Source organism: Celerinatantimonas diazotrophica (assembly GCF_004339545.1).
In the GTDB taxonomy this organism is placed as follows: domain Bacteria; phylum Pseudomonadota; class Gammaproteobacteria; order Enterobacterales; family Celerinatantimonadaceae; genus Celerinatantimonas; species Celerinatantimonas diazotrophica.
Map to the genome: position 1 here is coordinate 1 of NZ_SMGD01000019.1, position 57671 is coordinate 57671.

The 57671-nt window shown below is 46.5% G+C and carries 51 protein-coding genes (1 of these 51 running past the window's edge); 26 read left to right on the plus strand and 25 right to left on the minus strand.

What is annotated here, in order from left to right; genetic code table 11:
• Positions 1-789 precede the first annotated feature (789 nt).
• Positions 790-1332, plus strand: a complete 543-nt coding sequence (locus EV690_RS17440) for a gamma carbonic anhydrase family protein (protein WP_131914312.1) — start codon at positions 790-792, stop codon at positions 1330-1332.
• 32 nt (positions 1333-1364) lie between these two features.
• Here EV690_RS17440 and mdoH read toward each other — a convergent pair whose 3' ends face one another.
• The 6 genes from mdoH to EV690_RS17470 form a co-directional block, all read right to left on the minus strand.
• Entirely contained in the window at positions 1365-3578 is a 2214-nt protein-coding gene (mdoH, locus tag EV690_RS17445; RefSeq protein WP_224054969.1) for a glucans biosynthesis glucosyltransferase MdoH, read from the minus strand.
• An 8-nt stretch (positions 3579-3586) separates the two neighbouring features.
• The gene (locus EV690_RS17450) at positions 3587-5194 is read right to left on the minus strand and encodes an OpgD/OpgG family glucan biosynthesis protein (RefSeq protein WP_224054968.1); all 1608 of its coding nucleotides are present in this window, start codon (positions 5192-5194) and stop codon (positions 3587-3589) included.
• 282 nt (positions 5195-5476) lie between these two features.
• Entirely contained in the window at positions 5477-6295 is an 819-nt protein-coding gene (gene aroE / locus EV690_RS17455) for a shikimate dehydrogenase (RefSeq protein ID WP_131914313.1), read from the minus strand.
• Positions 6296-6406: 111 nt separating this feature from the next.
• A complete protein-coding gene (locus EV690_RS17460; protein ID WP_131914314.1) occupies positions 6407-6763 on the minus strand; it encodes a MaoP family protein in 357 nt (118 codons plus the stop codon).
• Positions 6764-6890: 127 nt separating this feature from the next.
• A complete protein-coding gene (gene hemF / locus EV690_RS17465; RefSeq protein ID WP_131914315.1) occupies positions 6891-7811 on the minus strand; it encodes an oxygen-dependent coproporphyrinogen oxidase in 921 nt (306 codons plus the stop codon).
• Between the two features lie 15 nt (positions 7812-7826).
• Entirely contained in the window at positions 7827-8381 is a 555-nt protein-coding gene (locus EV690_RS17470; RefSeq protein ID WP_131914316.1) for an L-threonylcarbamoyladenylate synthase, read from the minus strand.
• Between the two features lie 277 nt (positions 8382-8658).
• On the opposite strand from EV690_RS17470, the gene purE reads away from it, so the two are divergent.
• Together purE and EV690_RS17480 are read left to right on the plus strand one after the other, a co-directional pair.
• A complete protein-coding gene (gene purE / locus EV690_RS17475; protein WP_131914317.1) occupies positions 8659-9144 on the plus strand; it encodes a 5-(carboxyamino)imidazole ribonucleotide mutase in 486 nt (161 codons plus the stop codon).
• Between the two features lie 2 nt (positions 9145-9146).
• Positions 9147-10280, plus strand: a complete 1134-nt coding sequence (locus EV690_RS17480; RefSeq protein ID WP_131914318.1) for a 5-(carboxyamino)imidazole ribonucleotide synthase — start codon at positions 9147-9149, stop codon at positions 10278-10280.
• On the opposite strand, the gene EV690_RS17485 is transcribed toward EV690_RS17480, so the two are convergent.
• The 3 genes from EV690_RS17485 to dprA are packed head-to-tail and all read right to left on the minus strand — an operon-like array spanning position 10277 to position 12501.
• Positions 10277-10867, minus strand: coding sequence for a DNA topoisomerase family protein (locus EV690_RS17485; RefSeq protein ID WP_131914319.1), 591 nt, complete (start codon positions 10865-10867; stop codon positions 10277-10279). The two genes, EV690_RS17480 and EV690_RS17485, sit on opposite strands and share 4 nt — an antisense overlap.
• 60 nt (positions 10868-10927) lie before the next feature.
• Entirely contained in the window at positions 10928-11401 is a 474-nt protein-coding gene (locus EV690_RS17490) for a DUF494 family protein (protein WP_131914320.1), read from the minus strand.
• Positions 11401-12501, minus strand: coding sequence for a DNA-processing protein DprA (dprA, locus tag EV690_RS17495; RefSeq protein ID WP_131914321.1), 1101 nt, complete (start codon positions 12499-12501; stop codon positions 11401-11403). The genes EV690_RS17490 and dprA overlap by 1 nt, the downstream gene beginning before the upstream one ends.
• Positions 12502-12702: 201 nt before the next feature.
• On the opposite strand from dprA, the gene def reads away from it, so the two are divergent.
• The 5 genes from def (at position 12703) to EV690_RS17520 (ending at position 18389) form a co-directional block, all read left to right on the plus strand.
• Positions 12703-13221 (plus strand): peptide deformylase, encoded by a 519-nt coding sequence (gene def / locus EV690_RS17500; protein ID WP_131914322.1) that lies wholly within the window; start codon positions 12703-12705, stop codon positions 13219-13221.
• A 22-nt stretch (positions 13222-13243) separates the two neighbouring features.
• Positions 13244-14197, plus strand: a complete 954-nt coding sequence (gene fmt / locus EV690_RS17505) for a methionyl-tRNA formyltransferase (RefSeq protein ID WP_131914323.1) — start codon at positions 13244-13246, stop codon at positions 14195-14197.
• Positions 14194-15492, plus strand: a complete 1299-nt coding sequence (gene rsmB / locus EV690_RS17510; RefSeq protein ID WP_131914324.1) for a 16S rRNA (cytosine(967)-C(5))-methyltransferase RsmB — start codon at positions 14194-14196, stop codon at positions 15490-15492. The genes fmt and rsmB overlap by 4 nt, the downstream gene beginning before the upstream one ends.
• A gap of 66 nt (positions 15493-15558) precedes the next feature.
• Positions 15559-16935 (plus strand): Trk system potassium transporter TrkA, encoded by a 1377-nt coding sequence (gene trkA, locus EV690_RS17515; protein ID WP_131914325.1) that lies wholly within the window; start codon positions 15559-15561, stop codon positions 16933-16935.
• Complete coding sequence (locus EV690_RS17520) at positions 16935-18389, plus strand: TrkH family potassium uptake protein (protein WP_224055035.1); 1455 nt, start codon at positions 16935-16937, stop codon at positions 18387-18389. The genes trkA and EV690_RS17520 overlap by 1 nt, the downstream gene beginning before the upstream one ends.
• A 391-nt stretch (positions 18390-18780) precedes the next feature.
• Here EV690_RS17520 and EV690_RS17525 read toward each other — a convergent pair whose 3' ends face one another.
• Positions 18781-19152 (minus strand): SirB2 family protein, encoded by a 372-nt coding sequence (locus EV690_RS17525; protein ID WP_224054967.1) that lies wholly within the window; start codon positions 19150-19152, stop codon positions 18781-18783.
• On the minus strand, positions 19133-19576 hold the full coding sequence (locus tag EV690_RS17530; protein ID WP_165872807.1) for an Rrf2 family transcriptional regulator: 444 nt from the start codon (positions 19574-19576) through the stop codon (positions 19133-19135). The genes EV690_RS17525 and EV690_RS17530 overlap by 20 nt, the downstream gene beginning before the upstream one ends.
• A gap of 423 nt (positions 19577-19999) precedes the next feature.
• Here EV690_RS17530 and EV690_RS17535 point away from each other — a divergent pair, with 423 nt between their 5' ends.
• Both EV690_RS17535 and EV690_RS17540 read left to right on the plus strand, forming a co-directional pair.
• Complete coding sequence (locus EV690_RS17535; RefSeq protein WP_207907536.1) at positions 20000-20326, plus strand: DUF1820 family protein; 327 nt, start codon at positions 20000-20002, stop codon at positions 20324-20326.
• Positions 20327-20335: 9 nt separating this feature from the next.
• On the plus strand, positions 20336-20653 hold the full coding sequence (locus tag EV690_RS17540; RefSeq protein ID WP_131914329.1) for a hypothetical protein: 318 nt from the start codon (positions 20336-20338) through the stop codon (positions 20651-20653).
• 173 nt (positions 20654-20826) lie between these two features.
• On the opposite strand, the gene EV690_RS17545 is transcribed toward EV690_RS17540, so the two are convergent.
• From EV690_RS17545 to EV690_RS17565, 5 genes are all read right to left on the minus strand, one after another.
• Positions 20827-22947, minus strand: a complete 2121-nt coding sequence (locus EV690_RS17545; protein WP_131914330.1) for an alpha-galactosidase — start codon at positions 22945-22947, stop codon at positions 20827-20829.
• Between the two features lie 16 nt (positions 22948-22963).
• A complete protein-coding gene (locus EV690_RS17550; RefSeq protein ID WP_131914331.1) occupies positions 22964-26062 on the minus strand; it encodes a beta-galactosidase in 3099 nt (1032 codons plus the stop codon).
• Between the two features lie 91 nt (positions 26063-26153).
• Positions 26154-27383, minus strand: a complete 1230-nt coding sequence (locus tag EV690_RS17555; RefSeq protein ID WP_131914332.1) for an ABC transporter substrate-binding protein — start codon at positions 27381-27383, stop codon at positions 26154-26156.
• 127 nt (positions 27384-27510) lie between these two features.
• Entirely contained in the window at positions 27511-28362 is an 852-nt protein-coding gene (locus tag EV690_RS17560; RefSeq protein WP_131914333.1) for a carbohydrate ABC transporter permease, read from the minus strand.
• Positions 28362-29279, minus strand: a complete 918-nt coding sequence (locus EV690_RS17565; protein WP_131914334.1) for a carbohydrate ABC transporter permease — start codon at positions 29277-29279, stop codon at positions 28362-28364. Before EV690_RS17565 ends, EV690_RS17560 begins: the two co-directional genes overlap by 1 nt.
• Before the next feature lie 329 nt (positions 29280-29608).
• Here EV690_RS17565 and EV690_RS17570 point away from each other — a divergent pair, with 329 nt between their 5' ends.
• Entirely contained in the window at positions 29609-30691 is a 1083-nt protein-coding gene (locus EV690_RS17570; protein ID WP_131914335.1) for an ABC transporter ATP-binding protein, read from the plus strand.
• Between the two features lie 38 nt (positions 30692-30729).
• Here EV690_RS17570 and EV690_RS18290 read toward each other — a convergent pair whose 3' ends face one another.
• On the minus strand, positions 30730-30867 hold the full coding sequence (locus EV690_RS18290; protein ID WP_165872808.1) for a hypothetical protein: 138 nt from the start codon (positions 30865-30867) through the stop codon (positions 30730-30732).
• A 300-nt stretch (positions 30868-31167) separates the two neighbouring features.
• On the opposite strand from EV690_RS18290, the gene EV690_RS17575 reads away from it, so the two are divergent.
• The 3 genes from EV690_RS17575 to thiM all read left to right on the plus strand — a co-directional run bounded on the left by EV690_RS17575 (position 31168) and on the right by thiM (position 33810).
• Positions 31168-32106, plus strand: a complete 939-nt coding sequence (locus EV690_RS17575; protein ID WP_165872809.1) for an alpha/beta fold hydrolase — start codon at positions 31168-31170, stop codon at positions 32104-32106.
• 64 nt (positions 32107-32170) lie between these two features.
• The gene (locus EV690_RS17580; protein WP_131914337.1) at positions 32171-32974 is read left to right on the plus strand and encodes a Cof-type HAD-IIB family hydrolase; all 804 of its coding nucleotides are present in this window, start codon (positions 32171-32173) and stop codon (positions 32972-32974) included.
• A gap of 17 nt (positions 32975-32991) precedes the next feature.
• Positions 32992-33810: a hydroxyethylthiazole kinase gene (gene thiM, locus EV690_RS17585; RefSeq protein ID WP_396022819.1), complete on the plus strand. Its 819-nt coding sequence runs from the start codon at positions 32992-32994 to the stop codon at positions 33808-33810.
• Positions 33811-33837: 27 nt separating this feature from the next.
• On the opposite strand, the gene ugpC is transcribed toward thiM, so the two are convergent.
• Genes ugpC through ugpB form a run of 4 tightly spaced genes read right to left on the minus strand, consistent with a single transcriptional unit; the run spans position 33838 to position 37991 of the window.
• A complete protein-coding gene (gene ugpC / locus EV690_RS17590) occupies positions 33838-34899 on the minus strand; it encodes a sn-glycerol-3-phosphate ABC transporter ATP-binding protein UgpC (protein WP_131914339.1) in 1062 nt (353 codons plus the stop codon).
• 4 nt (positions 34900-34903) lie between these two features.
• Positions 34904-35749: a sn-glycerol-3-phosphate ABC transporter permease UgpE gene (gene ugpE, locus EV690_RS17595; protein WP_131914340.1), complete on the minus strand. Its 846-nt coding sequence runs from the start codon at positions 35747-35749 to the stop codon at positions 34904-34906.
• Positions 35749-36630, minus strand: coding sequence for a sn-glycerol-3-phosphate ABC transporter permease UgpA (gene ugpA / locus EV690_RS17600; RefSeq protein ID WP_131914451.1), 882 nt, complete (start codon positions 36628-36630; stop codon positions 35749-35751). Before ugpA ends, ugpE begins: the two co-directional genes overlap by 1 nt.
• 56 nt (positions 36631-36686) lie before the next feature.
• Complete coding sequence (ugpB, locus tag EV690_RS17605; protein ID WP_131914341.1) at positions 36687-37991, minus strand: sn-glycerol-3-phosphate ABC transporter substrate-binding protein UgpB; 1305 nt, start codon at positions 37989-37991, stop codon at positions 36687-36689.
• A gap of 207 nt (positions 37992-38198) precedes the next feature.
• Between ugpB and EV690_RS17610 the strand changes: the two genes are divergently transcribed.
• The gene (locus EV690_RS17610; protein ID WP_131914342.1) at positions 38199-38921 is read left to right on the plus strand and encodes a glycerophosphoryl diester phosphodiesterase; all 723 of its coding nucleotides are present in this window, start codon (positions 38199-38201) and stop codon (positions 38919-38921) included.
• A gap of 2 nt (positions 38922-38923) precedes the next feature.
• On the opposite strand, the gene EV690_RS17615 is transcribed toward EV690_RS17610, so the two are convergent.
• The 3 genes from EV690_RS17615 to EV690_RS17625 form a co-directional block, all read right to left on the minus strand.
• Positions 38924-40066: an esterase-like activity of phytase family protein gene (locus EV690_RS17615; RefSeq protein ID WP_131914343.1), complete on the minus strand. Its 1143-nt coding sequence runs from the start codon at positions 40064-40066 to the stop codon at positions 38924-38926.
• 123 nt (positions 40067-40189) lie between these two features.
• Positions 40190-41230: an NADP-dependent oxidoreductase gene (locus EV690_RS17620; protein ID WP_131914344.1), complete on the minus strand. Its 1041-nt coding sequence runs from the start codon at positions 41228-41230 to the stop codon at positions 40190-40192.
• Between the two features lie 114 nt (positions 41231-41344).
• Positions 41345-42991: a methyl-accepting chemotaxis protein gene (locus EV690_RS17625; protein WP_131914345.1), complete on the minus strand. Its 1647-nt coding sequence runs from the start codon at positions 42989-42991 to the stop codon at positions 41345-41347.
• Between the two features lie 231 nt (positions 42992-43222).
• Here EV690_RS17625 and pepT point away from each other — a divergent pair, with 231 nt between their 5' ends.
• The 4 genes from pepT (at position 43223) to EV690_RS17645 (ending at position 46876) form a co-directional block, all read left to right on the plus strand.
• Positions 43223-44467, plus strand: a complete 1245-nt coding sequence (gene pepT, locus EV690_RS17630; RefSeq protein ID WP_131914346.1) for a peptidase T — start codon at positions 43223-43225, stop codon at positions 44465-44467.
• 80 nt (positions 44468-44547) lie between these two features.
• Positions 44548-44766 carry a (Na+)-NQR maturation NqrM gene (gene nqrM, locus EV690_RS17635; protein WP_131914347.1) on the plus strand — a complete coding sequence of 73 codons (219 nt, stop codon included), beginning with the start codon at positions 44548-44550 and terminating at the stop codon, positions 44764-44766.
• Between the two features lie 254 nt (positions 44767-45020).
• Positions 45021-45134, plus strand: coding sequence for a (Na+)-NQR maturation NqrM (nqrM, locus tag EV690_RS18775; RefSeq protein ID WP_131914348.1), 114 nt, complete (start codon positions 45021-45023; stop codon positions 45132-45134).
• 386 nt (positions 45135-45520) lie between these two features.
• Positions 45521-46876, plus strand: a complete 1356-nt coding sequence (locus tag EV690_RS17645; RefSeq protein WP_131914349.1) for an MATE family efflux transporter — start codon at positions 45521-45523, stop codon at positions 46874-46876.
• 30 nt (positions 46877-46906) lie between these two features.
• Here the strand turns inward: EV690_RS17645 and EV690_RS17650 are convergent, their stop codons facing one another.
• Complete coding sequence (locus EV690_RS17650; protein ID WP_131914350.1) at positions 46907-49072, minus strand: methyl-accepting chemotaxis protein; 2166 nt, start codon at positions 49070-49072, stop codon at positions 46907-46909.
• Positions 49073-49722: 650 nt separating this feature from the next.
• Between EV690_RS17650 and rbsD the strand changes: the two genes are divergently transcribed.
• From rbsD to katG, 7 genes are all read left to right on the plus strand, one after another.
• Entirely contained in the window at positions 49723-50142 is a 420-nt protein-coding gene (gene rbsD / locus EV690_RS17655; RefSeq protein WP_131914351.1) for a D-ribose pyranase, read from the plus strand.
• A gap of 55 nt (positions 50143-50197) precedes the next feature.
• Entirely contained in the window at positions 50198-51736 is a 1539-nt protein-coding gene (rbsA, locus tag EV690_RS17660; protein WP_131914352.1) for a ribose ABC transporter ATP-binding protein RbsA, read from the plus strand.
• Complete coding sequence (gene rbsC, locus EV690_RS17665; RefSeq protein ID WP_131914452.1) at positions 51733-52710, plus strand: ribose ABC transporter permease; 978 nt, start codon at positions 51733-51735, stop codon at positions 52708-52710. The genes rbsA and rbsC overlap by 4 nt, the downstream gene beginning before the upstream one ends.
• A gap of 49 nt (positions 52711-52759) precedes the next feature.
• On the plus strand, positions 52760-53635 hold the full coding sequence (gene rbsB, locus EV690_RS17670) for a ribose ABC transporter substrate-binding protein RbsB (protein WP_131914353.1): 876 nt from the start codon (positions 52760-52762) through the stop codon (positions 53633-53635).
• Positions 53636-53729: 94 nt separating this feature from the next.
• Positions 53730-54644, plus strand: a complete 915-nt coding sequence (rbsK, locus tag EV690_RS17675) for a ribokinase (RefSeq protein WP_131914354.1) — start codon at positions 53730-53732, stop codon at positions 54642-54644.
• A 23-nt stretch (positions 54645-54667) separates the two neighbouring features.
• Positions 54668-55675 carry a substrate-binding domain-containing protein gene (locus tag EV690_RS17680; protein WP_131914355.1) on the plus strand — a complete coding sequence of 336 codons (1008 nt, stop codon included), beginning with the start codon at positions 54668-54670 and terminating at the stop codon, positions 55673-55675.
• A gap of 418 nt (positions 55676-56093) precedes the next feature.
• Positions 56094-57671, plus strand: partial view of a catalase/peroxidase HPI gene (katG, locus tag EV690_RS17685; protein WP_131914356.1) — the 5' portion only. Its footprint extends 591 nt past the window's final position; the window shows 1578 of its 2169 coding nt (coding positions 1-1578); its start codon is at positions 56094-56096; its stop codon lies off the right edge, out of view.

The window sequence follows — 57671 nt, forward strand, 5'->3', positions numbered from 1 at the left end:
AGTCACTAACAGTCGATGATTAAATCATTTTGCAAATCATCTTCTGTGAGTGCCCACACAGATTGCTTGATAGATTGTTAAAGAACGTTGCTTCATCAGCACTTTGCCGTTGAAGCGGATGCGCATCTTACGCATCAGCGGAAAGTCTGTCAACGATTATTTTCGTTTTTTGCTTTCCGTTTCAACCGCGATAAACCCGGCTGAAACCCTGAAAGAGCAACCGTTGAAGCGGTGTGCCGTGTCAGTGGTGGTGCATTATAGGGATACGGCAGTTTTACGCAAGCGGTTTTTGTGATTTTTCTCTACTTTTTGATTACTTGTAGAGATTTCATCCAATTTTGGACATGGAATGACGAAAACGATGGTATTTTATACAACTTCAGCCCATTTTTGGGTACGGCACACCTAGGGACTGTTGACCTTTTGTAATTAGTTTTGCAGAAATCTGAGAGGGATTTAGGCAAGGCAAACGTTGTGCCGTGTAGTTATTGGCCACAAAGAACGTTTAACGCTGGATAAATTCCTCTCAGATACTGCCCTTGGGGTTCATTTAAACGCATCCTGAACTTTGTTGCACCCTGCTTGCTTAACTCATTAAGCGACGCAGGGGGCGCCGCGTTCAAAATGCGTTTAATTTGAACAAAATTCAACCACCAAAGATCAACAGTCCCTAGTGAATCGGTAATTTTTTAAGATATGACATTCATCAAGAGATAATTAGGATTCCCTCAGGCATACCTCACCATTATGGTAAAGTATAGCCACTCTCAGTAAAGAACGAGGATAGCTATGGTTTTAAAGATATATCAGAACAAATCACCGACGTTAGCAAAGCGAGTTTATGTCGACGAAACCGCCGTGCTCGTTGGGGATATCCAACTTGAAGATGACAGTAGTATCTGGCCACAGGTCGCAGCCCGTGGTGATGTCAATCAGATTCAAATTGGTCAACGCACTAACATTCAAGATGGCAGTGTCCTGCATGTCACGCGGCATAGTGAGAAAAACCCAGCCGGCTATCCACTGTATATCGGGGATGATGTCACAGTTGGCCATCATGCCACTTTACATGGCTGTTGCATTGGGAATTGCGTATTAGTTGGAATGGGCGCTATCGTGTTAGATGGTGCGATCATTGAAGACAATGTCATGGTCGGTGCTGGTAGTTTGGTACCACCGGGCAAGCGTTTACAATCAGGCTATTTATATATGGGCAGTCCCGTCACAAGAGCCCGGGCACTCACAGACGATGAAATTAAATTTTTAAAACAATCAGCTGAAAACTATCGCATCCTAAAAGATGAATACCTCAGCGAGGCATCGGCCAAATAACACATTCACTATCTGGCCGTTGCCGTGTAAATCTACAAATTATGTAGCAATGTTAGCAAGCGTTGCCCTTCTTGTGACGTTTGCTCGTGTTGCGGGGCATTCAATCTCGGCGAATCCACTCTTGGTAAGCCCGCTAAAGCTTGCATCAGAGCCGGAGTGTTTTGCACCCGGGCCTGTTCTTTTGCATTCAAAAAGCTGACGGCTTGTTCGATACTGTGCGCATCCGCAATTTTAATTGCCGCGGTTGCATCGATAGCTTCGACATCCCCCGCCTCTCTTGACTCATAACGATCCATCAATTGCATATGGATGTTAAACCAGCTTTTATCACTGGCGATATCAATTAATGATGGCGTTTGGATAAGCTGTTGTTCGTACGTTGCCAATGCTTGCTCCATCTCTTGCCAGATAGGTGGCAACTGAGCTTCCTCGGGAATCTTTAAAATACCCCAACGTTTAATCACCTGACCTATTTTATTTGAGCCTGTCCATGATGACAGCGGCACCGCTAACACCATACCGATAATTGCTGGCGACAACCAAGCTAGAACATCGAGTGAAATTACATATGATGATATCGCCAGGATCATTCCGCCAATCACATGCCAACGATGACGATGCCACAGCTCTATCCAAGGGATACGCCCATCATCACGACGCTGCGGATTCCAACCACTATCTTGACCTAACACGATAGAGGTCACCGCCCCCGAATGGATTAGCATCATAATGGGGGCTATCAGAGCTGAAACAATCATCTCAACGATGAAGCTTATCAATACTTTTAAGAAGCCTCCTGCTTCGCTGCGACTTTTTTTATCCCAGAGAAACGAAATGAGCCCCAGTACTTTCGGACCAAATAAGATCCCCATCGTCACGACAAATAACCGTAAGGCTCGTTCAGGATCCATCAGCGGCCAAGTGGGAAACAACGAATATCCTTGCGGAAAGTATTCAGGGCGCACAAACTGATATTGCAGTGCTAACAAAAGGCCTGAAATAATTAGCATTAGCCATAGTGGAGAAGACAGATAGGACATAATTCCAGTCATGATGTGCATACGACTGACCCAATGCAGACGTTTGCCACCGATCACCCGAGAATGCTGCAGATTCCCCTGACACCAACGTCGGTCACGTACGGCTAGATCAATAATCGACGGCGGTGATTCTTCATATGATTCATTCAGATCATCTGCAATCTCAACACTCCAGCCGCTACGACGTAACAACGCCGCTTCGACAAAGTCATGGCTTAAAATATGGCCACCAAATGGTGGCTTACCTGGCAATTTAGGTAACCCCGCAGATTGCATAAATGCCTTGGTCCGAATAATTGCGTTATGCCCCCAGAAGTTGCCCTCTTTTTGCGTCCACCAAGACAATCCAGACCCGACAATCGGCCCATACACGCGTCCAGCAAACTGCTGCAAGCGAGCCACAAGCGTCGTCCCATTAATTAAACGAGGAATCGTCTGTAGCAGACCCAAGTCAGGATTTTGCTGCATCCGCCGCGCCATTTCGACCATCACGCGGCCACTCATTAGACTATCTGCATCGAGCACTAAAAGATGATCATATAAACTTCCCCAGCGCACGCAGAAATCCTCAACATTCCCCGACTTACGGGCAATATTTTGGCGGCGGCGACGATAATAAATATTGACTTTATCGCCGATATTCTCTCGCATCAGCATCACGGCCTGTTCTTCTTTACGAGCCATATCCGCATCTGTCGTGTCACTGATAATGCACCAGTCAAAATGCCCTTGCCCACCGGCTTCAACAACTTGTCTGGCCATTGCCTCAAGACCGGCAAATAGTCGAGCCGGATCTTCATTATAGGTTGGCATTAGTACTGCTGTACGAGTCGTTATAGGCTCATCAGACCACTGCACTTCTTTATTGGAGCGGGCCAGCACCGAAAAAAATCCAGCAATGGCACCAGTAAACGCCACCGTAATCCAACAGAAGGTCAGTGCGAATAAAATCAGAACCATATATTCCAGCGGAGTTAAACCGCCAATTCCTAATACAGCCCGCATTTCATTAATGGCTAAAGCAGAGATTACTAATGCCCCACCCAGTACCAATATGCGCCGCCAAGACAATGAACGCACCGCACTGCGATTGATCGGTTGGCGAACTTGAGCAGCACTAAAATGATGGAGATCCTGTGCTGGCATTTCGGCTCGATGCTCATTCGGCATTCCCGGCTCACATGAGTTAGGAGTTTCTTGCATCATGACCTCGATTAATTAGCAGTCCAACGATCAAGCCAAGTTTCAGCTTTACGATTATCGGAAAAAGTTAGTTCCGCCCGCAGCTCCGACGATTTTTGCCCATCCGCATCAAGGATAAATCGTACGCGATATCCCGGATTATGTGGGTTTTTCACCAGAGAAACATTTGATACTTTGCCAGCAGAAGCTGTGACATTTACGGTGGGCATCGGAGCATTTACCACAGATTTGCCTTTCGCCCCCGAGTAATCAATCACAAATATCCGTTTGTTTGCATCAGAACTCCCTGGAGCCTGACCACTGTAAGTACCACTAACGATATAGGTTGTATTACTGGGCGGATGTGGTGACTGTCCCCAATGCAAGCGATACGAAAAGTCATATTCACTGCCTGCTTTTAGCGGATCTTTAGGCTGCCAATATGCGACGATATTGTTATGGATTTCACTATCCGATGGGATTTCAATGAGTGTCACGCTACCTTTGCCCCAGTTACCAATAGGCTCAACCCAAAGGCTAGGACGGTCCTGAAAATTGGCTTTTAGATCCTGATAATCAGAAAACTTGCGATCACGTTGCATCAAACCAAAGCCAATCGGAGCTTCGTCAACAAAACTACTCATCTGCAAGGTTTTGGGATTATTCAAAGGACGCCAGAGACGTTCACCTTTACCATTCACCATTAACAGTCCGTCAGAATTGTGCACTTCAGGACGATAATCATCGATATTCTGGCGATCATTGGTTGAGAACATATACATACTGTTCATCGGTGCCAATCCAACTTTTCGAATGTCCTTACGTGGAAACAGCGAAGCCTCGACATCCACTACCGTGTCATCATTGGGTCGAATCGTAAAACGATAGGCACCGGTTACACTCGGACTATCAAGCAATGCATTCACGACGATGCTATTGCTGCTGGCACTAGGTTTTTCTACCCAGAAAGCCCGAAAAACTGGGATCTCTTCACCCTTCGGATCGGCTGTATCAATCGCTAAACCACGAGCAGATGCCCCCCAGCTTTCACCTTTACCAATTGCCTTAAAATAGCTAGCGCCTTGAAACTGCATCACTTTGTTATAAGTTTCAGGCTGATTGAGATGGTAATACAAACTTAAGCCAGAAAAACCAATATCTTGTTCAGGCAATGGCAACGCCTGACCCGCGGTATTGGTAAAATATTTAGGTGAAAAAGCAATATGCTGCGCTTGATCACCATCAACCTTCGCAATCTCAACCGGCATCTTAAAATAAGAGCCGCGCATCAACAGTTGCATTTTAAATGGTAAATTATCTTTGCCCCAGATCGCCTGAGCCGGTTGGAAAAGAATATTTTGATAATCTGCCAATGACATATCGACAAGTTTTTTCGGCAGCGGTTCTCGCGGTGCCTGATAAGGCGAGTGCGACAGTTTTTTTGCTATCTGGATAACTTGATTGCGGTCATATGGACCACTTTTGGTATATTGAACATAAGGCTGAGGAGGTTGGTCCCCATTCATCGTATCATCAGCATATGCATAACTGGCGGTCACTGAAACCAGTGAAAAGGCAACAACAATTTGCTGTGTTTTCTGCCACAAGTTACCCATCTGGTGCTTCTGAGTTTTCTTCATGAAATCTACCTTTACTGGTACGTTATTTAAACGCTAATTAGGGAATCATCTTGTTATTTTGTCGCTCCCCTATGACATCGGGATCTCTCTATTGTTTATTTATTCATCATTTTCATGAAATAGTCGCTAATACTTTTATTAAGAGTCTTTAGCTCAAAATAAACAACAAGATAAAAACATGACGACTAATATAATTGAGCTTATTAAAAAAGAACATCCATAAATATAGATATCGATTTCCCCATAGAGTAGTTATTATCCCATTCAAATCGATTACATTGATTAAGTACGCAGGTTTCGACGTAATTCGTTAATAACAGAACGAGTTCCAGGGCGTAAACCACGCCAGATGGCAAAACTTTCAGCCGCTTGAGAGACTAACATTCCCACACCATCAAGCACTTGCCGGGCCCCCAGATTTTTAGCCCATTGATTAAAAGGCGTCAATCCAGACATATACATCATGTCATAACAACAAATTTTATGATGAATGAGCGCATCTGGCAGCGCCAATGCATGACCACTCAGACTGGCTGAGGTAGCATTAATAATTAAATCAAATGACTCATCCAGCGCTTCAATTAATGAATAATCCACATGACCATAATCGCTAAACTGGTCTGCAAGCGCCTTGGCTTTAGCTGGCGTGCGATTACAAATAACGACTTGGGCGGGATTGGCTTTTAGTAACGGGCCTAATACACCACGGGCAGCGCCGCCTGCGCCCACCAGCAAAATTTTCTGATTTTCAAGTCCGCCAAACTCGAGTTTTAAATCCGCGAGCAACCCTGCTCCATCGGTATTATCACCTAAGATAATACCGTCATCGGTGACCTTCAGGGTATTAACGGCCTGAGCCAACTTGGCCCGCTCAGTCAGTTGCTGCGCATAATGATAAGCTTCTTGCTTAAACGGTACGGTCACATTGCAACCGCGTAATCCATTTGCAAATAACACATTGATCCCTTCTACGAAACGATCTTCAGGAAGGTCAAGTGCTTCGTAAGTCATCTGCTGAAAGGTTTGACGGGCAAAAAGGGTGTGAATAAACGGAGATTTGGAATGACTAACCGGATGACCGATCACTGCATAACGATCCACAATACGCCTCAGGTTGAAAATAAGTAAATAATCATCACACCTTAGCGATTTTTCACGGTAATTTCGAGGAGCAATTACAATACAGTGGCTAATGCCACTGTATTTATCATATTAATCTTCCAGAGCAACATCATCATCATCATTGCTTACATAGTCATCATTGCCGGCTATTACTTTCGGCGATCCAACCAGAGCATGAAAACGACGACGCCCAGTACGTTGTTTAAATTTAAGCCAAGTTTTTTCCTCGAGCGATTCAGCGGTTTGTTCACCACGACAAACAGCGACAAAATGTTGCTCAACCACATCATTCGGCTGACGAATTTGTTCATCAAGCTCTTTAAATGCGTGGCCAAAGCTTTCTAACACCTGCGCTTCTTTAATCGTAAAAACCCCAGAGCGTGAAAACCCTCTTGGAAAATGCTTGTCGTCATAAAAACGACGATTCGTTGCAAAAGATCCACTCATCACTAGCTTCATCTCTTCTAAAACGATGCATAGCATCACAACTAACTTTCACAGTGAGTAAATAATCTAAAGTAAGTAAACATGCAAGCAAAAATGATGAATTTTTTGTTTAAATCAATCTTGGTTCTCATTCATCTAACCAATTGCGAGGCTTGAGATATTCGCCAAGCCTAGACTCATCTGAATTAGCCTGAGGCTGATACCCATATTGCCAGCGAACCAAAGGTGGCATGGACATCAAAATCGATTCCGTTCGTCCCCCACTTTGCAAGCCAAACAAAGTACCGCGATCGTAAACTAAATTAAACTCCACATAACGGCCACGACGATATAATTGGAAGTCTCTTTGTGCCTGCTCGTATGGATGCGCCATACGTCGTTTGACGATCGGTAAATAACCATCTAAAAATCCCTGCCCTACCGCTTTAAGGTAGGCAAAACAACTGGCAAAATCAGGGCTATTTAGATCATCAAAAAATAATCCACCAACACCGCGCGCCTCATGTCGATGAGGCAGATAAAAATACTCATCACACCACTTCTTATGCTCACGATAACGTTCTTCACCAAATGGCACACACAGATCATGGGCGACCTGATGCCAGTGGCGAATATCTTCGTCAAATGGATAAAACGGTGTTAAATCAAATCCCCCACCAAACCACCAGATAGGCTCCTGCCCCGGCTTATCCGCCACAAAAAAGCGAACATTAGCATGGCTGGTTGGCACATATGGATTAAGCGGATGTGCGACCACAGAGACCCCCATCGCCTCAAACTTGCATCCGCTTAGCTCAGGACGATTGGCACTCGCTGAGGGTGGCAGCGTATCACCTTGCACATGCGAGAAATTCACACCCGCCTGCTCGAAAACTTGGTTGTTTAGAATCCGACTCTCACCGCCGCCTTTTAACCCTCGTTCACTCGGATCTTTGCTCCAAGAATCAATGGCGAACGGCTTGTTATCAAATGCAGCAAACGCCTTACAAATCTCATCTTGTAGTGTGTTTAAATACTCAAATACTTGCTCTCGATTAACCGTGACCATCAATGACTCTCTTTTTTATTCACGAAAGATCTGACCACTGCGGCCATCTATAATCTTACTCGGTTTTTTACGTCCACCCGTTTGCCCCTGCAAAATAGTATCAAGTTGGTTCCCTAGCTGGGCAACGACCTCTTCGTAGCAAAGAGCAGCAGGCTGACCCGATAGATTCGCACTGGTTGAAATAAGTGGCTTGCCAAAGGCCTGACACAGATCGATCACTTGAGAATGATCGGTGACACGCACGGCAACGGTATCAAATTGGCCACTGACCCAATCACTTGTTTTTTTCGATGTCGGCAACACCCAGGTCACAGCCCCCGGCCAGCTTGCAAAAATCTGCTGACGACGCGACTCGCTTAATGAGTGTATATCAACGTATGGGGCGAGCTGTTCAAAACTACCGGCAATCAAGATCAGTCCCTTTTCTTTAGCGCGCTGTTTAATCGTCAATAATTGTTGAATCGCCTGAGGATTATCCGGATCGCAACCTAAACCAAAAACACCCTCCGTCGGATAGGCAATCACCTCTCCGCGTTTTAGCGCACTGACCGCTTGATCAAGATTACTCAACGTTATTTCCTCATTGTTACGCATAACTCAAAATTGGCACAGCCAAACCTTTCAGCAAAAAAGATAAAAATCACAAACTGATTAACATCTCTCAACGTCGCGACCATACGCGATTAATTCCCGATGTGACAGTCTTGCTATGGACCGCTCACTTCAGATTAGGCACAGCGCATTATTTTGCACGCGATAGCAAATGTGAACAAGTCTGCACAGGTGGACATTTGTGTATATAATGCCAATCGTTTCGATATAAGCAGCAAACTCATAGGAGTCGGAAATGAAAGTCGGAATTATTATGGGCTCTAAGTCCGACTGGCCAACCATGTTGCATGCCGCCACCATGTTGGACCAGTTTAACATCGCATATGAAACCAAAGTCGTCTCGGCTCATCGCACCCCCCAATTGTTAGCCGACTACGCACAAAGCGCCAACGAGCGTGGCATTAAAGTGATTATTGCCGGGGCCGGCGGAGCCGCACATTTGCCCGGAATGTGTGCCGCCTTTACTTCGCTCCCCGTTTTAGGGGTTCCGGTTAAATCACGAGCACTCAAAGGGATGGATTCGCTGTTATCCATTGTGCAAATGCCTAAAGGTGTGGCCGTTGGAACCTTAGCTATCGGCGATTCAGGCGCTGCCAATGCCGGGCTGTTAGCCGCGCAAATCTTGGCAACAAGCGATCCTGAACTCATGAAAAAGATTGATGCATTCCGCCAAGAGCAGACGGAGCAAGTTCTTTCTCATCCCGACCCAAGCGAGGAGTAACGATGCAGATTTTAGTGTTAGGGGCCGGTCAGCTCGCGCGCATGATGGCACTGGATGGATTACCCCTTAACCTTGAGCTCAGAGCTTTTGATGTGGGCCCAGGCAAAGTTGTTCATCCACTCTCAGGCGATAGCTATGAGCAGTCGCTGAGCCAAGCAATTGACTGGGCGGATGTTATCACTAGCGAGTTTGAACACATCCCCTACGATGTTCTCGAAACCTGTGAGAAAAGCGGCAAAATGTATCCCGACGCCCGAGCCATTAAGGCCGGCGGGGATCGCTGTCAAGAAAAACAGCTGCTCGATGAAGCAAATGTTGCCAATGCTCCCCATGTCATTATCACCGATCGGGCTAGTTTTGAACAAGCATTGAGCAAACTGGCCACACCAATGGTCTTAAAAAGCGCACGCGCGGGTTATGATGGCAAAGGCCAGTGGCGATTAAAATCAATGGAGGATGCTCAAGCACTCTGGCAGGAACTTGCAGCATTTTTAGAAGCGAATCCGCACCAAGCCATTGTCGGCGAAAAAATGATCCCATTTGATCGCGAAGTCTCATTAGTTGGTGCGCGTACCCATGATGGCTCAATCAAAGTCTATCCATTAGCGGTCAACCATCATTATCAAGGGGTGCTCAACTTATCCATTGTAGATGGCAAGCAAAGTGAGGCCCTAGAGGCACAGGCGCAGCAAATATTCGAAGCCATCGCCAACACGCTCAATTACGTGGGTGTATTAGCCATTGAATTATTTGTTGTCGGTGAAAAACTGCTGGTGAATGAAATTGCCCCCCGTGTGCATAATTCTGGGCACTGGAGCCAACAAGGGGCATTCGTCAGCCAGTTTGATAACCATCTTCGTGCGGTAGCGAACCTGCCACTGGGTGACACACAGCTTAGAACGCCCACCGCCATGATCAATATCTTAGGTCAAGATGAAGTCGCACCGGATATCTACTCAATGCCAGGCACTCGGGTACATTGGTATGGTAAATCCAAACGGCCAGGTCGAAAAATGGGCCATATCAACGTTACCGCCCAAGATGCTGCACAGTTGATCGAACAACTTAACGTCACGGCCAAATGGTTACCTCGGGAGCAATACCCCGGATTACATGAGTATCTAGAGAACTCTTAAATATGCTCACCGGAGTCATCTTCAGGCTCCGGTTGCAATTTCCCACATTTTTTACTGGCGCAATACAAACGCTCATGTCCGCCTTTCGAGCGTTTGACTAACAACTCAAACTGACAAAACTGACAGTTCCCTATCACGGGTTGGTAGTTCACTGCAAATTTGCACTTGGGATAACAGTTACAGGCATAAAACGTCTTACCAAAGCGCGATTGACGACGCACGATTTTGCCTTCATGGCAACTGGGACAAAGGATGTCCGCTTCGCTTGGTTGCGCATTGAGCGGCTCAATATGGCTACATTCAGGAAACCCGCTACAGCCAACGAATAACCCATAACGGCCACTACGCAACACCAATTCCCGGCCACACTCAGGGCACTCAGTGCCGGGTAAAGGCTTTTCAATTTTAGTACTTTCATCATGCAAAGCACGGGTATAATCACATTCAGGATAACGGCTACAACCAATAAAAGAGCCGTTTTTGCGATGCTGATACACAAGTGGCGCACCACATTTTGGGCAAGGCTCATCAGGGCCTTCCAGCGCATGTTTGTGCGCAGAAAACAGTTTTGGGTCTATCTTAGCCATAAATCTCTTAACATTAATCTGTCAATGATGACGAGTGAGAGCCATCATAACAGATCTCTGTTAATGCAAAATGCCATCACCCACTTCGAAAATCAGTTCTTCCATTTGCTGATAAGCTGACTCACTGCCAGGAACGTTAAACAGCACCATCAAAATAATCCACTTGAGATCTTCAAGTTCAATTTCAGGGCTATCCAATTCCATTACCCGGTCAATGACCATCTCGCGAGTTTCTGCTGTCAACACTTTAATCTGTTCTAAGAACATTAAAAAACCGCGACATTCTACATCTAACTTCGCCATTTCTGGGGCAGTAAAGATACGAATTGCGGGTGTTGCAGACGGATTCAGATACGGATGAGTATCACTTTCCTGAAGTGCAGCAAGCTGCTCCAGCCAATCTAAAGCTTTATAGATTTCTTCTTTTCGAAAACCTGCACGAGTAAGCTCATCGGTAAGCTCATCATGATCCATTAACAACTCAACATCGCTATGGATGTAGGTTTCGAAAAGATACATGAGGATATCAAACATCACGGGTTCCTCCTCAATCGGACATAACCGCCGGGTACAACAGCAATAAAACCAGACATTTCCAGTTCAATCAGTTCTCCGACGACTTGTTCTACGGGCAGTAAGCTGCGCTCGACAATTTGATCAATTGATGTCGTCTCATAACCTACGTTATCCAACAATCCACCCGTTGGCAATTGTTGTTGGCAACTATTATCTGATGGTAATGCCGTTTTGTCCAAAATATCTGGTGAAATCGGAATCACCTCTTCTAAGATATCGGCTGCTGACGTGATGAGTTTAGCCCCATCTTGAATTAATCGATGAGGCCCCTCAGTTAAAGGGTTGTCTATATTTCCAGGAATAGCAAATAGTTCGCGATTTTGTTCCAGCGCATAATGGGCAGTAATCAGAGAGCCACTTTTAAGTGCCGCTTCAGAGACCACAACGCCGACACTTAAAGCACTAATCACCCGATTACGCCGTGGAAAGTGCTGCGCATTGGCAGCAGTTCCCGGGAAAAACTCACTCACCAGCGCCCCGGCCTCACTAATTTGTTGTGCCAGATGGCGATGCCGGGCCGGATATATACGATCACATCCGGTCCCCATCACAGCAATCGTGCGTCCTTTCTCAAGGGCCCCCTGATGGGCTGCGCCATCAATTCCCAAGGCCAAGCCACTGGTAATCACTATCCCACATTCCGCCAACTGAGCAGCGATGTGGCTCACTTGTTGTTTGGCAACCACGCCGGCCTGTCGACTCCCAACAATGGCAATTTGGAGCTGGCAAAGACAGTCAACTGAACCAACCACAAATAAAACAGGGGGCGGTGCTACTATCTGTTTTAAACGCATCGGATAAGTCGAATCGGCAAGCGTCACAATATGATGGTTGCACGAGGCCTGTTGCCAGCGACGAGCTTTCTCAAGCTCCAAGCAGCCCACTAAATAGGCTTGAATTTGCCGACTGTTAAAACCATATTTGCCAAGTCTCTCGCTATCCAGCTGGTCAAGATCATCCATATCGAGATGACTAAGTAATTTAGATAGTTTCTTCGGACCGATTCCAGGCACCGCACTCAGGCGCAAAATAACATCCGAACTATTTGAATCATTCATACTTATTTTTAATTGATTTATTTGTCAATTATTGTACACAACCCCATGCCAATGGCGAAACATCGCTGTGACCAATGAGACAGATTGATAAAAGCAATGCCCCAATCATTGGGTAAAGCTGTTTTTTACCAGCAGATATGACTAAAATAGCCGGATATATGAGCCCGAACATGAACAAAGTTAAGAAGGTGACCTGTTCCAATGGCAGTTCTGAATGTATTACGTTTTCCCGATGAGCGACTACGCACCATCGCTAAGCCGGTCGTTGAAGTGACCCCGAAAATCCAACAAATCGTTGATGATATGTTTGACACAATGTATGCCGAAGACGGTGTCGGTCTGGCGGCAACCCAAGTTGATATTCACCAACAGATTATTGTGATGGATTGTTCTGAAACCCGGGATCAACGCATTGTCCTGATTAATCCAGAGCTCATTGAACGCTCACCAACCTGCGCAATGAATGAGGAAGGCTGTCTGAGTGTTCCTGAATATCGCGCTGAAGTTGAACGCTCAACCGAAGTCACTGTGAAAGCCTTAGACCGTGATGGGAATTCGTTCCAAATAGATGCAACAGGTTTATTAGCGATCTGTATTCAACATGAAATGGATCACCTTAAAGGAAAGCTATTCGTCGATTATCTTTCACCGCTGAAACGTCAACGCGTGAAACAGAAAATGGAAAAACTAGCTAAACGCGAAGCTCGCTCACGAGACTAAATGGAATTTGCAGGAGTTTAGTTTGAAGCCATTACGCATTGTTTTTGCCGGAACCCCAGATTTCGCGGCACGTCATCTTAGAGCACTGCTAGATAGCCCACACGAGGTTATAGCGGTGTATACGCAACCCGATCGCCCGGCAGGCCGCGGGAAAAAATTAACGGCCAGTGCTGTCAAGCAACTGGCCCAAGAACATCAATTGGACATTTACCAGCCACAATCACTGCGCGATGAACAGGCCCAACAGCAACTGCACCAGTTAAATGCCGATCTCATGGTCGTTGTGGCGTATGGGGTGATTTTACCCAAAGCAGTCTTAGATACGCCCAAATATGGGTGCATTAACGTTCATGGTTCACTCTTGCCGCGTTGGCGAGGAGCAGCGCCTATCCAACGCGCAATCTGGGCGGGAGATCCTCAAACGGGGGTCACGATTATGCAGATGGATGAGGGACTCGATACAGGAGATATGCTCCACCAAGCAAATCTTGAAATTGAAGCCTCAGACACCAGCGCTTCGCTCTATGAAAAATTGGCCCAAATCGGCCCGCAGGCACTGTTGGAAGCTCTGGATAAGTTAACGGCTGCAGAACTCGTTCCGCAGCCTCAGGATGAGTCACAAAGCAGCTATGCCAAGAAGCTATCTAAAGCCGAAGCACAAATTAACTGGCAAGACAGTGCGATTGCTATTGAACGCTGCACCCGGGCATTTAATCCTTGGCCAATGAGTTATTTTCATCACCATGACATCGATATAAAAGTGCACAAAGCCAGCGTCGTGCCACTTGATAAAGACGTCGCCCCGGGCACGATTGTCGCGGCGGATAAAAACGGCATCGTCGTTGCTACCCAAGAGCAAGCTCTCAAATTAGAAGTCTTGCAACTGCCAGGGAAAAAAGCATTGGGAGTCATTGACCTGTTAAATGCTCGCAAAGACTGGTTTACCGTAGGCAGCCAGTTGGAATTATTATCATGAAGCCACTTTGTGCGCGGTCTCTGGCCGCGACGATTAGCTACCAAGTGATCGAAAAAAATCAATCTTTGAGCACCCAACTGGATCAACAGCTGATTCGCTGTCCCGCCAAAGATCGCCCCCTGGTGCAGGAACTTTGTTATGGCGTGATCCGGTTATTGCCGCGGTTAGATTATTGGACTCGACAGCTGATGGACAAGCCACTGAAAGGCAAATATCGCTGTGCCCATTTTCTAATTTTGGTCGGTCTTTACCAGTTATTTTACACACGCATTCCCCCTCATGCAGCGGTCAGTGAAACCGTTCAGGCCAGTCGAGAACTTAAACTCAGTAATTTTAGTAAACTCATCAACGGAGTCTTGCGCTCAGCCGTGCGAAAACGTGATGAGTTAATGGATGCCATTAGCAACATCCCTAGCTTGCAATTCTGCCACCCTAAATGGCTGAGCCAAGCGATTGAAAGTGCCTATCCAGATCATTGGCAAGCGATCTTGTCGGCTAATAATGAACGGGCACCAATGTGGCTGCGGGTGAACCAACGCCACCAAAGTACGACCGACTATCTTGCTCGTTTAAACGACGAGCAACTCAAGGCCTATCCCAGCTCTTTAGCGGTTGATGCTTTACGCCTAGAACAGCCTGTGAACGTGCACAAATTACCCGGTTTTGAGCAAGGTGATGTTTCAGTACAAGATGGTGCTGCGCAAATGGCCGCCCGCTTACTGGACCCTCAACCCGGCGAGAAAATCTTAGATGCGTGTGCCGCCCCTGGGGGGAAAACGGGGCACCTGTTAGAAATCGCGGAACATCTCGATGTCATGGCCATCGATGTGGATCAACAGCGCCTTTCGCGCGTGCAGGAGAACCTCACTCGTCTGCAATTAAAAGCGAATTTAAAAGTTGCGGATGCCACTGAACCGCAGCACTGGAGTAATGGCCCTTATGACCGCATTTTATTAGACGCTCCTTGTTCAGCAACTGGGGTCATCCGTCGACACCCGGATATTAAATGGCTACGTCGCCACGATGATATTGCCACACTGGCAAAATTACAGCGCAGCATTCTTAATGCTCTGTGGCAGGAACTAAAACCTGGTGGAACTTTGTTATATGCAACCTGTTCAATTCTTCCAGATGAAAACCGCTCACAAATTGCTAACTTTTTAGCCCAACAGCAAGATGCAGAACTTATTGCAATCAACGATATGGACACCCAAGAGCAACCCGGTTGGCAAATTTTACCTGGCGAGCAACACATGGATGGATTCTATTATGCGCGGTTATATAAAAGGTGCTGAGCTTGTCAATCGAGCCACAGCAGTCCAAACTATGCCTAGTTACAGGCTAACCACCTTGTTAAATCTATGAAAATTATTATTCTTGGGGCTGGCCAAGTTGGCGGCACCTTAGCTGAAAATTTAGTAGGCGAGAAGTCTGATATTACCGTGGTCGATACCGATAATGAGCGACTACGGGATCTGCAAGACAAATTTGATCTGCGGGTCGTACAAGGCTATGCCTCAAATCCAGACGTATTGCGCGAAGCAGGCGCCCATGATGCAGATATGCTAGTTGCAGTCACCAACAGTGACGAAACAAACATGATCGCCTGTCAGATTGCTTATACGCTATTTAACACCCCAAACAAAGTCGCTCGCATCCGCTCTCAGGCCATTTTAGCCGAACGAGAGAAACTGTTCCGCCCAGAAGCGATCCCGCTGGATCACCTAATAGCCCCAGAAAAATTAGTCACTGATTATATCAGTAGCCTGATTGATTACCCTGGCGCACTGCAAGTGATGAACTTTGCCAATGGCCAAGTTGGATTGGTTGCGGTAAAAGCCTATTACGGCGGGCCACTTGTTGGCAATGCACTATCGGTATTACGTGATCATATACCCAATACTGAAACGCGGGTTGCTGCTATTTTCCGCCGCGACCATGCCATTCGCCCTCAAGGGACAACCGTGATCGAAGCGGACGATGAGGTCTTTTTTGTGGCGCCAAGTCTGCACATTCGCGCTGTAATGAGCGAATTACAACGCCTTGAAGAACCTTACCGGCGAATTATGATTGTCGGCGGAGGAAATATCGGTGCAGCTCTGGCGCAGCAGTTAGAAAGTCAATATAGCGTCAAGTTAATCGAACAAACCCTAGAGCGTGCCGAATACCTCTCTGAAATGCTGAATAACACCATTGTGTTCTGTGGAGATGCCTCCGATCAAGAGTTGCTCAGTGAAGAGCATATTGAACAGGTGGATGTCTTTATCGCCGTCACCAATGATGATGAAGCCAACATTATGTCAGCGATGTTGGCCAAAAAACTCGGTGCGAAAAAAGCAATGGTCTTGATTCAACGCTCCGCTTATGTCGATCTTGTGCAAGGCGGCGTAATTGATGTGGCAATCTCCCCGCAGCAAGCGACCTTATCAGCACTACTGACCCATGTGCGCAAAGGCGACATTGTGAATGTCTATTCGCTTCGTCGCGGTGCTGCGGAAGCGATTGAGGCAATCGCACATGGTGATGAACACACGTCCAAGGTCGTAGGCCGCACCATTGGTGAACTAAGTTTACCAACCGGAACCACAATTGGTGCCGTGGTTCGAGGGGAAGAAGTGATCATCGCCCATGATGACACCCGGATTGAACAAAATGACCACGTGGTTATGTTCTTAGTGGATAAAAAATACATTCCGGATGTTGAAAAGCTCTTCCAACCGAGTCCGTTCTTTCTGTGATTCTCCCGGTCAAGCTTCGCCCCATCATTTTCGTCAATGGATTAGTGCTATCTAAACTGGCACTGTTCATGTACATACCGGCGGCGGTTGCTTTTTTTACCAAAACCCCCGGGGTAGTGAACTTTATCCAAGCGATTGTGATCACCCACTTATTTTCATTTTTGTTATTACGCATAGGCAAGATGACACAATCGCGAATGAAGGCTCGTGAGATGTTCTTGCTGACCAGTTCCGTCTGGGTGATCTGTTGTGCTTTCGGCGCATTGCCCATTATGCTTCTGGGGCATACCAGTTACGTCGATGCCTATTTTGAAACTATGTCCGGGCTGACCACCACTGGCTCTACAGTATTATCTGGATTGGATAAACTACCGCCAGCATTGCTACTCTGGCGTTCATTATTGCAATGGTTAGGGGGGATTGGATTTATTGTACTGGCAGTAGCGATTCTACCTTTTTTGAACGTAGGGGGGATGCGGCTGTTCCAGACCGAATCATCTGATTGGTCAGAAAAAAGTGCCCCACGGACTAAATATGTCGCAGCTAATATTCTCGCAGTTTACAGCACTCTAAGTATTCTATGTGCAATCGGCTACCGACTGTCAGGAATGAGCTGGTTTGACGCCATAAACCACGCCATGACGACCCTATCAACAGGTGGCTATTCAACCTCAGATCAGTCAATGGCCCATTTTAGTAAGATTGCCCACTGGAATGGCATTTTATTTATGTTCTTGGGTGGGTTACCGTTTTTGTTGTTTGTACAGGCGCTCCGGCAAAAGAAACTCAGCCAGTTAACCCATGATGCACAGGTGCGCGGCTTTTTACTGATCATCCTCATCATCGGTGCGATTATGAGTACTTGGCTATGGCAACATTCCGCTTTGCATTTTACCGATGCGCTACGGATTAGCCTGTTTAACATTTTATCGATCATTACCACGACGGGGTACGGCCTGACAGACTTTAGCCAGTGGGGGCATTTCACCACCACGCTATTTATATTTCTGATGCTTATAGGAGCTTGCTCCGGTTCGACCGCTGGAGGCCTTAAGATCTTCCGTCTGCAAATTTCGGGAACACTTTTTCACAAACAAATTCGCCAATTACTCTATCCTCGAGGGATTTTTCCACAGCGCTATAATGATCGCCCCGTTTCCGATGAAATTATCCGCTCCGTAGTAGCATTCACAGTCGCTTATTTTTTAACCATTATTGTGCTATCGGCAGCACTGAGTTTTTTAGGTAGTGGCCCGATTACTGCCATCAGTGGCGCCATTACCGCTGTAGCCAATGTCGGCCCCGGAATTGGCTCGGTGATTGGTCCAAGCAGTAACTTTGCCTCGCTATCGGATATGGCAAAATGGTTCTTAAGCTTAGGGATGTTGATGGGGCGGCTCGAAATTTTAACGGTCGCAGTTCTGTTTTTCCCCGCTTACTGGCGAGACATATAATTTTAGACACCCTCACTAGCTTTCGAATAGACCTAATCTTCACACCTTAAGAACAACAGCACATGCTTACAAGCTTCAGCAACCGTCTTTAACTGACGTTTCAAGAATCGAGGGGCAGTATCTGTAGCCAATGAACGTGAACAGGAACAGATCGGGATGGCAATACGGCGCCATTTTTTCAAACGAAATGCACAAACGAAATGCAATAGGTTAGAAATTTCTTGAAAACAAAGGATTGCTCGACACTCTATAGCTGACTCAAGGCCATGGGTTCAGCCTCGTAAGCACGTGATATTCATCCGCCGGAATCCATATATCTTGCACGCACCTAAAAAATAACTCGATGCCAAAATCGAGTTATTTTCATGAATGAACCAGATAATACATCTGCTTAATGAGAGCTATAAGCAATGACTGCAATTGCAGCAAACACAACAATCGCCAAAATACCACTGATCAATCGTTGTCGATTGTTTTTTGCGCGTTTAATTGCAATAGTTCCCAAGCCAATATAAACGACTAAGAGAATAAGTTTGGCGGTCAGCCAAGATTCGACAAATGGATATTCATCAATCAGAACGCACAACCATATCCCACTGCCCAGCAGAATCGTGTCGATAATATGCGGCAAAATTTTAACGGCTTTATTTTGCAGGACAGATGAAGAGCGCAGCGCCAGCTGCCAGCGCCAAACGAAGCCAACGATACTCACAATCGCACTGGCAATATGAATATTAACTAAACTATGAAAAGTACTCATCATCAATATTTAAGATCTCATAAACTTCTTCAGGTTCTTTGATAATATCGGCCAAGGTATAGAGGTCAAGCTCGTTATAAAACAAATGGATCGCCTTGGCTAAAATAGATTTCATCCGGCACTGATGACTTAAGCAACAATGTGGCGCACTGCAGTTCATCAAAGAGTGGTGTGGTTCCACATCACGAATCAGTGTGCCCATAAGAATTTCGTTGGCTGGACGAGCCAGTTTCACTCCCCCATTTTTTCCGCGCTGGGTATGTAAATAGCCTAGCTGCCCCAAACGATGCACCACTTTCACCACATGGTTGCGAGAGAGTTCATATTTATCAGCAATCTCAGTGATTGTTGTAAGCTGCCCAGGCGATCGCGTCGACACTAAAATTAGCGACCGGATACAGTAATCAGTAAAAAGTGTCAGTTGCATCGAGGCTCCCCCTGTTCGTTTGGCTATCCCAGGCGTGAACATTCACGACCTTGTGCCACACTTTTTAATATCAGGTAAAAATAACAGAACCAATTTGAACAAGTCTGAATCTGCATCAATTTTAAATCGATATTTTCAAGACATCTTTAGCAAACCGTGATCTCAACAACAGCAAAAGTTGCTTTTTTGTTAAAAAATTAGAAGATTTTGCTGGGTTCTAAACCGCCGGGATCAAAAAAGAATTAAGTTTGAACAGAATAAATCGTTTTAACACCTCACAAGGATTGATTTATTAAATCAAATCCCCATTTAAATAGCATTAAACCAACTGAGAGCATCGTTGATTTGGCAGCCTTAACGGAGCCAAGTATACAATGACCAAACTTAGAACTCATTCACGAAAGAAGTAACACTAAGATCTTAATTATGAAAGAACAACCTTTATACCGTATCCAGTTTATTAGTAATGGTAAGCAGTACGAACTGTACGCCAAACAGGTCGGCCAGGGCAATCTGTTCGGATTTGTCGAAGTTCGTGATTTTGTGTTCAATACTAACTCATCTGTAGTAGTCGACCCTAGCGAAGAAAAACTCAAATCGGAGTTTGCCGATGTCGAGTGTTCATTTATTCCAATGCACAACGTATTACGCATCGATCAGGTCAACAAACCGGGAACGGTGAAACTAACGGATACCAGTGACAAAGTTCGGCCATTCCCCGGGCCAATCTATACGCATAAACCTGAGTAGTATCACTTGATGATTGATTGGCAAAAACTCACCATTTTATATGGTCATCCACAAAAATTAGCCTTTTGGCTGGATGAAATTGTTCAGCACAGTGACCAAGAGCTGGCATTACTTCAAAAAGCGCGCAGCCAAGGCGAGCTAAAGACGCAAGTAAGTGCCATTTTTAGCGGCATTGCCAGCTTAGTTAATTTTTCGCCACTGGCAAGCGCCTGTCAGAAATTGGCAGATGCCGAGCAGCTCGATCCCATCATCCTTGATGAACTGACTACTGAATATCAACGACTTTTGATTTTAATTCAGCAATATCAGAGCGATCACCAATCATAGCAACGACCTCGTTGGTGAAACAATGCCACTGCATTTCCAGACAGAATAGCCCAATCAACCACTAGGGACTGTTGACCTTTGGTGGTTGAGTTTTGTTCAAATTAAACGCATTTTGAACGCGGCGCCCCCTGCGTCGCTTAATGAGTTAAGCAAGCAATGGCATCGCTCTTTAATCAGAGAACTTCCACAGATAGCAACAAACCGCTTTCTGGATCGAGTAAAGGTAACGATAGCCCGACCTGGCACAACCATTCGCCTTTGACAACCAGCGAAGATTCATTCCACCAGCCCTGATTCGGTTTCATCAGGCCAGCACTGGCCGCCGGATAATCGAGCATACTGACCCGATACCACTTCTCAATATCCAGGTTAGGTAACAGAATAGGGGCCACCAGCGCATAGTCGGGCATCCTAAGCTGACACACAACCACCAACATGTCACCGTTGTACTCGACCCCATAGACCCAGCGACTCTGATCACTGCTGTCTAAATAAAAACTATTGCCATGATGCAGCAGATAGCGATGGTGCTTATGCAAGGCAATATAACGGGCAAAAGCCTGCTTTTCATCCGCCGCGGCTTTCACCGGATCAAGTTCAACCCCCATGTGCCCGGTTAAGGCAGTTAACCCGCGCAGTTGAATATCATGACTACGCCGGGTGGTGTGGCTATGATACGGCCCGATATGGGCTCCCATCACCTCTGGTGGGAAAAAAATACCCATATGTTTTTGGATACTCTGGCGCTCCAGTGCATCATTACAATCCGATGTCCAGAACCGGCAAGTTCGCTTGAGTATTTCATAATCGATCCGGCCGCCACCGGAGGCACACGACTCAATTTCAACGTCTGGATGCCGGGCAATCAATTGATCGATTAAGCGATACAAGGCCATTGTCTGACCATGAACGGCAGCCCGTCCGTTGTGAGTGGGCTGGACCAATTCCCGGTTCATATCCCATTTAAGATAACCAATCGGGTAGTCACTGAGCAGAGCATCCAGTGTTGAAAACAGATAGTTAAAACACTCAGGGATCTGCAAGTCGAGCAGATACTGATTACGCCCCGTTGGCGCCTCATAGCCTGCTGCGGCCAGTAGCCATTCAGGATGACGACGAAATAGCTCAGAATCAGGATTCACCATTTCCGGCTCCACCCACAAACCAAAAGTCATCCCCAGGCGTTGCACATGCTCGATGACCGGCATGAGCCCTTGCGGATACTTCGTTTTGTCCAGTACCCAGTCGCCCAGTGAGCTGGTATCGTCGTTACGCCCGATAAACCAGCCATCATCAATAATAAACCGCTCTACCCCAAGCGCCGCAGCCTCACTAGCCATCTGGCAGATATAATCCGGATCATGATCAAAGTAGATCCCCTCCCAAGTATTCAGATGAACTGGCCTTGGCTCGTTACGATCAAAGGGCACGATCTGCTCACGAACAAAACGATGCTGGTGAGTCCGGATGCCATTAACCCCCTGAGCGCTATAACTGGCAAACCATTCTGGAGTACTATAACTTTGCGCTGGTGCCAGCGTGATCTCCCCCGGCAGCAGTAACTCGCCAGCCTGAACAAAACGACGGCCATCACTTTTAGCCTCACAGCGCCATTGATGATTACCACTCCAGCCCAGATGAAAACTCCATACTTCACCCTGCTGCTCACTGAAATGGGCCGTTCCCACCAGACAACCGGGAAAATACTCATGTGATGTCCGGCCCCGACGGTTTTCCACGCTCCATGCGCCATGTTCAATCGTCTGCCGATGCGCTTGAAACTCGCGGCTCCAGCGGCCGTAATAGCTTTCCAAACAATTAGCCCGGGCAGGAACAGGCAAGGTCAGCGCCAGCTTTTGTAATTGGTAAGGTGTTTCTCCCAAGTTAGTCAAAGTCATCTTCTGACGTAACACATTAGAGGACGCATCTAACTGAAATTGCACCACTAACCGCAGTGCCGCAAGCGCATCTTCACAGACAATCGAGACCTGATGGGCATCGTCTTGATGCACCAAAACCGGTTCAAAACGAGGCATACTATGCTCACCATCTCGATGACCTTCAATCCCCGGAGAACCAAAGCTCCCCCGCCCTAACTCAGGGCAAAGGGTCAAGGGAACATCCTGATCCAAACGCGCATTGGCAATGGCTCGCCGTTGGCTCCCGACAAACGCAGACCACTGAGTTTCTGTGAGAGGGGCTAACCGTTTGCCCCAATGAACAATTTCAGCAACCGGCGTCAACGCGATGACTAAAGAAGCTGATGAACTATTCAGTTGTACGAACTCTTGCATGTGATCTCCTTGACGGTTAAAACTGCAGACAAACCTGATAATGGTAGTGTGAACGGTCCAGCAAGTATTCAGAATGGACACTTGGGGTCCAGGAGTCATCACCGCCAACCCCCATATGAAAACCATCCACGCGGACATAAATCGTCCCTTCTTGAGGGGTCAGCTCGATATTATGTTTCGCACTCGCTAACTGCGCTTGGCTGAAGCGACTGACCGCGAAATGGAACTCGCCCGTGATCTTCAACTCACCAATTTGTGCGTCCGTTACATCACAGCGCAAACCATTCTCGGTGGGGAAAATATATGGCGTATGCATGGCATCAATCGTGGACTGATACCGTCCAATATGGGCCGCGCACAACCGATCCGGATAGTTTTCGTGCGGTCCACGGCCAAACCAACAAACCTGCGCCGAGCGATCGATGAGCGCCAACTCCAGACCGATTCGCGGTAAAGGCACCAATCCTGGAGCACGCCGGACATCCACGTCCAATGTCACTTGGCCACTTTCCTCTACCTGATAACGCCATGTCGAATGCAGTAACACGCGAGCATCGTGCCGGTAAACGCTATCAACGACAACGTCAACGCCGCTGCGAGTCAACTGCCAATCGACATTGACACATTCGCGTTGCAGGTGGGCTAAATTGATCGCCTGCCAGCGGGCAAACCAAGAGCGGGGATCGGGCCGGTCAACCTCACTGACGCCGATATCATTATCTAATGGTGCCCGGTAAAAGTTATCTCGCAGTGGCGCTTGTAATTTTTCCTGACCATTGACTTGCCAACTGGATAATTCCCCCTGAGCTAATGAAAACAGCAATCTAAAATGATCACCTGACACCTGCAGTTCTTGTTCTGACTGGGTGATATGGGCGTGCCAGTCTGCTTTCACCGGAGCCACCGGTAGCTGTGGTAACTCGCTCGTCAGAACAAACTGCTCGCAGGCGGTCTCATGTCCAGCTTTGGCCCAAGGGGTATCCTCTGCGAGCACGACCGAAAGATTCAGATAATAAACGCTGCCGGCTTTTGCTTGAGCTAATACGCTATTTAAGCGCAGATGTTGCTTCGTTTGTGGTGCGATGGTCAGCGGTAACGAACCAGAGTCAATCAGCGAGTCTGAGTCACAAATCTGCCAGTTCAAAATCTCCTGATCATTGGCCCTAAATAGATGTTCGTTTTCCACCTCAATCGTCAAAGGTGACTCATTCAGTAGTCGGAATTGGTAGTATTGCTGAACTTTCTTGAGCTCAATAATGCTCGGATGTCCCGTTCGATCAGGAAAATTGAGCCCATTAATACAAAACTGACGGTCATTAATGGTATCACCAAAATCCCCACCATAAGCCCAGTAAGGTTGTCCCTGTTCGCTTAATTTGGTCAACCCCTGATCAACCCAATCCCAGATAAACCCACCCTGTAAACGGGGATGGTCGCGAAATGCTTGCCAGTACTTCGCCACACTTCCCAGGCTGTTGCCCATCGCATGAGCATATTCACACAAAATCAATGGACGCTGCTCATTCGGCAATCCAATCGATTTTTTAATGCCAATGCGCGGATGTACATCCGGCTGATCTAAACGTACCGCCAAATCCCAATCCACCCGGGCATACATTGGGCAGATAATATCCGTTGCAGCGGTCATTGAGCCGCCGCCTTCATATTGAACCGGACGGCTCGGGTCTCGTTGTTTCACCCATTGATACATTGCATGGTGATTACTCCCGATCCCTGATTCATTGCCCAGAGACCAGATAATCACCGAGGGGTGATTTTTATCTCGCTCAACTAAACGAGTGATCCGGCGCATATAAGCAGGTAACCACTCGCTATCATCGGATAACCGGCACATCGGAAACTGACCATGAGTTTCCAGATTCGCTTCATCAACCAAATAGATGCCATATTGATCGCACAGTTCATACCACAGCGGATGATTAGGATAATGAGCGGTGCGCACCGCATTAAAATTATGTTGTTTGAGTAGGCAGATATCCTTGAGCATAGTTTCCCGACTCATGACATGGCCCGACTCAGGATGATGCTCATGGCGATTGACGCCGCGTAGTAACACCGCTTTGCCATTCACTTTTAATAAACCGGATTCAATACAGACCGTTCGAAAACCAACCGAATAAGCTTCGCAGTCAACCAGTTGTTGCTGCGGGTCGAGCAAAGAAACAACACAACGATACAGCGTCGGCGATTCAGCGCTCCATAAATCAGGCGCCTCAACCGCAAGCACATGACTGACCCGATCTTCCCAGCCCCCTTTCTCATCAACGGCTCGGCCACCGGGGGCAGCCAACTGCTCGGCAACCAATGTCCCGCTAGCATCAAATAGCCGAACTCGCACCTGACAGGGTAAAGACTGAGCCGACAATTTGGTTTCGACTCGCAGCAGAGCATCCCGATAACAGACATCCAGCTCGGTTTTAATCGACACATCGGCAATATGATGTTGCGGCTTGCGGGTCAGAGTGACATCACGAAAAATACCACTGAGCCACCACATATCCTGATCTTCCAGATAAGAACCATCGCTCCAGCGCAACACGATTGCAGTCAGTTGATTGGTGCCATCCACCAGATAGGGCGACAAATCAAACTCAGCGGGAAGACGTGAATCCTGCGAATAACCAACCCAATGGCCGTTACACCACAGATGAAAGGCACTGTTTACACCATCAAAAGTAATAACGGTGCGGATCCCGGGTTGCTGCTTAGGTTCAACCCACTGGGTACGATATACCCCGGTTGGGTTATCTTCTGGCACATAGGGGGGATTATCAGCAAACGGATATTTCACATTAGTGTAAATCGGTCGGTCAAATCCCTGCAATTGCCAGTTCCCCGGCACCGAAATTTGTGCCCAATCCTGATCGTCAAATTCAGCTAACGTGCAATCGCTTGGGACCAATTCAGGCTTTGATGCAAAGTAAAAACGCCAGCGTCCGTTTAGTGATTGCTGGTTCGATGACAGACCACCAGCCAGCGCCTGAGTTTCATCAGGATAACCATGCACAGGTGCATGAGCGGCCAGCACATTATGATGAATGACATGCTGATTCTCCCATTCCCGCCGCGCTATCATCTGGGCTAAAGTATTCATCGCAAGGCCCCTTTTTTATCAAAAAAATATAAAAACATGACAAGCTGAGAATCAGATTGTCATGTTTTTCTTTATCAAAGATGTTAAATGATCATTTCCGGAAGACGCGTTGGCGAACACGTTCCAGATGTTGCAGGATCTGGTTAATTCGGTCAGGATGCACCATAAATTCTTGGAATCCTTTCATTCCTTCTTTGGCCATCGCCGGTGGCGTATCCCGATCATAGAACTGGGATGTAGCCGTTGCATTATTTAGCATTTTCACCCCTTCTTTGAGGAAAGGATCATTTTTAACGGCCGCTTTATTATTGGTCGGAATTTGTTCAAGTAATTTATTGATATATTGCTGGCTACTCGCCTTCGCCACAAACTTCAGGAACTTACGTGCATCCGCTTTATTCTTCGCCTTCGCCGGGATCACAAGGGCCTCAATCGGCGCCTCTTCGGCATCGGGGATTTTAGGGTTAATTTGCGGGAATGGGAAAAAGCCCATCTCACTTTTAATTTTTCCGGTAAAGTTCGGCGTAATAAAGTTACCAATCAAATACATCGCAGCTTTGCCGTTATACAAAAATGGCTGAGCTTCCTGCCAAGAATAGGATGGATGATTGGCCAAGAAATAGCCTGGTTTGACGAGCTGTTTCCAATAACTGAATACTTTTTTGACTCGCGGATCGGTATAAGGAATTTTCCCATGCATCAATTTCATGTGAAAAGCATAACCATTGACTCGCAGATCGATATAATCGAACCAACCGGCTGCCGGCCAGAGATATTTGGTACCAATCGCGAATGGGGTAATGCCATGCGACTTCAATGCTGCACAGTCTTTTAACAGTTCCTTCCAGGTTTTAGGAACCTGGAGATTATATTTTTTGAAAATATCTTTGCGATAATAGATGCCCCATTGATAGTAGGAGTATGGCATCCCATATTGTTTACCATTCATGGTGATCGCATGCATGGCCGTTTTAAAGTCCGCGCGCATCTGCGGCGACTTCCAGAGATCACTGATATTATCAATCAAACCACGTTTAACAAAGGTATCCATCCGGTTGCCTGAATACCAAAACAAGACATCTGGCGGCGCGGTCACCAGCCAGTTACGCACGGCTGTCTTGTATGCTTCATGATCGTATAAATTGTATTTGATCTTGATATCTGGATTTGCTTTTTCAAAACGCGCGATCAAATCGTTCCAGGCCTTTTTGGGTGCCGGATCGGATTGGTCAGAGTTAATCACCAGCGTGCTCGCGAACACAGAACTGGCTAAAGCCGCACTAATTAAAGCACCAGCAGCAAGTTGTTTTAGATATTTCATAATCGGTCCTCATTGACGAGCATCGTTGCTCTGGGTCCTGCGTATTCTTATAGTGTTTTCTAAGAGTACTTAAGCGGTTCATCACAAACCGCCGAGTGTTGCAACAGTCTCATCTGTTGCAGCAAGACTAACCTTTGGTTGCGCCTAAAGTTAATCCTGCAATAAAGTGGCGCTGCATGGTAAAAAATAGAATGACCGGGGGAATCGCCGCAATAATGGCGCCGGCAGACATCAGCTGCCAGGAGGCCAGCCACTGTCCCTGCAACGAGCTCAATCCAGCCGTTACCGGGCGAACATCATCACTTTGCACTAATACCAGTGCCCAGAAGTAATCATTCCAGATAAAAGTGAAGACTAAGACCGACAGAGCCGCTAGTGCGGGGCGCACTAGCGGCACCACGACATGACGGAAAATATTCCATTCACTGACGCCTTCAACGCGGGCGGCTTCAATCAGAGCATCCGGGATGCCGACCATGAAATTGCGCATAAACAAAGTACAAAATCCGCTTTGAAAAGCGATGTGGAAAATAATCAGTGCCCAGTAGGTATCATATAATCCCAGAGCAATCGTTATATTGCGTACCGGAATCATCAGGATCTGAAACGGCACAAAATTCCCCGCAATAAACACTGCAAAGATCAAGGTTTTACCACGAAAACGGTATTTGGATAGCGCAAAACCAGCCAGTGTCGACAGGACCACCGCACCAATCACCGCAGGAATGGTGATAATTAAGCTGTTGAGCAGGTATTGCCCCATTCGAGTTGATGTAAAAACCTGACTGTAGTTTTGCCAGAGCTGGATATGTGTTGGCCATCCCCAATAGTTCCCGGCATTGATATCCTGAATAGAACGAATGGATGTCATCAGCACCGCAATCAGAGGCAGCAGCCACAATACAATCGAGATAGGAAGAGCCACACGATAGCTGATGTTGGCGAAACGGCCGGCTTTTTGAATCGGTTGTGGATACATTATTTTTCACTCCTCAACATCCGCCACAAAAAGTATGCAATGTACACGTCCATGATCAAAAAGAGCATCACAGCAATTGCTGCGCCGTAACCCATTCGGTAATTAAAGATAGATTCTTCATACACTTTATACGCTAATACGGTGGAGCTGCCCCAAGGGCCCCCAGCCGTCATCGTGGCAATCAAATCAAATGAGCGCAGCGCACCAATTACCGTCACGACAATCGCGATAAAGGTTGCCGGCCGCAGTTGTGGCAATATCACATACCACAGCATTCGCCACCGCTTCGCGCCATCCAGACGGGCAGCTTCAATTTGTTCCGGATCTAGGTTGTTCAATCCCGTCAGATACAAAATCATGCAATAGGAGATCTGTGGCCATAGCCCGGCAACAATGATGCCAAATGTCACATATTTTTCATTAGACAGAACAGCTACCGGCCCCATGCCGAACCATCCTAAAAAGGTATTGAACAAACCAAAACTGGGATCATAAAACCATGAAAACACCATTCCGACGACGACTTGTGAAATCACAAAAGGAAAAAAGAAAAGAGATTTTACAACTCGGATACCACGGACTTGTTGGTTTAAAAATAGTGCAATGGCCAATCCACATGGCGGCGCCAACATAAAAAATATCAGCCACAGAAAATTATTTTTCAACGCAGTATAAAATTCACTGGAATGAAACAGCTCACGGTAATTGGCCAATCCCACCCATATCTTGGGTCCCAGACCATCCCATTGATAAAAGCTGATAGAGATACTGTCAAAAATGGGATAAATCACATAGACCGCAAAAAGAATCATTGCAGGCGCGAGGAATAACCAAGGTGACAGTTTTGAACTCACCCGCTTGCGCCGAGCCGATGGCCGACGATTTTCCGGATAAGTTGTCTTTACAGCATGATCCATTGAGTGACTCCTTGCCACAGATTGTTATGGTTCGTATCAATCGTCACAGAATCCCCCAACCCATGGGCTCACTATGGACACCTTCGGTTAGGTTGAGCCTTAATATTATTCGGCTCGATCACAATTAACACCGTGAGAAATAAATTTTGTAAACGTTTCCACAAAATTGATGCAAATTCGTTAAAAATACATGATCGCGATCAACAAATTCTTGGTACTCAGTAACAAAACCGCTGTTAAAGACGTATTTTTGGAGACCTAGATGGCGCCAATCCACTCGAATGATGTGGTGGAAGTCGAATGTAACCCAATCAGAGCAAGGGGTCCGTATGGCTGAGATCAGCTTAAAACAAATCATCAAACGTTTTGCAGATGTGGAGACTATTCATGGCGTTGACTTGAACATCAACGATGGTGAATTCGTTGTATTTGTTGGACCATCCGGTTGCGGGAAGTCCACCCTGCTGCGGTTGATTGCCGGTTTAGAAGAGATAACGGAAGGGGAGCTTTATATTGACGGTGTTCGTGTCAACGATATTGACCCTGCCGAACGAGGCGTGGCAATGGTCTTTCAATCCTATGCGCTTTACCCACATATGACGGTTGAGGAGAACATGGGATTTGGTCTGAAGATGACCGGGCATGACAAAGATGAGATAAAAAAACAGGTACTACGGGCAGCCAAAACCTTGCACTTAGAACCATTGCTCAAACGCAAACCCAAAGAGCTCTCCGGGGGACAGCGTCAGCGGGTCGCCATTGGTCGGGCAATAGTACGTAATCCTCAAGTCTTTTTATTTGATGAGCCGTTGTCGAACCTGGATGCAGAATTGCGGGTTGATATGCGTCTGCAAATAGCCAAGCTTCACCAGGAGCTACAAAACACCATGGTGTATGTCACCCATGATCAAGTCGAAGCCATGACGCTGGCCGATAAAATCGTCGTCCTGCGTGATGGCCGGGTCGAACAGATCGGTTCACCCCTTGAGCTATACAGCAGTCCTCAAAATGAATTTGTTGCCGGATTTATCGGTTCACCTAAAATGAATTTTATTCCGACTCAGATTGAGCAACATAATGAGCAGCAATTGGTTCTGCGCACCCAAGATCAACAACGCATTACTTTAGCGCCTCTCAAACAATCGGTCGATGTGGGGGCAAACCTGACGTTAGGGATTCGCCCTGAACATCTATATATCGATCAAAACAAACCCATTCAATTTGCCTTTACCAGTGAAGTGATCGAGCGACTTGGCAACAGTACGTATCTGTTTGGTCAAACCTGTGGGATCGATGGTTTCCGCGTTTACCTCAATGGGAATCGAGCCGTTGACAAGTTCCAGCAGATGACGCTGAACTGTTCACCGGAAGATTGCCATCTGTTTAACGAGCAAGGACTACGCGTCGAATAAATGCTCTCTAAGCTGCTGAGCAGCATACGCTTACTCATCTATTTAGACGGGTGAATCCCCAACTCCTCAGCCACACGAGTCAGCCATTCCGGTTGGTTCTCTTGGCTTGATGAATCGAATCGCTCAGCACAATAATAAGGCGCTGGTAGGAGCTGAGCCAGTCGTTCACCCATCATAACAGCGTCTTAGCGAGGCGACCTGCTGATTAGCTGTAGCATTTTTCTACATCATTGAAATAGTGATAACGATTAGACTTTTATCCATAACCGCTTTTTTATTGCTAAAATCATTTTATTTGTCGTGATTTAGCTGAGTTTTTATCACACAGTGTAAAGTTTTCACTGCGAATATCGGTTATTTCAGAACCACTATTACTGATTCGCACCATCGTTGGATAACCGATTGGATTGACTTAAAATGAACAGTCGGGTTTTCATTTTTCTATGACAGGTATTAGCATCAACGGAGAGCATCGGATGAAAGCCATCGAGTTACCAGCCCCATTTGCCCATTATGACTGGATTGATGGTGTAAAACAGCGCAAAGTTTTCTACTGCTATAGCCCTTTAGAAGATACCCAAAATGTTCTGGTCATTTGTGTTGGTCGGCGGGAAACAGGCTTAAAATATGCTCAGCTCGCTCAATTGTTTGTTAACAATGGTTGGTCGGTCGTGGCGATAGACCATCGTGGGCAAGGGTTTTCGGAACGCTTATGTAACGACCCGGAATTAGGTCACGTCGAAGATTTTTCGTTTTATATTGAAGACCTTAAACTGTTATTTAATCGATTACATCTCGAGCAGTTCGGGTATCGCGCATTATTGGGCCACTCCCTAGGAGGAGCCATCGGCACACTTTATCTGGACCAATACCCTCAAGACTTTCACCGAGCACTGTTGCTCAGCCCGATGTTTGGCATTATCACCGATCCGGTGCCCCGCTGGCAGGCAAAGGTTTGGATTAAGCGATTATGCCGCAAAGATAAACGCCTGGCCTCGCCATCATTTGCCCCTGGCCAACATCGCTACGAAGTCACGCCTTTTGCTGAAAATCTATTAACGCAAGATCAAGACAACTATCAGCAGCAACTGGCTCAGTTTGAGTATTATCCAGCCCTTAAACTCGGTGGCCCAAGTAACTGTTGGATAGCGGAATGCTTTCACGCAATGGCAGAGATTGCCCGTCTTAAAGCGCTGCCAATACCAGTCAAAGTCATCGCGGCAGAATTCGATCAAATCGTCGATCATCAGGCCCAGCTGAGATTTGTTCGACGCCAGAAACGACTCGGAGCACAAATCAGTTATAGCTGGCAAACTGGCGCATTCCATGAGCTTCTCCAAGAGAAAAAGCCCATTTGCTGCGAAGTCATCGGACAAATAAAGCAGTTTTTTAACCTCTCCCCTATCGACGGATAAAAAACAGGCGATAGCTCACAATTTTTAGTACCATAATAAAAAGCTTAATCAAGGACAGTGACAGATGTACCGACTCATAGCCTCTGATCTAGATGGCACGTTACTCAATCGTAATCACCAGATCTCTCCCTACACAGCCGATGTACTCACTCGCATTCAACAAAACCACGTACACATTCTCATCGCAACCGGTCGCCACTATCGCGATGTTCGTCAAATCGTCAAGAATTTCACCTTTCCAATGTACTTAATTACTTCCAACGGGGCTCGAGTACATGATGCTGAAGGTGAGAAGATCCTACAGCAGGATGTATCCCCAACTGCAGTGGACGATATCTTGCGCCTAACGCAAGGGTGCAACTTCTATCGCAACCTCTATCACGACGATAACTGGTTTGTCGAAGCTGATAACCAGCACGTCTTACGTTATACCAAAGTTTCCGGGTTTAGTTATACACGCGCTGATTTTGCCAAGGTGACTCGTTCAGGCATCAGCAAAATGCTGTTTATTGGTAACCCAGATGAACTGAATGTCCTTGAGCGAGTATTGGTCGAGCGTTATGGTAATCACCTGAATATCACATTTTCACTGCCAAGTTGCCTGGAAATCATGGGGCAAAATGTCAACAAAAGTACCGCCTTACAAAATGTATTAGAACGGCTCAGCTTAACTGCTGCTGATGCCATTGCTTTTGGTGATGGTTTAAATGATAAGGAGATGCTTGAGTTCGTTAATACGGGGGTCATTATGGCCAATGCGGATGGTCGTCTGAAGCGACTATTACCGAACAACCCAGAAACGATTGATAACGACCATGATGGTGTCGCCGATTACCTTAGCCAAGTATTTACTGAGCAGTTAGCATGATATTAGATTCTAACCATTTGATGATTAATGAAATTGCCGACAACCTGCGCTACGTTCGAGAACAGTCTCCGCTGGTCATTAATTTAACCAATGACGTAGTCATGAATATCAGCGCTAATATGTTGCTGGCCTGCGGCGCTTCACCGATTATGGCACACAGCCGCCGTGAGCTGGTTGAACTTATCAAAGTTGCGCAAGCGGTTGTCATTAACATCGGAACCCTTGATGAAGTGCGCGTCAAACGGATGTGCGTTGCAATCGAAGCGGCAAATCAGTTTGATAAACTCATTGTACTCGACCCGGTCGGTTGCGGAGCAACTCGTTATCGGACCGAAACTGCCCAACAGTTCGCCCAATTAGCCAACCATCTGGTCATTCGTGCCAATGCCTCAGAAATCTTAGCCCTGGCCGGATTGCCCCAGCATGGCCAAGGTGTCGACAGTCGTGATGATAGCCGTGAAGCACTCCAAGCCTGTGCCAAATTACGCCAGCAGCTCCGCAATAAAGCCCTGTTAGAAATTTCAATATCAGGGGCGATTGACTGGATTGATCGCGGTGTTGATTGCTATCAGCTCAGCAATGGCGTGCCATTAATGACTCAGATTACCGGCACGGGCTGCAGCTTAAGTGCATTAACAGCAGCTTATCGTGCGGTACATCCAGCCGGTTGTTTAACCGCAGCTGCCGTGATGAGTATCGCCGGAGAACTCGCCGCGAAATACTCGCGAGGACCGGCCTCACTCCAGCAAAATTTAATTGATGAGATTTATCAGCTCGATGCGGCTACCTTAAGGGCACATCTAAACATCGAGCAAGGTGACGTAACTACATTGTAGTGACATGAAAACCATCCAAGTAAGCCACTAAATCCGCTGATTCTCTCGGTTAAACAGATGCCGAGCGGATGGCGTAAAATCAACAAATAGGGATTGCTCTGAGTTAAATTGCTGATAACCGCTTAAACGCACGACTACCTCATGGTCACTATTGGCCAATGTTGCATATACAAGTGTATCAGCACCGAGTGGCTCAATTAATTTTACCACCAGCTCAAGACCTGAGTATGGCTTTGCCATTTCAATATCTTCGGGACGGATCCCTAATTGCAATGTCCCATACTGATTCCAATAACGTTCATCCAACTCTACTTGTTGTCCCCCTGGCAATGTCATAATGCCCTTTTCAACCGTTCCGGGAATAATGTTCATTGCCGGAGAACCAATAAATGTTGCGACAAACACACTTTTGGGCTGCTGATAGACTTCAACCGGGGTCCCAACCTGCTCAACGTGACCGGCATTAAGCACCACTAATCGATCCGCTAACGTCATTGCCTCAACTTGATCATGGGTCACATAAACCGAGGTTGTATTAAAGCGCCGTTGCAATCGGCGGATTTCCAAACGCATGTGCACACGCAACTTCGCATCTAAGTTCGATAATGGCTCATCGAATAAAAATACTTTGGGTTGGCGAACAATCGCTCGCCCCATTGCGACCCGCTGGCGTTGCCCACCAGAAAGCTCTCGAGGGGTACGCTCAAGTAATGGTTCTAGCTCCAAGAGTTTCGCGGCTTCCACCACTTTTTGTTTAATCTGCTCCTTGGGGACTTTACGGTTTTTAAGCCCATAGGCCATGTTGTTAAACACACTCATATGTGGATAGAGGGCATAGTTTTGAAAAACCATCGCAATATCGCGCTCGCCAGGCTCGACCTCATTAACTCGAGTGGTATCAATACTCAGATCGCCAGTACTAATAGTTTCCAGTCCGGCTAACATTCTTAGCAAGGTTGATTTACCGCAGCCACTGGGGCCAACGAGTACGATCATCTCACCATCTGCAATCTCTAGATTAATGCCTTTAATGGCCTGATAGCCGTTCAGATAGGTTTTGGTTAAATGCTTTAAACTAACGGTAGCCATGAACTTATTTCTCCGACTCGACTAGGCCTTTCACAAAAAATCGCTGCATGACAATAATCACAATCACTGGCGGCAGCATCGCCAAGATGGTCGTGGCCATCACCTGATTCCACATCACTTCGCCTTCAGGAACCGCAAGCAAATGCTTAATGGCAACCACAATCGTGGTGTATTTTGCGTCGGTAGTGATCATCAATGGCCACAAATACTGGTTCCAGCCATAGATAAAAGTGATCACAAACAGCGCCGCAATATTGGTCCGTGATAACGGCAATAAGATATCCCAAAAGAATTTCAGCGGCCCAGCGCCATCAATGCGAGCGGCTTCAATCAATTCGTTCGGAATGGTTAAGAAAAACTGCCGAAATAAGAAGGTAGCAGTGGCACTGGCAATCATCGGGATAATCAGCCCCTGATAAGTGTTCAGCATATGCAGATCGGCGATCACTTGGAATGTTGGCATAATCCGCACTTCAACCGGCAGCATCAAGGTCATGAAGATCACCCAAAAGGCGATCATTCGTCCAGGGAAGCGAAAAAACACCACCGCATAAGCCGACAAGATAGATATCGAGATTTTGCCAACGGTAATCCCGAGAGCCATGAGAGCTGAGTTATACAACATGTGCGCGACACTGACACCTCCCGTTGAGGCACTGCCATTAAACAACGTAACAAAGACTTTCAGCCCCTCTTTGCCAAACCACAATGGGGTCACCCCTGACATAAAACTGTGGTTATCATGGGTTGCAATCACCAGCGCAATCCAGACCGGAAACGCGACGATCACCACTCCTACAATCAAGCTCAGGTGGCCCAGAAAACTGGCCATAGGTTTATGTTCAACCATTAGTACGCCACCTTTTTCTCAACATATTTAAATTGCAAAACCGTCAGCCCCGCGACCACCAGCATTAACACCACTGATTGAGCAGCAGAAGAGCCCAAATTAAGCCCCACATAACCGTCAGAGAATACTTTATAAACTAACGTATTCGTGGCACTTCCAGGTCCGCCTTGAGTCATCGCATCAATCACCCCAAACGTGTCAAAAAAGGCATAGACTAGATTCATGACTAATAAGAAAAAACTGGTTGGTGATAACAGTGGGAAGATAATATTCCAGAATCGACGCATCGGGCCGGCACCATCGATAGCGGCCGCTTCAATAAGTGAACGCGGAATGGATTGCAAACCAGCTAAAAAGAATAAAAAGTTATAACTGACTTGCTTCCAGGTTGCCGCAATGACCACCATCCACATCGCATCGCCCTCATGGATATGCGGGTTCCAATCCACACCAAGTGCATTGAGCATGTGGCCAATAATCCCCACATGCGGCTTGAGTAAAAACAGCCACATGACCCCAGCAACAACGGGCGCAATCGCATATGGCCAAATTAATAGCGTCTGATACCAGTATTTTCCCTTAATAATTTTATCGGCCTGAGAGGCCAGATAAAGTGCGATGGCCAATGCCAAAAAAGCCACTAAAAAGCTAAATTCAAGGGTGGTCAAAAATGACTGATAATAGAGTGGATCGTGAAATAAATTGCTGAAATTTTCCCAGCCCACAAAAACGGTTGAAACGCCAAAAGCATCCTGCATCTGGGTTGACTGGTACAATGCTTGCGCCGCCGGCCAGATAAAAAAGATAAAGGTCACCAACAACTGTGGTGTCAGTAACAAAGCCGGTAAAATCCAGCCCTTAAAATAAACTTTATTATTCACCATAATTAAACCACTAAGCCCGTCATAAAGACGGGCTTATCTTAGAATTAATGTCTTTAGCCATTCATCTGGTGAAATTGAGCGAGCAGTTTATCGCCTCGTTTCACTGCATTATCTAAGGCCTGTTTAGCAGTTTCCTTACCTGACCAGACATTTTCCAATTCACTGTTAATTACATCGCGAATCTGCGGAAAGTTCCCCAACCGCAACCCCTTCGAGTTAACCGTTGGTTTGACCGAGATCATCTGTTTGATCGCCACATCGGTGCCAGGATTACGCTTATAAAAGCCCTCTTCTCGGGTTAACTTATAAGCCGCTTTGGTAATTGGCAGATAACCAGTGAACTGGTGCCAATCAGCTTGCACCTTGGCGCTAGAAAGATAATGGAAAAACTCCGCAACCCCTTTATAAGTGGCTGCCGATTTGCCCCGCAACACCCATAAAGAAGCACCACCGATAATGGTATTTTGTGGCCGATGAATCAGCGATTTCCAATACGGAAGTTGCGATACACCAAACTTTCCGCCTTTGATATTAGCTTTCACCCCAGCATAGCTAGCTGATGAACCGGTATACATGGCACATCGCCCGCTATAGAACAGCTGTGCCGCATCGGAACGTCGACCACCATAGGTAAATGTGCCGTTTTTAGTCCATTTTGCCAGAGTCGAAATGTGTTTAATAAATGGCTTGGTATTAAATAATAATTTGACATTGGTTCCGGCAAAACCGTCGTCTTCGCTGGCAAATGGGAGGTTATGACGCGCAGCGAAGTTTTCCAGCTGTACCCATGACTGCCAACCCGTGGTAAAACCACATTTAACCCCTGCTTCACGCAATTTTTTGGCCACCGCAGGCATCTGTTCCCAGGTCTTAGGCGGGTTCTTAATACCTGCTTTTTTAAACAACGTTTTGTTGTAATAAAGCACCGGGGTTGAGCTATTAAATGGCAGAGATAGCATATGATTATGGCTGTCGGTGTAATAACTAGTAACCGCAGCTAAGTAGGCATTAGGATTAAACGGTTCATGGGTGTTACGCATCAGTTTATAAACGGGATAAATGGCTTTTTTGGCCGCCATCATTGTGGCCGTCCCGACTTCATAGACCTGCACAATCGCAGGTTGTTTGTGGGCTCGGAATGCCGCGATAGCAGCGGTCATGGTGTCTGAATAATTCCCTTTATAAACGGGTTTAATCACGTATTTGTTTTGACTTTTATTAAAATCAGCCGCGATTTGATCAACTTTTTTGCCGAGACTGCCTCCCATTGCATGCCACCACTGAATCTCAGTTGCAGCTTGAGCTTGCATTGTAAGCATAGCTCCAGCGAGGCACAGTCCCCATTTAGTCAGTTTCATAACCCATTCACCCCAATCCAATTATTATTTGCCAAACCAAAATGTGTCCGTTTTGTGTAGGCTAGAAGAATGAAATGACAGAGATATGATATTACTGTTACAAAAATATGGCATCGGACCGCATTACTCTATTCGTCACCGAATTGACATATTTATTGCCTAATCTTGAGCAGTTAAGTTACAAGTTACCGGATCGGAGAATTCACCATGCGATTAGCAGGACACCGGGGACTGGCGGCTCTAGCGCCAGAAAACACGCTCGCAGGGGCTCGTTTAGCAGCATTAAACCATATTGGCTGGGTAGAGTTTGACGTGCAATTGAGCGCAGATCACGTGCCAGTCATCATTCATGATGAAACGGTACAACGTTGCAGTAATGGAACGCAACAGGTACGCCAGCTTAGTTGGCAACAGTTGCAAGAGCTGGATTTTGGGAGTTGGTTTAGTCCTAAATTTGAGGCGGAAAAAATCCCTTCGTTGACCCAATTACTCACGGTCTGCCGACAGTATAATTTAAGTCTGAATCTCGAGCTCAAACTCTATCCCCAAGATGATATTCAAAAGCTCTGTGAAGTTGTGGCACAAACGATTATTACCCAGCACTTTGCGCCCGATCGGTTGATCATTTCAAGCTTTGAGCATGAGGCACTCCGCCAGATCAAACGTCTGTTGCCAAATATTCGGCGCGGCCATCTTTGGGATGAGATCCCAGACGATTGGGCAGAGCAGCTGTCACAAATCGATGCTTTCAGCGTGCACTGCAACTATCAGAAGTTAGATAAAGTCACCGCCCAAGCGATTAAACGCCTTGGTTATGAGCTTTACACCTATACCCCTAATGACCCAACGCAAGTGCGTCAGCAGTGGGATTGGGGGGTTGATATGGTCATTAGTGATCAAGCGCATCTCTATCGCATATCGCACTTTTAAAGTCAGCGGCGCACTTTAAACGCTAAGACTTGCGTGACTTCAGCAGCATTGAAATTATTGTCGGAAATCACCACCAAGGACTGCGAACCGTCCTTAAGTGTGGGACCAAAGCTTATTCCTTCAATATTATCAAGTCGCACAGGTAACGAATTAAGGTCTAACAGTAGCTGTTTGTGAACAACTTGATCATCTTTTGACAGTGCCATTTTGGTCACCGGGACCGTGGGTGCATGGGTTAAATCAACCTGATAGATACGAATGTAATCATGATAAACACCTTTATCATCTTCGATACCAGCACGCTCTAACACTAATAAGTGCTGGTTATCAATGGCCAGTATCTCCGAAACACCATTATCAGCACTTTTGCCCTTACCTGGTGCTGCAGGCCAAGGATCCAGCTGATAAATAAAACTTTTTTCTAGCTCATTAGCATGATTGTATTCAAAGATACGAATACGCGCACCGTGATCGGTATTGGGGAGCGGGCCATCTTGCACAAGTGGCGCTTCCATTGAAACAAAATAGTGCTGGCCATCTGGCGTAAAACTGCTCCCTTCTAAGGCTAAATTATCGCGAAAACCACGGTTTCTCGATAACTTAATCACATTGGGAATAGGAATATCGGCAACATAATCGCCATCGAGGCGAGCTTGGCGAATAAAGGGGTTTAATCCAAGCTTACGATCCCCTTCACTGGTATAACGAAACCCCTTATGCGAAGGAATGAGCCGAATAGATTCCAGATCAGGCACACTCCCTTGTCCTTGGAGTATAAACTTCGCAACATTGGGATATAACGAGCCATCTGGCTGTTTAAGGTTGATTTGCTGGATGATTCGTATCGGCCCGACCTTTGTATCGCTAAGACTCATCGATGCCCAATAAGCACGTGCTGGACCTTTCAGCGCGCGGTCATCACTGACCATCAACCAGCGATGATTTTGACTATCATAATCAATGCCCGACAATCCTCCCACGGGCACATGGTGGAACGAAGTGGCATTGGGCAAAATACTCTGCCCAATATAGATGAGTTGCTTAATTGGATAAGTTGCAGGCTCAGAGCGAGCGGCCATCGCCCATTGACTCAAAACCAGCAAACACCCCAAAAACGACGCTCTCCATACTCTTTTTTGCATCATTTCCCTTAGCTCCCCACCTGCAGGTAAGATAATTCCCGCAGATGGCAACTTAATGACAACTCGCTAATCTTTAGCATGCATTAAATGATGCAGCAATAAAAATGGTGCCATAAACTCGCTTATTTATAGCTCATTCGGGCCGACCTGAATTACCACCTTGCCGAAATTTTGCCCTTGTAACAGCGCCGCTAGCATTTTAGGAGCATTTTCAAGGCCATCAACCAATTGCTCTTTATAATGAATTTTGCCCTCAGCAAGCCACTGCTTCATTTGTTGGCTAAAGGTACCAAAATGAGAACCATAGTCATCAAAAATGATGAATCCTTGCATTCTGGCGCGTTTTTTCAACAGCGTGCCAGCTAATAACGATAAGCGATCAGGCCCTTCTGGCAATTGAGTCGCATTATATTGCGAAACTAATCCACAGACCGGAATACGTGCCGAAGTATTCAATAACGGTAAAACCGCATCAAACACTTTGCCCCCAACATTCTCAAAATAGATATCAATGCCATTAGGACAAGCTTTAGCAAGCTGCTCGGCAAAATCATCCTGATGGTGGTCAAGGCAGACATCAAAGCCTAGCTGTTCTGTCACATAGCGACATTTTTCCTCACTACCGGCCACGCCCACCACTCGACAGCCTTTTAATTTACCAATCTGTCCCACAGTGCTACCAACAGGGCCACTCGCAGCGGCAACCACCAGTGTCTCACCCGCTTTAGGCTGGCCAATATCCGTCAACCCCATGTAAGCGGTAAAACCAGGCATCCCGGCCACACCTAACGCATACGAAGGTTGTTTAGGATCATGGCCCAAGGCCACCAGTCCAGTGCCATCACTGACCGCATAATCCTGCCAACCGCCATAGCTCAACACCCAATCACCGGCTGTAAAATCAGGATGCAACGACTCTACAACCCGGCTGACTGTACCGCCGACCATGACTTGGCCTAGCGCAACGGGTTGAGCGTAAGACTCTGCGTCACTCATCCGCCCGCGCATGTATGGATCGAGCGACAAATAAACCGTACGCAACAACACCTGTCCTTGCGTAATCGAGGGAACCGATTGTTCAACCCAGTTAAAATTATCCTGACTTGGTTCACCATGTGGCCGAGATGCAAGCTGCCACTGGCGATTGATATCACTACGCTGACTCATGGGAGACTCCCGTTTCCAATAAAATTTTAGACCAATCGTCTACTGTTTTTACATTGTAACGATCTCTCCCGGTTAAGTTCAATCTCAGTTTCGTGAGGTTTAAGCAATAAACAGTTAAACCCGAAAGACACCAATCTGTTTTTCGAGCGCTTCAGCATCACTTTCAAGTTGCCGAGTAATACTGGTAATCTCTTGGTTTTTCTTGAAGTTTTCTTCAGAAATCTCATTAATCTGAGTTACATTGTGATTAAGCTCGGTCGTCACAGCATTCTGCTCATCTGTCGCTGTCGCGATCTGTTCATTCATCCCAGAGATCTGGGCAATAATCTCTTTAATGGTATCGATAGCCTGAATGACGTCGCTGGTTTGGGTCGATGTTTGAATAGATTTATCCCGAGCTTGTCCAATTTGACTGCTCACCTGAGAAACCGACTGATGAATGGCTTTGGTAATATCGGCAATCTCCTGCGTGGACTGCTGAGTTTTGCTCGCAAGAGAGCGCACCTCATCGGCGACCACAGCAAATCCGCGCCCAGCCTCACCGGCCCGCGCCGCTTCAATCGCTGCATTCAAAGCGAGTAAATTAGTCTGGTCGGCAATGGTGGTGATAACGTCTAAAATTTGCGAGATTTTCGCTGAATTACTTTGTAAAACCTCAGCTTCTTGACTGGCTCCTTCAAGCTCTTCACTGAGCTGTCGAACGTTATCAATCGATTTGCGAATCACCGTATTCATCTCATCCGCATGGTCGTTGGCATGGGCAGCACTTTGCGCCGCTTGATGTGCATTTTCAGCAACCTGCGCGGAACTCATCGACATCTCATTGATCGCCGCCGCAACACTTTGGGTCTGCGTTTGCATGTTTTGGGTCACTTGCGACGTTTGGTCAGTGATCCTTGCCAGCATTTCAGAGCGCTGCTGATTTTGTTCCACCGAGTGGTGTACCGATCGGATCACACCTTGGATTTTGGCCACAAATTCATTGAAATAATCGGTTAATTTGGTCACCTCATCATGACCAGAATGTTCAAGACGGACACTTAAGTCCCCCTCACCCGAGGCGATATTTCTGAGAGCCTGGTTGGTCTGCTTCAGGGGCAAGGAGATACTCTGGCTAATGATATACAAAATGATTAACACCGGGATCCAAATCCCACCAAGAATCATCAGGTTGTGTTGTACAAACTGTGATTCTTCTACAGCTATGTCATCCACATAGATCCCGGTTCCAATCACCCAGCCCCAAGGATCAAACCGTTTGACTACGCTCATTTTGGGAGAGGGTTCCGTGGCATTTGGCTTATCCCACATATAAAAAACCTTCGCACTTGGGGAGTCCTTAGTACGCTCCAACATCACCTGAAACAGAGCAACGCCATTGGGGTCCTTTTTACCTAAGACATTGGTTCCCACCAATTGTTTGGCAAAAGGATGCTGAACCATTACGCCAGAGCGATTAAATGAGAAAAAATATTCTTTGCCGGAATAGCGCAACCGATTAAGGGCCGCAATCGCTTGCTCTTTCGCTTGCGTGTCACTGACCAACCCCAACTTAGCCTGCTGATAGTGCTGCTCAACAATACTTAAGGCAACATCACTAAGCGCGTCTAACTTCGCCTCTTTTTCTTTCCATAGAACATTATCTAAATGATTCAACGAAAAGAAAAATATCATGATCGTTGCCAATAGGCTTAGCAAAATCATCCCAAACATGCGTGCAGTGATACTGACGTGACGAAGTTTTGCCATTATATAGCCCATAATAGGCGCTCCCTTAAATGGATCCATCTTGATTTAATTTGATGATTATTAAGAAAGTAGCACAGCTCTGATGAGCCTGCCTGAAAGTCAAAACCATCCATACCAAGCAATACAGGCTGATCAATGTGACAGTAAGATAGGTTCTGCTTAGAAAATCATGGATAATAGCCCCACAGGCCGCTGATGTTTTACCTTCCACAGCTCAGCGCACGAATACACTCAAGGAAAGCTATGAATAAGCTAGTTGAACGCTTTTTAAGTTATATTGCCATTGATACTCAATCTGATGATGAATCCTCACAATGCCCCAGTACGCCCGGACAGATCATTTTAGGTCAAAAATTAAAAGACGAGCTTCTCACCATGGGCCTCTGTGATGTTTCACTCGATGAAAATGGCTACCTGATGGCCCGTCTGCCTGCAAATATCGAGGGAGCTCCGGCCATTGGTTTTATCTCACATATGGATACCGCGCTTGATGAAACGGCCACCAATGTGAAAGCCCAAATCATCGAAAACTATTCTGGTGGCGAGATTCAGCTCGGACAAAGTGGTGAGAAATTAAGCCCAGCACAATACCCATTTTTAACCGATTTAATCGGCCATGATCTGATTACCACCGATGGCACAACCTTATTAGGAGCCGATGATAAAGCAGGTATCGCGGAAATTTTTACCGCACTTTCGTACCTGATTGAACACCCGCAAATTCCACATGGAGATATCTGTGTTGGGATTACGCCAGATGAAGAGATTGGCCGTGGTGCAAATCGATTCGATGTCAAAAAATTTGGAGCCCAATGGGCTTATACCATCGACGGAGGCAAAGTCGGCGAACTGGAATATGAAAACTTTAATGCAGCCAGCGCCACGATTATCTGTCATGGTGTCAGTGTTCATCCTGGGACGGCTAAGGACACATTGGTCAATGCCATGAATATTGCCGCTCAGTTTCAACTGATGATGCCGCAGGATGAAACGCCAGAAACCACTGAAGGTCGTGAAGGATTTTATCATCTCACTACGATAAAGCCCGGAATCGCTCGCAGCGAATTACACTACATTTTGCGCGATTTTGAAAAAGACGGCATGGCTCGGCGCAAAGCATTTATGAAAAAGCAAGTTGAAGCATTAAACAAACGTCTCAGTAAAGGCCATGTGGAAGTGGTGATAACCGATAGTTACGCTAATATGGCCGAGCAAATCACCCCACATCCCCATATAGTCGAGATTGCCAAACAAGCAATGCACGAAGTCGGCATTGAGCCACTTATCACCCCAATTCGTGGGGGAACAGATGGAGCCCGCTTATCCTATATGGGCTTGCCGTGCCCGAATATCTTTACTGGGGGCTATAATTTTCATGGGATCCATGAATGCATCAGCATTAACTCGATGCGCCAAGCTGTTGATGTGATTGTAAAAATAGCCCAACTAACAGCACAAAGCACTCATAAACAGAGAACAATAGGCTAATTTTTGCCCGTTTTACTGGGCAAGACCATACAATCAGCATATTCTAATAGAAAGACCTATTGATTGGGTGAGGAGGAAAAATGGCTGTTTTTTTATTAGCCTTTGTACTGTTTTTAATCATCTCATTATTGTTATCCCTTGGCGTATTAGCCCATCGCAAGCCCATTCAAGGGAGCTGTGGAGGATTATCAAGTATTGGAGTTGATCGAGTTTGCGACTGTGAAACACCGTGTGAAGAACACGCCAAGTTGTATCAAATTAGTGAACCTGAACAGTGCCAGAACACACCAGAAAAATAATACCATCAGCAATGAGCTACTCAGGGCCATTGAGGAATGGGGCAAAGCATTTCTAACGCCCAGACAACCAAGACGGGGCAGGTGTTATCTCACCCCCCGCCTCAATCTCCACGCCATTAACTGAAACAGCCCATGTATACTTAGCGCTATCTTATGGCCGTATTATCAGTGGCTCAGTCAACCGTGTGTGGTTGTGGCTTTAATGGACCTGCCTATTCCACCACGTTTAGAGTGTTTATCCCGATGAATAATCCATGTATGATACCGCTCATGATCGAGTTTGCGACTGTGAAACACCGTGTGAAGAACACGCCAAGTTGTATCAAATTAGTGAACCTGAACAGTGCCAGAACACACCAGAAAAATAATACCATCAGCAATGAGCTACTCAGGGCCATTGAGGAATGGGGCAAAGCATTTCTAACGCCCAGACAACCAAGACGGGGCAGGTGTTATCTCACCCCCCGCCTCAATCTCCACGCCATTAACTGAAACAGCCCATGTATACTTAGCGCTATCTTATGGCCGTATTATCAGCGGCTCAGTCAACCGTGTGTGGTTCAGTGGCTTTAATGGACCTGCCTATTCCACCACGTTTAGAGTGTTTATCCCGATGAATAATCCATGTATGATACCGCTCATTTGGCAATAACAGGTCAATAAGTTGGTTACCAATCTGATTCTTTATTAGATCGATCAAGAACAATCCCACACCCAAAAACATGCATTTCCAAGCCGCAAATTTTACAAATAAATGAATTTAAATGTAGAGACACAATCTAGCATGAAGCATTTAGCGAAACAGCTTTACCGTATGACTTGGCCGATGATCTTCGGGGTACTGGCACTGATGAGTTTTCAATTGATTGACAGTGCTTTTATCGGTCAACTCGGCGTGGTACCACTGGCGGTTCAAGGCTTTACCCTACCCGTTCAAATGGTGATGATTGGTTTACAGGTTGGTCTAGGCATTGCCACGACGGCCGTGATTGCTAAAGCATTAGGCGCACACCGACAGCAGTATGCCAAGCAACTAGGGGGACTGATTGTAGCAATGGGAAGCGCCGGAATGGCGTTCGTTTGCGTGGTCATTTATCTACTCCGAGACAGCATATTACAACTTCTGGGAGCAGGGAGTTCTGTAGCACTTATCGTAGATAGCTACTGGCGCTGGTGGCTCGCCAGTGTCTGGCTCAGCGCCTTCATCTATTTTCTCTACAGCGTCAGTCGGGCCAATGGCAATACCAAGCTCCCCGGAATGGTGATGGTATTAACCAGCCTACTCAATCTGGCCCTCGATCCACTGTTTATATTTGTATTTAAATTGGGCATTAACGGTGCAGCAATCGCCACGGTTATCGCTTTTACGATAGGTATTTTCATCGTTGCGCCCAAATTACTGGCTCAACATTGGATCTTTTTTGATTGGCATGATCTCAATATCAAACGCAGCTTACTTGATATTTTGCACATTATGGGGCCAGCGATGCTTAGCCAACTGATGCCGTCTTTATCATCCATGTTAGCGACCAAATTACTTGCCTCTTATGGCACAGCAGCCGTCGGGGCATGGGCACTAGGCGCTCGCTATGAACTATTCTCAATTGTGGCGATCCTAGCTCTGACCATGTCATTACCACCCTTTGTCTCACGTCTGCTTGGACAGCGCAAAATGGCCGATATCCGTACCCTCGTTCATTGTGCCTTGATCTTTGTTCTAGGGTTTCAACTGGTGATTGCTCTGATCACCTTTGCCATTGCCCCGCAACTCACCCATCTGATGACTAGTGCCGAAACCGTCGCTCGCATTTTACATCACTATCTGTTGATCGTGCCATTTAGCTTTGGCTTACTTGGTACCTGCATGATCATGGTGTCCGTTGCCAATGCACTGGGTAAATCCTATGTAGCACTCATGATCTCTATATTCCGACTATTCGTGTTCTATCTACCATGTCTGTGGCTGGGTGCCTATCTGGGAGAACTCCATGGGGCCTTTTTTGGGGCTTTAGTGGGCAATTTACTCGCGGGAACAGCGTCTTATCTCATCTACTTAAAAATGCTCAACAAGCTAACGGCTACCCTCCCGGCAAATGCGGCAACTCAATAAAAAAGGGCCGAAGTAAACGGCCCTTGCACACTATTTTTTCAGTTTAAACTGTTGAATCATTGCGGTTAACTGCTCTGAAGCCTGCGATAAGCGATTCGACGACTCAGCGCAGCGCTCTGAGTTATTGCTATTTTGTTGGGTCACCTCATCGATCTGCTGGATCCCCTGGCTAACTTGAGCGGTCCCTTGCGCTTGTTCATTCGCCGCAATCGCAATTTCATTCACCAAAGAAGCGGATTCACTGACTTTATCCACAATCGAGTGCAGCGCTTGAGCAGTCTGCAATGATAGTTCAATCCCGCGTTGAGTACGCTGCGCAGAAGTGTCAATTAACGATGAGGTCTGCTGAACCGCTGAGGCACTACGCGCGGCCAACTGGCGAACTTCATCAGCAACCACAGCAAAGCCACGCCCTTGCTCACCCGCTCTTGCCGCTTCGATAGCCGCATTAAGCGCCAACAAGTTTGTCTGTTCAGCAATACTCTCAATCGTACGAATAATATCGTTGATATCGTTACCTGAACTTTCGATCTCCTGCATCGCTTGTTGCAACTCATTCATTAACTCATTGCCCTGAGTTGCCGAGTCCATCGACTGCTGAGAAAGCTCACTGGCTTTGTCAGCATTCACCGAACTTTGGCTAACTTGCTGTGCTATCTGAGTAATGGTCGCACTAATTTGTGTCACTGCCGCCGCAGATTCTGTCGCGCCACTGGCTAAATCATGGCTCAAATCGGCAACTTCCAGCGCATTCGAGCCGATAAATTCAGAGCGCTGTTTAATGTCACCGACTAGGCGGTTCAAATCGATCACCATCTCAGAGAGCGCTTTGCCAAGCTGGTCATGCTCTGATGCCAACTCGACCGACTGATTTAAATCCCCTTGCGAGATCTGCTCTGCCACAATGACATGTTTTTGCAGGCTATCAGCCATATTATCGAGTGCTTCTGCAAGCTGACCGACTTCATCGTGGCTGTGATAGTTAAGCCGTTGACTGAACTCCCCTCGAGAGATGGCTTTCGCCATCGTCACTGCCCGTAAAATCGGTCGAGAAAGACTACGAGCCATCCAAACTAAAACGCCTAAGGCTAATATGGAAATAACCAAGCCAATAATAATCTGCCAAATCATGTCATGATCTGCAGTTTTATCCATGTGCTGGGTTAAAGCAGTTACATTGGACAAAACGACACTGCGATCCACTCGAATAATAATGGCCCAAAGGCTATCAGATGTCCCTAAAGTGATCGGTGAAAAGACTTCAATCTGCTTTTCATCTGGCACACTAAAAATTGACTCTTTCCCCGATTTGACAGTATCCAAAAACCGCTGATACTGCGTGCCAAACAGTGCCTGCATCGAACCGCCAAGAGTATCGGGTTTTTTACTATCAGCAATGACCAATCCTTGACTGGTTACAATACTCACCTCAACCCGACCATTATAAAGTTTTGCCGCGACCTGTTTACTTAATGACTGAATAAATTGCAGGTTGTAATTGGCTCCGACCACCCCTAAAAATTTACCATTAACCAGCACCGGAGCTGATAAAGTAGCTAACCAGACATTTTTACCCTGATCCACATAAGGCAGCGGAGCAGTGACAGCAGATTTATGGGTGCGTTTTGGATTTAGGTACCAAGCCCCTTTGGCCACACCATTGGGGAGTTTTGCATCGGAATCATATTCAACCAGAGCCTGAACATTAATATTGCCTTGATCGTCTCGTGTCCAATAGGGGGTAAATCGCCCAGTTTGAGGGTTGTTGCCCATCGAGTGGTTACGGTTTTCGCTATCTTTACCATCGAAAGCATTCGGTTCCCAGGCACTATAGATACCATTGAGATCCGGGTGTGATTCGAGAAAACTGCGCAAAACATAATTAAATTTCTGACGCGAGAACTCTTGAGAACTCGATTTATCAAAACCTCTATCCGCTGATATCTCTTTAGCCAATGTCTGAGCAATTAAAAGACCTGGCTCTAGTCGGCGGCTGATTGCATGCCCATACGCGGTTGCGGTACTTTTGAGCTCATCGAGCGTACTTTGCTCAACTAACGAACTGACTCGTTTCGATACGATATCTTGCGTTTTTGCCGCTGAATAAACGGCATAACCGACCAACAAGCTGGACGTCACTAAAAGGCACAATCCCGCAACGACAGCTATCTTTGCTTGAATAGACTTTAATTTCATGAATATATCCCTTATTCAGATAACTAATACATTCCAGTATCAATGACAGATCTTAGAAAAATATAGAACAAAATCCTGACAGCACGAGCTCTACAAACTTTTTTATGTTGTTTTAATCGTAAATCTTGAAAATATGGACAGCTTAATGATAAATACAATAATTAAATGACAGATATCAGGTTATTTTGCGTTAAATATCATTAATTTTATTGCGAAAAATATAGCTTAAAAAACAATGTATTAACAAATAAATATTAAATTTACTCAATATTTATAACAATAATTATACATTTAATTTAAAAATGCAAAATTATTCGTATCATATTTTGATCAGTAATCACTCCGATAAATCAGCTCAAGACAAGTTCAGATTGGCGCATTGAGTTCAACCAAGGTGAGTGCCGACCGCATGAAATGGACGCTTAAATATAGCGAAATAATTTACTGACAACAGAATCATCAGTGATCCTTGTCACTAATCCATGCTCTTAACCCACGTCAACGTCGATCAAAATCACATTCCTATCGCCACTCTAATGCATCTTATTGCATTGCTATCTATTATCCATCGAAACGTTTCGATGAGATTTTTCAAAACCGTTTCTAAATCCCTCATCGAAATTAAGACAACTGCTTTTAAGGTGGATTTCATGAAAAAAACAGCCCTGCTGAATGCCGAATTATCCCATCTGGTGGCAACACTTGGTCACACCGATGAATATACAGTTTGTGATGCAGGTTTGCCGATTCCTGAGAGTGTTCAACGCATTGATCTAGCGCTTACCCATGGGATCCCAGCGTTTATCGATGTCGTGACAACGCTACTAGCAGAATCACAGATTGAAGGGGTGATCATGGCGGAAGAATTCCCCCAAGTTAGCCCCGAACTACATACCCAGCTGAGGGAACTGTTGCATGCTGAAGAGCGCCGGAGTGCGAAGACGTTCACCATCAGTTACTTGTCCCATGAAGCTTTTAAAATTCGCACTCACCAGAGTCGAGCCATTGTTCGCACCGGAGAATGTACGGGGTTTGCCAACGTCATTTTCCAAGCGGGTGTAGTGTTTTAATAAGATGGCGATAGCGCTTGGGCAGACCCATGCAGCCCCAATTTGAGGAGATGTTATGACTTCGCCTGTATTAGCCTTAAAGGATATTGAGAAATCATTCCCAGGCGTGAAAGCGCTCGATAAGGCAAGCCTCACTGTTTATCCCGGTAAAGTGATGGCTTTAATTGGAGAAAATGGTGCCGGTAAATCGACCCTGATGAAAGTTCTAACGGGCATCTATCAAAAAGATGCAGGGAGCATTGAATATCAAGGTTTGCCTGTCCAATTTAAGGGACCTCGAGAATCACAAATGGCTGGAATCAGCATTATTCATCAAGAATTAAACCTGATCCCAGAACTCACTATTGCTGAGAATATTTTTCTCGGACGCGAAATTGTCTCACCACTGGGGCGTATTTTGTGGAAACAGATGCATCAAGAGGCCGATAAGTTACTCGCGCGTTTGAACATTAAACGAAGTTCTAAAACCCCACTGGGAGAGCTAAGTTTAGGTGAGCAACAAATGGTCGAAATTGCCAAAGCACTTTCGTTTAACTCCAAGGTCATCATCATGGATGAACCGACCGATGCGCTCACCGATACTGAGACCAATTCACTGTTTAAAGTGATCAAAGAGCTGCGTGATAAAGGCACCGGCATTGTTTATATCTCTCATCGGCTCAAAGAGATCTTTGAGATTTGTGACGATATAACCGTGCTGCGTGATGGCAAATTTATCGATCAACGTAAAGTCAGCGATATTGATGAAGAACGATTGATCGAGAAGATGGTCGGGCGGCGACTGGATGAACAGTATCCAAGGGTCGAAGTTCCCAAAGGCGAGGTCTGTTTACAAGTTGAAGGATTATCTGGTGATGGCATCGATAATATCAGCTTTGAACTCCGCCATGGTGAGATTTTAGGCGTCTGCGGTTTGATGGGGGCAGGGCGTACTGAGCTGATGAAGATGATTTACGGCGCGTTAGCGAAAACGCAAGGCACCATCCGTCTTGATGGCAAAGTCATTCAGACCCATACCCCAAAGCATGGGCTCAAAGCAGGGATTGCCTACATCTCGGAAGATCGTAAAGGCGATGGCTTAGTATTGGATCTGTCGGTTAAAGACAACATGTCATTGTGTGCTTTGAAACATGTCAGTAAAGGATTGCAGATCCATCACAGTGAAGAACAGCAGGCAGTGGATAACTTTATTAAATTATTCAACATCAAAACGCCTAAACGGGAGCAAATTATTGGCAACTTATCTGGGGGGAATCAGCAAAAGGTCGCGATAGCCAAAGGGCTCATGACTCGTCCCAAAGTTCTGATCTTAGATGAACCGACCCGAGGCGTGGATGTCGGCGCCAAAAAAGAGATCTACCAACTAATTAACAAATTCAAAACCGAAGGGATGAGCATCATCTTAGTATCGTCAGAGATGCCCGAGGTGCTTGGAATGAGTGACCGTATATTGGTCATGCATGAAGGTCGTCTGAGTGGCGAATTTAACGCCGCTGAGGCAAACCAAGAAAACTTATTAGCCTGTGCCGTGGGTCAAATCAACACCGTTAGCGCAGATGAGACTGATAACGCAGTATGCGAGGAACCAGCATGAGTACCCAAAATCAATCAACATCGGTAAAGACCCAAAAATGGCTCAGTAAAGAGCGGCTGGTTGAACAAAAATCACTGATCGCACTGCTACTATTAGTCGTTGTGGTGTCATTTCTAAACCCAAATTTTTTCACTGTCGACAACTTATTGAACATTCTGCGTCAAACGTCGGTCAATGCCATTATGGCCGTGGGTATGACATTTGTCATTCTGACCGCCGGGATTGACCTGAGTGTTGGCTCGGTACTGGCCCTGTCCGGAGCCTTTGCCGCCAGCTTGATCGCAATGCAAATTCCGGTCGTGGTCGCCGTTCCGACCGCCCTGCTGGCTGGCACGCTGCTCGGTGCACTAAGTGGCGTGATTATCGCTAAAGGCAAGGTGCAAGCATTTATTGCAACGCTGGTCACCATGACATTGCTACGCGGGGTCACCATGGTCTATACCGAAGGCCGACCCATTTCAGTGGGTTTTACAAAAACCGCCGATGCTTTCTCATGGTTTGGTACCGGTTATATTTTTGATATCCCTGTTCCGGTCTGGCTGATGATCATTGTGTTTGCCGGTGCTTGGTATCTGCTGACGCAGACGCGCTTTGGCCGCTATGTTTACGCCCTCGGGGGAAATGAATCTGCTACTCGGTTATCCGGGATCAACGTCGACCGAGTCAAAATGGCCGTCTATGCTATCAGTGGTCTGTTGTCAGCCTTGGCAGGGATAATCGTGACGTCACGATTATCTTCAGCACAACCGACCGCAGGGACCGGTTATGAGTTGGATGCGATCGCAGCGGTTGTGCTCGGTGGCACCAGTCTTATGGGAGGTAAAGGTAAAATCATGGGCACGCTCATTGGCGCCCTGATTATTGGATTCTTGAACAATGCTCTAAACCTGCTTGATGTGTCGTCCTATTTCCAGATGATCGCGAAAGCCGTTGTCATTTTGGCCGCGGTACTGGTGGACAACAAAAACAAGTAAATAACGTGTCTGGTCACAACCAGACCTACCCTACAGAAGGACCATAGTTATGAAAAAACTGGTAACGTTCATCTCAGCGGCGCTAATCAGTTCACTGATGACAGTGACAGCTTACGCCCAACAAAACATTGCAATTGTGCTATCAACTTTGAATAACCCATTCTTTGTGAGTATGAAAGATGGGGCTCAAGCCAAAGCGAAAGAGCTAGGTTATAACCTCATTGTACTTGACTCACAAAATGACCCAAGCAAAGAGCTCTCGAATGTTGAGGATCTGACCGTTCGTGGTGTCAAAGCGATTTTGATCAACCCTACGGATTCAGATGCAGTTTCCAATGCGATTCGTCTGGCCAATCGCGCCAAAATTCCAGTCATCACACTGGACCGTGGTGCCAACCATGGTAAAGTCGTCGCGCATATCGCCTCAAACAACGTTGCGGGCGGTGAAATGGCCGGTCGTTTTATCAGAGCTAAAATCGGCCCTACAGCGAAAGTCATTCAGTTAGAAGGGATTGCCGGTACCTCTGCTGCACGCGAACGGGGACAAGGCTTCATGAATATTGTCAAACATTCAAAAATGCAGTTACTGGCAAGCCAGCCAGCTGATTTTGACCGCACCAAGGGTTTGAATGTCATGGAAAACCTGTTGACTGCTCATCCAGATGTCCAGGCTGTGTTTGCCCAAAATGATGAAATGGCATTAGGGGCATTGCGAGCCATTCAAGCTTCTGGTAAAAAAGTTCTAGTGGTCGGATTCGATGGGACCAAAGATGGTATCGCAGCAGTCAAACGCGGCGCACTAGGGGCAACGATTGCACAGCAGCCAGCACTGATTGGCGCACTGGGTGTAATCACCGCTGACCGAGTCTTAAAAGGCGAAAAAGTATCAAAATCAATTCCAGTTCCACTGAAACTTATTGAATAATTCAGTTCAATAGCAGGCTGTCTCAACACAGAGGCAGCCTTTACCTCTTATATTCCATCATCAGTGAATCGAACTTTCGCCAAGGTAAAATTATATGAATAAATTAGTAGTCTTAGGTAGTGTTAACGCGGATCATGTGCTTCAAGTTCCTCGATTCCCAAGGCCCGGAGAAACACTGCATGGTCGTAATTATCAGGTGATTCCAGGTGGTAAAGGCGCCAATCAGGCAGTCGCAGCTGCACGCCTGAATGCTGATATCGGTTTTATTGCCTGTGTCGGAGATGATGCCTTTGGCCTTGATATTCGAGATAGTTTTGCCCGCGATGGGATGAATGTCGAACATGTATGTGTCGAAAAACACTGCCCAACCGGGATCGCGATCATTCAAGTATCTGATGAAGGTGAAAATACGATCTGTATCTCAGCTGAAGCGAATGCTCATCTGGATGAGCCGCGGGTCAGCACTTACCAGCAGTCGATCCAACAGGCTGATTATCTGCTCATGCAGTTAGAAACGCCCCTTGAAGGTGTGACTAAAGCGGCAGAACTGGCTAAACAGGCAGGAACCCCCGTGATCCTCAATCCAGCTCCCGCCCAAGAACTCCCCCGTGAGCTGCTCGCCAATATCGACATCATTACCCCCAATGAAACCGAAGCCGAAGTATTAACAGGGATAGCCGTAACCGATGAATCCTCCGCTGAACAAGCTGCGAAAGTTTTACATGATTTAGGAATTAAAGTCGTCATGATTACACTCGGCGCACGTGGGGTTTGGGTCAGTGAAAATAATCAGGGTCAACTGATTGCCGGCTTTCGCGTCGATGCGGTAGATACGACCGCAGCAGGTGATACGTTTAATGGTGCCTTTGTGACTGGACTTTTAGAAGGGATGTCACTAGAGACCGCGATTCGATTTGCACATGCTGCAGCGGCTATTTCAGTCACTCGCTTTGGTGCACAAACCTCTATACCCTATCGTCGTGAAGTGGATGAGTTTCTGCACGCTTAGATCTAAATAAAGGAGTGGGGATCATGGCTACTATGAAAGATATTGCTCGACTTGCGGGTGTCTCAACATCAACGGTCAGTCATGTCATTAACCAAACCCGGTTTGTCAGCGAAGAGATCGCAACCCGTGTCAATACGGCTGCTCAAGAGCTTCATTATACCCCTTCTGCCCTCGCGCGAAGTCTAAAAATGAACCGGACTAAAACACTCGGGATGTTGGTCACAACCTCGATGAATCCCTTCTTTGGGGAGGTTGTCAAAGGCGTTGAGCGCAGTTGTTATAATCAAGGCTATAACCTGATCCTCTGTAATACCGAAGGCGACAATGAACGAATGCGGACCTCCATCGACACTCTGTTGCAAAAACGCGTGGATGGACTCATGTTGATGTGCGCCGCGGTCGCAGGAGAGACATTAACCGAGTTTGAGCGCTATCCAGATATCCCCGTCGTGGTGATGGACTGGGGACCAACGGTTGCCACCAGCACCGATAAAATCCTAGATAACTCATTTAGCGGTGGTTTTATGGCCGCACAGTATCTCATCGACTGTGGCCACCGTCAGATCGGCTGTGTCACCGGTCCGCTCTCGCAATATCAAGCCCTGAATCGTTATCAGGGATTCCAAAAAGCACTCAAAGAAGCCGGGATTGCAGAAAATCCGGCATGGACAATTGAGTCAGACTTTGAATGTGAAGGCGGATATGCCGCATTTAACCAGCTTGCAGCGACAGGCACATTGCCAACGGCCTTATTCGCAGGTAACGACATGATGGCTATGGGGATGATCAGTGCGGCCAATGAACTCGGCATAAAAATTCCCGAACAACTCTCACTGATTGGCTATGATGATATTCGCATTGCCCAATTTATGACGCCCCCGCTGACCACTATCCACCAACCTAAATATCGTTTGGGGAAAGCAGCCGTTGAAGCCCTCTTGCTCAAATTACAAAATCCACAGAGCGAACCACAAATCATTCAATTGGAACCCACACTCGTCATACGCGAAAGCGTTATTGAGCAGCAATAATAGGATTTTTCTATTAATGGACCCGCTTAACTGACCGATTTTGATCCCTGGAAAGCGTCCCACCCAGGCCAATAGATTTAAATGCAGACATTGCCATAAAGGCAAACGTATCACCCGGCAAAGTGTGTATCATTCAGCTTTTATCACCCCAGATAGATCAATATTACACTTAAGTCCCCCAATGTGAGAGAACCTTGAATAGATGGTAGCTGTATCAAAAATACAATATAGCGCCATTTGTTATCCCTGCTCGTTAATCAGCTTTATCTATCAAATAAATTGCTAAACTGTATTATCCAACTGCTATTTTATTCAGTAAAGTTATGCTTAAAAGAATCATTTAACGATAACTGTGCCTCTTACTTAAGCAAATGAGAAACCGTCATCAACCATTACTAATTATCAAAGGGAACAACCCATGACGCAGCAATCGAACACGCCCAAAGGACAATGTCCTATTATGCATGGTAGCCTGACGTCGCCTAACATGGCGAAAGAGTGGTGGCCGAAAACCCTCAATTTAGACATCTTGCATCAGCATGACCGCAAAACCAATCCACTCGATGAAGATTTTGATTATCGAGAAAAAGTGAAGCAACTCGATGTAGAGGCGCTCAAAGCAGACCTCAAAGCATTAATGACCGATAGCCAAGCTTGGTGGCCAGCTGACTGGGGGCATTATGGCGGTTTAATGATTCGCATGGCATGGCACTCTGCCGGTACTTATCGCACCGCCGATGGTCGCGGAGGCGCCTCAACCGGGAATCAACGTTTTGCCCCGATTAATTCATGGCCTGATAATGGGAACCTAGATAAAGCCCGCCGGTTACTCTGGCCAATTAAGAAAAAATACGGCAATTCAATTAGCTGGGCCGATTTAATTATTCTAGCCGGCAATATGGCATATGAGTCGATGGGGTTAAAAACGTTCGGTTTTGCATTCGGCCGCGAGGATATTTGGCATCCAGAAAAAGACACCTATTGGGGTTCTGAAACTGAATGGCTCGCAACCAGTGACACCAAGCACTCTCGCTACAGCGGCGAACGTGATCTTGAAAATCCACTGGCTGCGGTGATGATGGGGCTGATTTACGTTAACCCTGAAGGGGTGGATGGCAATCCCGATCCGCTTAAAACTGCAGAAGATATGCGAGTCACTTTTGCCCGTATGGCTATGAATGATGAAGAAACGGTCGCCTTAACCGCCGGCGGTCATACCGTTGGTAAAACACATGGAAATGGCGATGCCAGTGAATTATCAGCAGAGCCAGAAGGTGCTGAAATTGAAGAGCAAGGACTCGGTTGGGTCAATCATAAATCACGCGGAATTGGCCGGAATACGGTGACCAGCGGGATTGAAGGAGCCTGGACGACGAATCCAACGCAATGGGATAACGGATTTTTTGAACTGTTGTTTAAATATGAATGGGAATTGAAAAAAAGCCCAGCAGGCGCATGGCAATGGGAACCGATTGATATTGCCGAAGAAGATAAACCCGTTGATGTCGAAGACCCATCGATTCGCCATAACCCAATTATGACCGATGCCGATATGGCATTAAAAATGGATCCCGCTTATCGCAAAATCGCCGAACGTTATGCTCGCGATCCGGCTTTATTCGCAGATGCCTTTTCTCGTGCGTGGTTTAAACTAACTCACCGCGATTTGGGACCAAAAGAACGCTATATTGGCCCGGATGTTCCGCAAGAAGACCTGATTTGGCAAGATCCCATTCCAGCTGGGAATGCCGATTACGATGTGGACGCTGTCAAAACCAAGATTGCAGCCAGTGGCTTAACCACCGCTGAGCTGATAGCTACAGCTTGGGATAGTGCCAGAACATTCCGTCAATCAGATTATCGCGGCGGGGCCAATGGTGCGCGTATTCGTCTTGCCCCACAGAATACTTGGGCGGGTAATGAGCCAGAGCGATTAAATAAAGTTCTATCGGCATTAGAACCCATCGCCAACAGCTTTGGAATTAGCGTCGCCGAT

Coding starts and splice junctions, on each gene's coding strand:
- EV690_RS17440 (WP_131914312.1), top strand. CDS start 790: ATGGTTTTAAAGATATATCAGAACAAATCACCGACGTTAGCAAAGCGA.
- mdoH (WP_224054969.1), bottom strand. CDS start 3,578: ATGATGCAAGAAACTCCTAACTCATGTGAGCCGGGAATGCCGAATGAG.
- EV690_RS17450 (WP_224054968.1), bottom strand. CDS start 5,194: ATGAAGAAAACTCAGAAGCACCAGATGGGTAACTTGTGGCAGAAAACA.
- EV690_RS17460 (WP_131914314.1), bottom strand. CDS start 6,763: ATGAGTGGATCTTTTGCAACGAATCGTCGTTTTTATGACGACAAGCAT.
- hemF (WP_131914315.1), bottom strand. CDS start 7,811: ATGGTCACGGTTAATCGAGAGCAAGTATTTGAGTATTTAAACACACTA.
- purE (WP_131914317.1), top strand. CDS start 8,659: ATGAAAGTCGGAATTATTATGGGCTCTAAGTCCGACTGGCCAACCATG.
- EV690_RS17480 (WP_131914318.1), top strand. CDS start 9,147: ATGCAGATTTTAGTGTTAGGGGCCGGTCAGCTCGCGCGCATGATGGCA.
- EV690_RS17485 (WP_131914319.1), bottom strand. CDS start 10,867: ATGGCTAAGATAGACCCAAAACTGTTTTCTGCGCACAAACATGCGCTG.
- EV690_RS17490 (WP_131914320.1), bottom strand. CDS start 11,401: ATGTTTGATATCCTCATGTATCTTTTCGAAACCTACATCCATAGCGAT.
- dprA (WP_131914321.1), bottom strand. CDS start 12,501: ATGAATGATTCAAATAGTTCGGATGTTATTTTGCGCCTGAGTGCGGTG.
- def (WP_131914322.1), top strand. CDS start 12,703: ATGGCAGTTCTGAATGTATTACGTTTTCCCGATGAGCGACTACGCACC.
- rsmB (WP_131914324.1), top strand. CDS start 14,194: ATGAAGCCACTTTGTGCGCGGTCTCTGGCCGCGACGATTAGCTACCAA.
- trkA (WP_131914325.1), top strand. CDS start 15,559: ATGAAAATTATTATTCTTGGGGCTGGCCAAGTTGGCGGCACCTTAGCT.
- EV690_RS17525 (WP_224054967.1), bottom strand. CDS start 19,152: ATGATGAGTACTTTTCATAGTTTAGTTAATATTCATATTGCCAGTGCG.
- EV690_RS17530 (WP_165872807.1), bottom strand. CDS start 19,576: ATGCAACTGACACTTTTTACTGATTACTGTATCCGGTCGCTAATTTTA.
- EV690_RS17540 (WP_131914329.1), top strand. CDS start 20,336: ATGATTGATTGGCAAAAACTCACCATTTTATATGGTCATCCACAAAAA.
- EV690_RS17545 (WP_131914330.1), bottom strand. CDS start 22,947: ATGCAAGAGTTCGTACAACTGAATAGTTCATCAGCTTCTTTAGTCATC.
- EV690_RS17550 (WP_131914331.1), bottom strand. CDS start 26,062: ATGAATACTTTAGCCCAGATGATAGCGCGGCGGGAATGGGAGAATCAG.
- EV690_RS17555 (WP_131914332.1), bottom strand. CDS start 27,383: ATGAAATATCTAAAACAACTTGCTGCTGGTGCTTTAATTAGTGCGGCT.
- EV690_RS17560 (WP_131914333.1), bottom strand. CDS start 28,362: ATGTATCCACAACCGATTCAAAAAGCCGGCCGTTTCGCCAACATCAGC.
- EV690_RS17565 (WP_131914334.1), bottom strand. CDS start 29,279: ATGGATCATGCTGTAAAGACAACTTATCCGGAAAATCGTCGGCCATCG.
- EV690_RS17570 (WP_131914335.1), top strand. CDS start 29,609: ATGGCTGAGATCAGCTTAAAACAAATCATCAAACGTTTTGCAGATGTG.
- EV690_RS18290 (WP_165872808.1), bottom strand. CDS start 30,867: ATGATGGGTGAACGACTGGCTCAGCTCCTACCAGCGCCTTATTATTGT.
- EV690_RS17575 (WP_165872809.1), top strand. CDS start 31,168: ATGAAAGCCATCGAGTTACCAGCCCCATTTGCCCATTATGACTGGATT.
- EV690_RS17580 (WP_131914337.1), top strand. CDS start 32,171: ATGTACCGACTCATAGCCTCTGATCTAGATGGCACGTTACTCAATCGT.
- ugpC (WP_131914339.1), bottom strand. CDS start 34,899: ATGGCTACCGTTAGTTTAAAGCATTTAACCAAAACCTATCTGAACGGC.
- ugpE (WP_131914340.1), bottom strand. CDS start 35,749: ATGGTTGAACATAAACCTATGGCCAGTTTTCTGGGCCACCTGAGCTTG.
- ugpB (WP_131914341.1), bottom strand. CDS start 37,991: ATGAAACTGACTAAATGGGGACTGTGCCTCGCTGGAGCTATGCTTACA.
- EV690_RS17610 (WP_131914342.1), top strand. CDS start 38,199: ATGCGATTAGCAGGACACCGGGGACTGGCGGCTCTAGCGCCAGAAAAC.
- EV690_RS17615 (WP_131914343.1), bottom strand. CDS start 40,066: ATGATGCAAAAAAGAGTATGGAGAGCGTCGTTTTTGGGGTGTTTGCTG.
- EV690_RS17620 (WP_131914344.1), bottom strand. CDS start 41,230: ATGAGTCAGCGTAGTGATATCAATCGCCAGTGGCAGCTTGCATCTCGG.
- EV690_RS17625 (WP_131914345.1), bottom strand. CDS start 42,991: ATGGGCTATATAATGGCAAAACTTCGTCACGTCAGTATCACTGCACGC.
- pepT (WP_131914346.1), top strand. CDS start 43,223: ATGAATAAGCTAGTTGAACGCTTTTTAAGTTATATTGCCATTGATACT.
- nqrM (WP_131914347.1), top strand. CDS start 44,548: ATGGCTGTTTTTTTATTAGCCTTTGTACTGTTTTTAATCATCTCATTA.
- nqrM (WP_131914348.1), top strand. CDS start 45,021: ATGTATGATACCGCTCATGATCGAGTTTGCGACTGTGAAACACCGTGT.
- EV690_RS17645 (WP_131914349.1), top strand. CDS start 45,521: ATGAATTTAAATGTAGAGACACAATCTAGCATGAAGCATTTAGCGAAA.
- EV690_RS17650 (WP_131914350.1), bottom strand. CDS start 49,072: ATGAAATTAAAGTCTATTCAAGCAAAGATAGCTGTCGTTGCGGGATTG.
- rbsD (WP_131914351.1), top strand. CDS start 49,723: ATGAAAAAAACAGCCCTGCTGAATGCCGAATTATCCCATCTGGTGGCA.
- rbsA (WP_131914352.1), top strand. CDS start 50,198: ATGACTTCGCCTGTATTAGCCTTAAAGGATATTGAGAAATCATTCCCA.
- rbsC (WP_131914452.1), top strand. CDS start 51,733: ATGAGTACCCAAAATCAATCAACATCGGTAAAGACCCAAAAATGGCTC.
- rbsB (WP_131914353.1), top strand. CDS start 52,760: ATGAAAAAACTGGTAACGTTCATCTCAGCGGCGCTAATCAGTTCACTG.
- rbsK (WP_131914354.1), top strand. CDS start 53,730: ATGAATAAATTAGTAGTCTTAGGTAGTGTTAACGCGGATCATGTGCTT.
- EV690_RS17680 (WP_131914355.1), top strand. CDS start 54,668: ATGGCTACTATGAAAGATATTGCTCGACTTGCGGGTGTCTCAACATCA.